A 57,671-nucleotide genomic window follows, 5' to 3' on the forward strand; every position below is an offset into this window, starting at 1 on the left:
ACGTGCTTCCCCTTAATGGTTATATCTTGATCTTCATCTTTGCCAAAATAAAAGAGGGATGCAATCATTTCATTCGCAAGATAGGTTGTTTTCACTTCTAGCTTAATATTTACAACATCAAACTTTTCCCTGGATGCTAGTGTGAAGCCCCAGTTTCCAAACGAAGGAATATCTAAATGATAATTATCAACATATAACCCTGTGGATTTCACAGTGTTACTAATCGTCCAATAAGCGGCTGTAGCAAATACAGGGGAAGTAGATTGAATAGAAACAAGGCCTGTTGGTGTTAAGTGGTTTCTAACTAAACTGTAGAATTCCCAAGTATAGAGTTTATTTAATGATTCGTTATTTGGGTCAGGTAAATCGACAAGAATTACATCATATAGGTCATCGGCACTCTTTAAATAATTAAAGGCATCTTTATTAACGATATGTACTTTTTTAGAGTGAAATGAGTTTTTATTTAACTTAGTCAAAAGAGGGTTCTCTTTGGAAAGATTGGTGATTTCAGGATCCAGGTCAACCAGTGTTATTTTTTGAACTTCTTTATACTTTAATAACTCCCTTGTAGCCAATCCATCACCACCACCAAGAACCAATATATTTGTTTTCTTGTCGGAAAGAGACATCGGAATATGAACCAATGCTTCGTGATATCTATGTTCATCAGACTCAGCGAATTGGAGTTGTCCATTTTGATATAAACGTAAATCACCGGTATCTTTAGTCATAATAATCTTCTGGTATTTAGTATCTTTAGAAAAAACGATAGGGTCTCTATAAAGCTTCTGTTCCAATGTATGTGCATACTTCTCACCATACAAAAATCCTAAACCAATAACGACCGTTAAAAAAATCCCTATCAGTCTTATATAGTTTTGTTTGATCTCTTTTTTAAAGGCAAAGCTTATCCAGAGGGCTACTATAATATTAATAAAAGCGATAAAGAATCCGGTCTTGATTAGTCCTAGAGTAGGTTTTAACCAAAAAGCAAAAGCAACTGTCCCTAATAAACTACCTACATAGTCCCACCCCAACACATTCGCAGTCGATCCCTTTAAGTCAGAATCAATTTCTTCTGATTTACGAATAAGTAAGGGTACTTCTAATCCAGTAAGATAACCGGTGATAATAATTATTGCATATAAAAATACTTTGGCTGTTCCATCACCGAAATTTGCTTGTATGTAAAAAACCGAAAAGATGGAAAAGCCACCTATTATAGCAATCAAGTATTCGGTTATAACGAATTTAGACAATAAGTGTCGATGGAATTTACCACTATGCATAGCACCAATTCCCATACCGCTTAAAAACAATCCAATCGTTAAACAGTAAAATAATGTGGAATCACCGAAAAGATAGCCACCAGCTGCTCCATAAAGTACTTGGTACACAATTCCACATATCGATACAATCCCAGAAGACGTAAAGATTCTTCTTTTTTGTAGGTGGTTTTCTCTCTCTGTCATAATGTTCTCTCCTTAATGCTTTATCTATATTTATTATATAGATAAAAATCTATAGCAAAAAAATAAATAAGAATAATTCCATACCAAACAAAGCAAAAAGAATCTGAAAGAATTCAGATTCTTTTTGCTTTTAATACTTATGAAATGGCTCCAGATATGATAAAGGATATAGCCAGGGAAATAGAGGCAGCAATGATTCCAACCGATACTTTCCCTTTTTCGATTTCTTTTCGAACATCTAATTTAGGCGTAGCCATTTCAAATATAAAATAACCGACTACCATCAAGATAAATCCAATAATGCCCCAGACAGCTGCACCCAATAACGAATCGTTTGTGTTGACCGCAGCGCTCATAATATGTGTAATCCCTAAGATCTTTCCAGCAAATTGAATAGCAACAGCGATATTCCCATTTCGTATAAGTTCAAAGTCTTTGTAAGGGGTAAGTTTTGCAAATATCCACATACAAGCAATGGACACCAAACCCAATACGACAAAATAATATAAGGTTAATAGTACTTCCTGTACATCTATAATGTTTTCAAACATATCTAATATCCTCCTTGTTATTTACCAGTTCCCGGACCACCACCACGAACAGCAGCACCATTACGAATGCCATCCGAATTCGATGATTTTTTTACGTTGCTTGCCCCACTATTTGACGAAGTACCCGTAGTAGGTGGATTCCCACTGTTACTTGAGCTCGTACCAGTAGATGTCGTAGATGAAGAACCGGATGAAGTATATTCGTCGTCCTCATCTTCTTCATCCGGCAAAACATTATTGGTGGGGATACTAGTGGTGGCCTTGTTACGAAAAGCCTTGTTATATCCCTTATAACCGATCCTTTTCTTTTTAGAGTCTGACTTATTCCAACCATATAAAGCAGTAGCAACTCCCAATACTCCGAGTGTTTCCATAAGAGGGAAGTCATAGCTATTTTCAGCAAAATCCTCTTCAACCACTTCTATAATCGTGTTTTCTGGGTTTTCATCATCTTTCATAATATGTACAACTTCTTCGGGCGAGTCTTCTGGGTATAGAAGAAACATCTCGTCCTCACTCTTTTTGGATGAATGATCGGGTTGAGCATTCTTTTGAATCTCCCTTGCTACCTGAGAAACACTTTTACCCTCGGCCTGATAAACAGTCCCATAATCCCCTAAATCATTTTCAATCGTGTCGATTTCTTGATAATTAGAAGAAATAAAGGGCTGATTTCCACAAGCAGCTAAAAATACGGATAACGAAGTAATTATGATGGCGATTTTCTTCATTATTTTCCTCCCTGATTATTGTCTTTTATATAATAGTATATTCTTATAATAAAATCTTAAAAAAATAAATAATGGTAAAAAAAATTATAGATTGATTGGATTAGTGGAGAGAGTAATGTATCTTTTATAGAACTAAAGGGGCAGGTTAGTTGAATAAGAAAAAAATAGAAGGATTTTACATTTTTTTGACGAAGAAATTACAATTGAAGACAAGAATGAAATTGCTGAGATTAAATGGGTGGACATAAATACTGCTAATAACTTAATGCCTTACCATAGAGATGGAGTAGAAAGATTACTAATATCCTCGTCACCTTACACTTTTCAGGGTGAATGTTTATAAACAAATTTATAACATAGAATCTTAATCAACTAACGGGTACATTAGTTCATTACTAGGAGCTGATCAGCAGCTCCTTTTCTTATGGAACTATAGGTGCAGGTTAGTTAACAAGCTTTAATTAAGAAATATTCCCATTTCAAACTTATTTAGAGAGTAAGGTTATTGTTGCTTTTTTCTTTGTGTTTTAAAGTTGCTTTTTATTCAAAAAGGGTATTTTTTCATTGAAAAATAATACTTTTAGTGTAAAATTACACTAAAAAGGAGAATTTAGTATATATGGAAAAAGAAGAATTCATCAATTTAATATCAGAAAAAATGAAACTTGTCCGAACAGAGCAAAGTTTTTCTCAAGATAAGATGTCTGAAATTCTAGGGATTTCAAAAAAAACACTAGTTCAAATTGAAAAAAGAAGAACAGAAGCCAATTGGACCACCGTTGTTGCATTTTGTGCTTTGTTTAATCATAGCCAATTGTTAATATCATCAATTGGTGACAATCCAGTTGATTTTGTTCAGTTAATTGTTAGCAAAAATGGTGGTACTCCTAAAGAAAAAACATTGGGTGGTAAGATATGGTGGAAAGAAATCGAATATAGAGGGGATTTTCGTTTACAACAAAATTTGATTAGTAACCATTACCGTATATTGGATCAATATGATTATCGTTGGCATAGTTCTTTTAATGAAGAAGAGAGTTTAAGTCGTTTAAATGAATTACAGGAGGAGGGACTATCGAGATAGACAAAGGTATAGGGATGGGGATATATGAAGAATAAGATTTTACTTGTTCTATTGATAATAAGTTTAGGAATAAATTTGTATATATTCGGAAAATGGTTTCTGACTGAATAATGTGTACTTAATAAGAAAAGTAGGTGAAATATGAAAAAAATAGGAATTAGCATTTTAATAGTTTGTTTATACTGTTTTCCATTTGTATATTTTTCGATGTATCAAGACTTTGCTAATAGTTCAATGTTTGGTTATTTAATAATGATTGTAGCGACCTCGCTCCTTGCGTTCTTTGGAAGAATCTTTGGCAACTCTATCCCTTTTATTATTGGCAATATAGTATCTGGGATAGTTTCATTTTATTTCATCAGTGAGATGGCTGGAAACGAACGATGGGGAGGCTATTTTAAGCCTCTCACACCAAATCAATTATTAATATTCGTTAGTTTTTTGAATTTGATACCTCAGCTTCTCGTTATGAAGTTAGCAAATAAATATAAAAATAAAGTTAAATATCAACAAATTAGGTAAAAGGGTTGCTATGGCAGAACTTTTCTTATGGAACTAACGGGGCAGGCTAGCATTCCTGTAGATCGTTAAATATCAGGTTTGAAAAAAATAGAGCCCCTCAGTAAGATACGAGTATAGAGTCCAATCTAACTCAGAATCTTAAGGAGGAAGCCCTACTATGAATTTTAAAATGCAAGACAAACAAAATCAACTAATAGAAAGAATTTCCGATACACACCTTATTGTTGGTGTGGATATCGCTCAATAACTACACGTTGCAAGAGCAGTTAACTTCCGTGGAATTGTAGTTGGAGACCCTCTTACATTTGAAAATAATGAAGAGGGGTTCCTTAAACTATTAAAATGGATTCATGATTTAAAAAGATTAAAAAACTTAGATGCTGCAATAGTAGGTATGGAGCCTACAGGCCATTACTGGATTAACCTTTCAAAATGGTTATATAACCAAAACATTGAGGTTGTAACAGTCAATCCCCACTTAGTAAAAAGGAATAAAGAGAATCGTGATAATACCCAATCTAAGAGTGATAAAAAAGATGCGCTCGTTATCGCGGATATGGTCAAAAACGGCTACTATTCCTTTATTCGCCAATCATCAGAATCTTTTGAGAAGCTTAGAGTTCTAATGTCTAATCGTGATGTGATTGTTAAACGTCTCGTGATGTCTATTAATCAAGTAAATCGATGGGTGGATGTGGTCTTTCCTGAACTCAGACAAGTGTTTAAAGATGTAACGTGCAAAGGGGCGATCGCAACCCTTCGTTTATTTCCTACACCGGATGAAATATCTTCACTAGAAACACTAGATGTCATGAGGGGTTGGAAGTCTTTAATGAAACGACAACCAGGACCCAAGAAGGCTCAATTACTAATCAATCTAGCAAAATCCTCTATTGGGACCGGACAAGCTCTTGATGCTTATAAATTCCATTTAGAACAATTATTAGAGGAATATGACCTCGCTGTCAAACAACTCGAAAGAGTTGAACAACAAGTTAAAGAAGTTCTCTACAAAATCCCATTTGCAAAAAAACTACTTATGATTAAAGGAATAAGTGAAATTTCATTAGCCGGGATACTGGGTGAATCAGGAGATCTAAGTGGTTTCTCTCACGGAAACTCTCTATTACGGCATGCGGGATTACATCTAGCTGAAGCAAGTTCAGGCAAATGGAAAGGTCAGATTGTCATTTCAAAGCGTGGAAGGTCAAGACTACGACGATTCCTCTACTTAGCAACTATGAGCCTTGTGATGAATAACCCTGAGTTTAAGGCCGTCCATTCCCATAATGTGAAGGTAAAGAAGATAAAGAAAATGAAATCAATCATGAAACTCATAGGTAAACTAGCAAGGATTTTTGTAGGAATAGCACGACGAAACGAGTCTTATTGTCCAAATAAAGTCCAAGTATTGATCCCATTAGCAGCATAGAAATAAAACATTAGTTATATAGAATGTATCATTCAAAATAGTTAACTTTAATTTTGAATGTTGTCTTATTCGTAGGATTTCAAATATGTACGAGTACCAGGTTTCTTAAACAAAAGGGCACTGTGACCCATCAGGTTAGCATAACTGGCCTCCACCCCTTGGATAGGCATGACGATGGAATGAGAGGGCAATTGACCCGTTGAGACATGGGAGGGAAAGCCTCCAGGGGCGGCGTGGAGATGTACATTATATGGTAAAATGTGGAGTGGTAGCTGACTCCTTTATTTAACTATGCCTTCACGAAGCCTAACTTATCTGAACTCAATTCATTTACCCGTAAGTCTAATTACAGGGGGTATGAAATCCTGCGAATAAGTGAGCATTCGAGAGATATTCGCATCAAACTGAGGGAGTTGAAGAAGACGACGGGGAAATGAAGCATAAATAAAAAATAGTCAATTTAAGAAATGAGTGATGATGAAGTTGGATTTTAATGAATTGTTGCAATGGAAAGGATATATTTATTTGGAAGAAATATTAGAATCCAAAGAAAATTCATTACGAATGCTTATTAATAGAAGCAGCCTCAATAATGATTTACCTATGGTGCAATTTGAATTTGAATCATATATTTCATATTCTGTTATCGATGAATGTTTTTCATATTCTATAGATAATTCTGAAATATCAAAAGGAAAGCTATTTCGAATCTATACCAAGTCAAGGTACTTGGATTTCATAAAACTAGCCACGAATGAACGAGAAGATATATGTCTCTCTGAAAATTACGTTCATTATCAGTTTCCCTGCTTAAATCACACGATTGATGTTATTTCTTGTGAAGTACCAAAAATAACTGAGGTAATAGGTTAAAACTAAGTTATTGGAATCCATTTCTTGCTGATCTAACGGGTGCGTTAGCTGAAGATCAAAGCTGTCATTAAGGCAGCTTTTTATTTATGGAACTCCCATGAAAATTAAAAAAGCACAAAATCTAGAAAAAACCACAACAAAATAGACCCAGTAAAAACGCATTTAAAAAAAGGCTGAGCCTTATGAGTGATCTGATTGAGTTTGGTAAATCGTTAAACAAAAACCTCCAATCATACTTAAATTAGGTAGAGGCTAGCGCGACGACCAAAAAAGGATTAATCTCCCATGAGTGCTACCCATAAAGGGCGCGACAGTCGGTGGTACACCGTGGTCGTCGGAGTCAGACTAACGGATGGGCTCAAAGGCACCATAGTTCAACGACCTTCTTCGCCAGCCATTAAAACATTATCGACATAGAGACCAATTTTCATTCTCTGTGGTGAAGCGCTGATTTTTGCGCTTCATGGATGGCTAACGGGGCAGGATAATTCAGTAACGTTGCATAAGACATATAGCGAACAAATAAAAAAAGACAGTGTACCACGCTGCCTCTTTTTGTATGGGTTAAAGAAAACGAAGAATTATTTCATCTTATCTAGTGAAATTATTCTATGTTTTAATTCTGAATTCATATCTAAAACACCTATCACAATTTGATTATCTTCCGTCACTGTTATGTATCTGAAATAATCATCATCAGAAATCAACAAATCGGTGTCATTCGTCGTTTTTTCCATTTTAGCAAATACATCTACTGTGTACTCAAGGTGAAAAAAATCATCCAATCCCTTGCTTGAGTTACCTACCCAGGTATACAGAAAATTTTTCAGTGTGATTTGTTCAACCACCGATAATTGTTTCTTGAATTTTAACTTATCTACTGTTACGCTTATCATCTTTCTTCACTCCTTAACGAGTATTAATTATATACATTGAAGTCTTCTACAACAATGCTATTAGCGTAACAATCCGTTTACAGTTTAGTTACTATACTAAAGGGGCAGGTTTGTTGAAGAAGAATGTCCATATTCTACCTAAAGGCTATATGATTGTTTTTTGATAAAATGATGTGAATTACAGCCTTTTAGGAGGAGAAGGATTGGATGCTTTGGTTGTTGGATTATTGTTTATAATTCCAGGAATAATCTTTTTCATATTTGTTTTGTTAAAATATACGGAAGAGGAACATCTGAAGGAAGTTAAGAAGTGGAAATGGATAAGAAATGTTTATCCTTAGAGCAACGATCTTTTAGAAAACAGCCTAAAAAAAGGTGTAAACGGTTCCTTCAAACTAAACGAAGGTGTATAGGAATGTAGTTAATTGTCGAAATAATCTAATATCATCAGAGGTTGCTATAGGTTATTATTAAATAAACTGGTAATTTATCGCATATAAAATGGTCGTCTGTTTAAACAACAAGGCTCAACTGAATGCAGCCGCTGGAGGGATTTGAGTGAGTATAGCTATCGAAGTAAAGCCGTCATTCCTATGTGCTAATTTAGAAGATGGAGTATTAATAGAAAAAGTCCGACAAGGAAATATGGAGGCATTAGAAGTTCTCTTGAAGAAATACCAATCATTTGTAAAGGTTAAGGCTAACAAGTACTTCCTAATTGGGGCAGATAAAGAAGATATTATCCAAGAGGGGATGATAGGATTGTTCAAAGCCATTAGGGATTATAATGGCGAGAAACAATCTTATTTTAAAGCGTTTGCAGAACTATGTATCACGAGGCAAATTATTACAGCCATCAAGGCAGCTACTCGTCAAAAACATACTCCGTTAAATTCTTCTATTTCGCTTGATATGCCTATATATGAAGAAAATCCGGGCCATACTCTTATGGAAGTAACGACAGACACCGTTATTTCTGATCCCGTTGCGATATTGATTGATAAAGAATCTGCTGATGATTTGGAATTAAAATTATCTGAGGTTCTAAGTCCGTTAGAAAAGAAGGTTTTGGCTTTTTACTTAGAGGACCTTACCTATATAGAAATGTCTAATAAATTAAATACTCACGCCAAGTCTATAGATAATGCGTTGCAGAGAGTGAAGAGAAAATTGGAGAGTTTATTGGAACTTAGAAATAGCCAAGCAATAGAAGGTCACCTTCGATAGATAAAAGAGTCGTCTTTTTTTAACGTCTTTTACAAATGGTACAGTTTATTTTACTGGTTGACCTTTTTTTAATAGAATCTATTATATCAGTTGCCAGGGTAGGACGTACGGGTGCGTGGGGCTTGATCCCGTGAACTAAACTGTCCGCCCCCTACTTGTAGAAACATGTTTGAGGCTGGTTGGGACGCAGATCTCGTATAACAAGCGAAGCTATGACACTACATGGAGGACTAGGGGTACTGGTTAATAAGTAGAGGAGGTAAAGATAATGAATCCAGTTGTTGGTCTGGATGTGGCAAAAGGAGAGAGTCAAGTTCAGGCATTCTTAGATCAATCTAAACCGTATGGGAAGAGCTTTTCAATGAAGCATATCAAAGAGGAGTTAGAGCATTTTTTAGAATTTCTAAAAGAAATTGAAGGTGTGCCTTTCGGGCGACCGAAAGCTCAAGTAACGGAAGAGTTTAAAGAAGTCTATGATTTATGGAAAGCAGGAGAGATGACAGCTGTTAAAGCCATGTCGGAATTAGGGGTTAAAAAGACGTCTTTTTATAAACTAGTTAAAGAGTATGAAAATGACTTTAAAAAGATTATTTTATAATAGAAGAAAATCGTCAAAAAATTAGCCGGCCATCCCTAGATATTTCGCTTCATGGTGGATGATACCCATCCTGGGTGAATGAAGCATATACACTTTCAGCCCTCCTTTTAGAATTCGCATGAACATCAAAATAATTAACAACAAAAATCAAAAAGTGTCAAACAACGAAATCTCCAATTTAATGGAGAAGCAAAATAAAGAAGAACCGAGAAATACAACATTGGCGGATGCTTTGGAAAACTGAATTCGATAAATAAATGGAACTATTTGCATTCCTCTTTCCATGGAAATTGTCACACAGATTATGTACGCCGAATAAGCGCGTGATGTTCGAGAAAATGGAATAGAAATAAACAAGAGTTGCAGCTTGTTTTACCGAAGCAGCAACTCTTTGTTTATAAGATGGGATATAGGAAATCCCATACATTTTAACTCATTATTTTAATGGTTGTCCTTCAAATGCGTTAACATTTAAAGGTGAAGAGAGGAATTCTTTAGCTTTACCAACAAACGAGGTGAAGTGCTCACTTGAATTATGGCTTTCAACCGCTAGATGATCTTGCCAAACTTCAACCATTGTAAATTCATTGTCTTTTTCTGTAGCTTTGTGAAGAGTGTAAGAAACATTTCCACTTTCCGCTCTTGAAGCTACGATTAGCGGTTGAATCTCCTCTAGAAATGCATCTTGTTTTGCTGGATTAATATTGAATACGGCATGAATGATAATCATTAAACGTCATCCTCTCTTTTGATAAGCATTAATAAACTTAATATATAATTATAGTAAAAATAACATACTCGGTTGAAATTTAATGAATGGATTCTTTATTACATTACTTCCATTGTGCGACTTTATCAATTGGAAGACGAACTGATTGATGGCCATTATCTGCTGCTTTACCGATTGAAATTAGCATAACTGGTACGTATCGATCTTTATCTAATCCAAAAGCTTCTGCGATTTGGTCTTTTTCATAGCCACCGATTGGATTTGTATCATAGCCATAAGCACGAGCCGCAAGCATTAGTTGCATGGATACAAGACCACCATCAACTAGAACGACCTCTTTCATTTCTTCACTAGTGATTTTTTCGAAATATCCAGCAAATGAGGCTAATATGTTTTCTTTTACTTCTAAAGGCATAAGCCCTAAATCTACAGCTTTACCGTAGATTTCTTCGCCGTTATCAAAATTGTTCATATCACCAAATACGGCAATTACTGCGGAAGATGTTTCGACTTGATTTTGATTAAAGCGAGCAAGAGGTGCAAGTGTTGCTTTTCCCTCAGGACTATCAATTACAAGGAAGCGCCATGGTTGCATATTAACTGAAGAAGGAGCAAGTGTCGCTAAGGTAAGTATTTCCTCCATTTCTTCCCTACTGATTTTTACGGATTTGTCGTAATTTTTTATGGAGCGGCGTCCAGTGACAATTTCTTTGAAATCATTTGTTAATTGTGCTGTAGTAGTCATAGTTGTTAGTCTCCTCTTTTTAACTTTAGTAGTTTAATTTATAGTTATTCTCATTTCAAATTGTAACGAATCAAGTGTTAGACTTGGCTTATATTTTTTTGAATGCGTGTCAGCATATCTGTTAACTCTTGACGTTCTTCTTCTTTAAAATCTTTAAGCATCAAAGTGACAAAACGAGCCTTTTCAGCTTGGTAGAGAATAATTTGTTTGCGACCATGATCTGAAAGACAGACAAGAGTAAATCGATTATCCTCCGGATCTTTGCGTCTTAAAATCATCCCAGTCGCTTCAAGTTGTTTTAAATGCCGGGTAATCGCTGCACCGTCAATGTTAACCTCTTTTTGAAGTGCTGTTTGACTAATTTCATCAACTTGATAAAGCTGATATAAGATATCATGTCTTGATTGACTAATGCCGGTACAACTTTCAAATTTTGAACTTATCTGTTTGTTAAGGCAGTTCATTATATATAAAATAAAAGATTCATTAGAACATGAATTCGTCAAGAAACACCCTCTTTTCATACGTTAGACAAAATAATTGATAGCTCAATAGTTGATGTGTCAATTAATATACTATACCCTAAATAATAAAGCAAGTATTTTAGTACTGCAACTTTTGCTTAAATATGATCTAGACCAAAATGTTGCTCTATCTCCTTTTTGATTAGGCAATCTTTTCAAGAAAGCTCAGTAAACCTTTGGAGCTTTTAGCCAAGGTATAAGTATAATAAAACTGCCCTTAAATAAAGTGGAAAAGTTCATCTGATAGTCGTAGACCAAGACTATTCTTCGATTTATGTGCCATAATACAGAAAGTGAAGGAGCGAATGCTCCATCCTTTTCTGTATGCTACTTCAATCAATTAAATTTCATTGAGTATGATGCCTGTAAATGATATTCAAGTTCTTTGTAAGTTATGGTGTGGAGATTTAAATCTAATGGTGTAAGTGCACTGAATGGGCTCCTATCATCAATAAATCCAGCTAGACATAAAACAGAAGGGTTAAGTTTAGAACCATACTTTTCACATCTCATCATACATAAGGGAACACATGGGGATAAAGTATTCGTACCAATAGAATTAAAGAGAATTTGGAATCGTTTATAGCAATGAAAAAAAGCAACCGTTTGGATATAAAACGGTTGCTTTTTTATAAACTGTGGTCTAGGAGTATTATAATAGTCCTTTCGGGATTCCTTCGCAGGATGCAATAATGAAGATGAATTGAATTTACAGGTCCAAGTACGGAAGTTCAACATTTGTGGTTTGCTATGTTTACTATGCTCAATATAAGGTTACAGAAAAGTGAGCTCATTTTAGTTTACATAATACTGATTATTAACAGTCAGTCCAGTTTCTTTCCTTCCTTGAAGTGGAAAACAAAGGGGATATATGTTATGTTTGGGTCTATAGTATATTTATAAAATTGAGGTGTCTAAATGAATAAAACTGAATTAGTGAAAGCTGTATCAACACAAGCTGAACTGACACAAAAAGATGCTGCAAAAGCAGTTGATGCGTTATTTAAAACGATTTCTAACACCCTTGCTAAGGAAGAAAAAATCCAATTAATTGGATTTGGTACGTTTGAAGTACGTGAACGTGCAGCAAGAACTGGCCGAAACCCACAAACTGGTGAAGAAATAAGCATTGCTGCTTCTAAAGTTCCAGCTTTTAAACCAGGTAAGGAATTAAAAGAAGCCGTTAAATAAATATATATATTTATAATAGTGTGAAAATACTCTGGAGATGAGTCTCCAGAGTATTTTCTATTTAAACGTTGGTTATTGAGATAGTAGAAAGCTAGGGCAGCATACCGACAATCTACACCAGTAACTTGATGGATAGACTTACACCCTGCAATGGGAAAAGAGTTTTTAGGCGTGTGGATTTGAAATAAAGTCGAAGATTTTACAGCAGAAAATTGAGGTGGGAAAATAGCGAGAGGACTAAAACATCAAATGCTATTGCAAGATTTTATAAAGCTAAAAGTAACGGAACAAATTAGGATATATATTTAGAGGTTTCTTTATCGATGTTAAAGCAATATCCTACCTCAGAGGCGATATTAACAGCCGGAGAAAGTAAACTAGCAGAGAGAGTTATGGAGTTCTGTCCTAGCCGATCTGGTCACTGGGCGTGGGGGAAAGCCAAAAACTAATGGAATCAGCATCTAGAAAATCCATTCCAAAAAAACGTGTATGAAAGTCACGTAATCATTCTTTGTATGTATATGGAGTTGCTTTTTCATTATCAGGGAAACCTTTCTGATTTAGAAGATCGAATAGTGGCCCTGGCAAATGAACTGGAAGAATATAAGATCATCCAATCGATTCCCGGTATCGGAGAAAAAATCGCAGACACGATTATCTCTGAAATTGGTGAAACCGATCGGTTTAATCATCCGAAAAAACTGGTTGCCTTCGCTGGAGTAGATCCAAGTGTTCACTCATTGGGTAAGTTTACCGCAACCATTAAAAAAGAGGTTCGAGCAGACTACGTCATTCTCTGTATCTTGCCGTACTATGCGGCATAAGAAGTTCAAGGAACAAAAAGCTTAAAGCATTCTATGATAAGAAAAAAACAGAAGGAAAACCTGCCAAAGTGTCAATCGTTGCCTGTATGAATAAGTTGCTTCATTGGATTTACGCTCTATTAAAGAGAAAAGAAAACATTCCTAGATTTAGCCTAATTAACGGTTTTGTGAAACGGAGGAAAATCCTTTCAAAAGGGTTTTGGAGGGTTATTTGGCATGGTCAAAAATAGTATATCATAAGGGAAATGGAAATTTTAGAGAAAGATATTGACATCATATTAGCTGGTTTAGTTGAGATTCGGAGCTGCCATTTGTTGGCTTTTTTACTTAATGAACTAAATGGGCAGGTTAATGGAGTAACAAAACAGGATATTGGGAAAATTATGGAAGGTTTAATTTATGAAAAAGGAGGAAGTATTTGGTACACCCAAAAACAGCAGAGCAAGCTTATATAGCTATTCAGGAGTATATAGACTTCTACAATACCGATCGCTTCCAAGAAAGATTTAACGGCCTTTCCCCGATTGAATACCAGGAAAAGGCCGCAGCTTGAACTACTCTTTTTTTTTTATTGTCTACTTGACAGGGTTGTGTGCAGACGTTTTCTTTTTTATTTAACAAACCATTCTACTGATAGGAAGATATTAAATTTATCCCTTTTTTAATAATGAATTGGAATTCTGTAATTCACTTAATCCTTGTCTGTAATTCCTCTTATGAGTAACTTGTTAAACACTCCAGCCGAAGGTAGAACAAATTGTGCAAGTTTATTTTTCTTTTGGATAGAAATATTTAGAAAATGACTATTTTCTTTTGTAAAATCCTTATTCTAAATTTATGCCGTTATGATAAATGATTCGATATAAAAATGAATTTTTTTCAATTTCAATCACTGTCTAAGGGTCAATCGTCAGTCACTTCTTAGATTAAGGAGTGTTTTTTTTCTGTTAAATAGCTTCAAGGTCGAGTATGAACAGAAATAACCTCAACCCCAAGGTCTTCCAATGATTTTTTAAAGGAAGGGTGGAGTCGATCATCCACAATAAATTTGTCAATTTCATGCAAGTCTGCAACCTTTGCAAAAGAGACCTTTCCCATTTTGCTAGAGTCGCTTAATAGGAAAACTTGCTGTGCATTCTGGATCATCAATTTTTTTATCCTAGCTTCAATTAAATTTGGTGTTGTCAAACCTTCAGTTAAATGAACACCATTTATTGCCACAAAAGCTTTGTCCACACGGATCATTTCCAAGTTGTTTTCAGCAAATGATCCTACCGATGCAAGCGTTTCATTTCGCAGGCTTCCGCCTAAAAACAATATTTCTATACCTGCAGTGGGTTTGAAATTTCTCATAATCAGTATGGAATTGGTGACTATTGTTAACTGGGAAAACTGTTGAAGATCTTCGAGGATTGGCAGAGTAGTTGTTCCAGCATCTAAAAGAATTGTATCTCCATCGTCTATAAATTCAACAGCTTTTTTTGCAATGGCTTTTTTTTCTTGTACATATTCAACTTCTTTATCCATAATCTTTGGTTCAAAATTAACAGCTTGTAAAGAAACAGCTCCCCCATGAGTTCTTTGAATCTGGTTAGTTGTTTGAAGTTCTTTCAAATCTCTTCGAATCGTTGATTGCGATACTTTTAGAAAATCACTTAAATCTTGGACTGAGGCTCTAGAATAGTTAGTAATAAAATCAATAATTTTTAATTTTCTCTCTTCACTGTACAAAAAAATCTACCTCCATCACAGTGTACATCGTAATTGTACACGATTAAGCAGAGCAATACATTATTTTTAAAAGAATTCTAAATTTTTAGAAAACATTGACAATTACTTAAGATTCTCATAAAATGGTCATATATAATCATAGTTGGTCAAAAAAAATCATAAATGATCAATTATGAAAGCGATTCCAAATGTATAGTGGGGAGGTGATACATTTTTTAACTAAGAATCTAACTCAATAACAGGCGAAATTCAAAAAACAGGAGGATTTTATGAAAACTTATCTAAAATCGTCATTTATTCTGATTATCATGTTGTTTCTGGTTGTTTTGACTGCTTGTAGCGTAATTGATACAGGATCAGATTCACAATCAAACAGTGCGAGAAGTGTTGAAAAAAATAAAAGTGACCAAAAATTAAAAATAGGGTTAACACTAGGAACGCTCTCTAATCCTTTCTTTGTTTCTATGTCAAAAGGAGCGAAGGAAGCGACAAAAGAAATGGGGGCTGAGTTAATTACGGTGAGTGCAGACTATGATTTGGCGAAGCAAACTTCTCAAATTGAAGATTTCATTACAAAAGAAGTTGATTTAATTCTTTTAAATGCAGTCGATTCAAAAGGAATTGCTGCGGCAGTACAACAAGCCAAATCAGCGGGTATCCCGGTTATTGCAGTTGATGTAGCAGCAGAAGGCGGAGTGGACAGTGTCGTTACATCTGACAATTACCAAGCAGGCAAAATTGCAGGTGAGTATATGATCAAACAATTAAAAGGGAAAGGAAATATAGCAATAATTGAAGGACCACCGGTATCTGCAGTTACTGATCGTATAAATGGTTTTGAAGAAGCGATTAAGAAATCAGAGATTAAGGTGATTGCTAAACAAAATGGAGAAGGAAATAGAGAAAAAGCGTTATCTGCAACAGAAAATATCTTGCAAGCACATTCGAAAGGCTCTATTGATGCAATTTTTGCTATTAATGATCCTGAAGCACTTGGAGTAAAGATTGCTCAAGAACAAGCAGAACGTGAGAAGGAATTTTTTATAGTGGGTGTAGATGGTGCTCCAGAAGCAGTCGAAGCTTTAAAAGAGAAAAAAAGTTTTACAGCTACTTCTGCACAGCATCCAGATGAGATGATGAGAAAAGCATTGGAAATTGGGAAAAATGTGTTGGATGGAAAGAAAGTAGACAAGTTAGTCAAAGTTCCTGTTGAATTAGTTACTCAAGAGAATGTGAACAACTATAAAGGTTGGTAATGAGATGCTGAATAAGATCTTCCTTAGAAGATCTTATCTTTTTTAAGAAATTAAATCATTAAGGGGGACAATAATGTGAACAGTGTACAATTAATTGAGAATGATGTTGTTTCGGTATCTGACTCTCCCACTCCCATTCTCAAAATGAAAGGGACCAGTAAGACATTTTCAGGAGTTACTGTTTTAAAAAATATTAATCTTGAACTCTATAAGGGGGAAGTTCATGCATTAATGGGGGAGAATGGAGCAGGGAAATCTACACTTATTAAAATATTATCAGGTATCTATCAGCCTGATGCAAATGGTGGCAGCATCATATATAAGAATAATTCTGTCACTTGGAGTGGTCCAGTGGAAGCGAAGAAACAAGGAATTAGTGTGATTCACCAAGAACTGAAGCTATCTCCAAATTTGACAATAAGTGAAAATATTTTAATGGGTACTAAATTTCCTGAAAATAAATTTGGCATGGTTAAATGGGATGATGTTTATCATAAAGCAAAAGAAATTTTACATTCAATGGGATCTGAATTAAATCCCAAAACGATAGTATCCACATTAAGTGTGGCACAGCAACAAGTTGTAGAAATTGCTCGTGCTCTTTCATATAAGGCAGACGTGTTAATTATGGATGAGCCGACCGCGTCGTTAACTGATAAAGAAATTGAAAAGTTATTTGAGATAATTGAGGATTTAAAAAAGAAAGGTGTTGCTATTGTTTATATCTCTCATCGAATGGATGAAATTTTTCGAATTTCAAACAGGTATACCGTTCTAAGAGATGGCGAGTGGATAAATAGTGGACCAATCAAGGAAACAAATCCTGAGCATCTTGTAAAGTTAATGGTCGGAAGGGAATTAAACTCCCTTTTTAAGAGGCACACAAAAGTAGCTACTTCTCGTGTCGATGACACGAAGCCCGCCCTCGAAATAAATGGAATATCTGATAAAAGGGTTGTGAAAAATGTTTCGTTTAAAATATATCCTGGAGAAATTGTAGGACTTGCTGGTCTCGTAGGGGCAGGTAGAACCGAATTAATTCGAACTATCTTTGGAGCTTCTCAAAAAACAGGTGGTGAAATTCTGGTTAATGGAGAAAAAGTGAATATTACCTCTCCGAATGATGCAATCCGACATGGAATTGCCCATGTGCCGGAAAGTCGAAAGGAGCAAGGATTGTTTCTGAACATGAGTGTCAAAGAAAATATTATTATGAATGAATTAAAAAAATTTCGCAAAGCTGGTAAATTGAACTGGAAAGAAATTGGTCAAAAAGCAGATTACCTTATAAAAGAATTAGGAGTAAAGGTTTCTTCGTCTGAACAGCTTGTTGCCAATTTAAGCGGTGGAAACCAGCAAAAGGTTGTCATCGCACGGTGGCTCTCGATTGGTCCAAAGGTGCTACTTCTCGATGAACCAACTAGAGGTGTGGACATTGGGGCAAAAACAGAGATTCATAAAATTGTATCAAAGTTAGCTGAAGCTGGATTGGCAGTGTTAGTAGTTTCCTCCGAGCTGCCTGAAATTTTGGGAATTAGTGATCGAATTCTGGTAATGCATGAAGGTAAATTACAAAGGCATTTAACAAGGCAAGAAGCAACACAAGAAAAAATTATGTTTTTTGCTACAGGGGGGCAATGAAAATGAAAGCGAATACAACGGTTGTGACCACTGATAAAGCCCGATATGGAAAGGAAGCTCTACAAATTTGGAATCGCTTAGGAATGCTCATTATTTTAGTATTATTATGTGTTGTGCTGGCTTTTACTGCACCAAATTTCCTGGAGATGTCGAACTTGTTAAATGTACTTAAACAAGTGTCCATAAATGGTGTACTGGCAGCTGGAATGACGCTTGTCATTTTAACAGGCGGAATTGATTTATCTGTAGGTGCCATTGTTGCTTTATCAGGTGTTGTTTCCGTAATGATTTCCCAAGCGGGAGTACATCCGTTGGTGTCAATCTCTGCAGGACTTTTAGTGGGGGCTTTCTTTGGACTTGTAAATGGATTTTTTACAGCAAAAACTAAATTGCCAGCCTTTATTGTCACCCTTGGAAGTTTCACATATGTAAGAGGGCTTGCATACGTGATTAGCGGTGGCTACCCTATTGTTGTGGAGTCTGATTTGTTTAAATTTTTAGGAGCTGGTCGGCTGTTTTTAATCCCCACTCCTATCTATATCATGGTTATTGTGTATATTGGTATGTTCTTTGTCTTGAAATATACTATGTTTGGTCGTCATGTATACGCAATTGGTGGAAGTGAGGAAGCGGCACGTCTTACAGGTATTAAAGTAGAGCGTACTTTAATGAAAGTTTATTCGTTAAGCGGGCTATTAGCGGGTCTTGCGGGTGTTGTTCTGGCAGGTCGATTATTTTCTGGACAGCCAACAGCAGGTTTAGGGTATGAACTTGATGCTATTGCCGCAGTAATATTAGGCGGCACGAGTTTAACGGGTGGTGTTGGGAGAATACAAGGGACCATTATAGGAGTTTTAATAATGGGTGTAATAAGCAATGGACTAACGTTAATGGATGTTGGATATTACTGGCAACTCGTTGTTAAAGGCGGTGTGATCATTGCTGCTGTACTTATTGACCGATTAAGAAGCCAGTCTCAATCATTATAAAGTAAAACAAATTGCAAAGGTGTGAGGCCGTTGAAAAAAGCAATAGAAAAACTTTTAGCATGTGGTGTAATTTGTACTCTAGCATTAATCCTAGTTGTTCCGACATTTGCAGCCGATTCAAATTATTATAATGAAAGTAACCGAAATCAATTTCATTTTTCACCTGAAGCAAGTTGGATGAATGACCCGAATGGGATGGTCTATTATGATGGGGAATACCACCTTTTTTATCAAAACGATCCTTATAGTTCTAAATGGGGTCCTATGCATTGGGGACATGCGGTCAGTAAAGACTTAGTTCACTGGGAGCATTTGCCTGTTGCTCTGTATCCAGATGAAAATGGAATGATATTCTCAGGAAGCGCAGTGATTGATTATAACAATACTGCAGGATTTGGAAAAGAAGCAATGGTGGCGATTTTTACTCATGCTGATGGGTCAAAGCAAGTGCAAAGTCTTGCTTATAGCAATGATAAAGGAAGAACATGGAAAAAATATGAAGGGAACCCGGTTATGCCGAATCCTCCTATTTCAGATTGGCGGGATCCAAAGGTTTTTTGGCATGATCAATCAAAAAAGTGGGTGATGACGCTTGCAGCGAAAAACGATGTTATGATTTACACTTCACCCAATTTAAAGGACTGGAGCTACGGGAGTTCATTTGGTGTTGATCCTACATCGGTGCAAGCCACAAGCCTAGATAAGGATGGATCAGTGTTATCCAAACAAACAGGCAGTGACTTTGTTTATGAAGCGGATATAAGTGTACGAGAAAAAAATGGTCGAAAGGGTTCCGGGGAACTGGTCTTTCGTTCTGATTCTACCTTAAAAAATGCTTATCTTGCTGGATTGGATGCCAAATCCGGGAAAGTGACTTTAAGCAAATTGGTTGATGGAAAGAAAATCGTCCTTCAGGAAAAGAAAATTAAAGTGAGGGATGAAGACTCAACTAAGTTGAGAGTGGAAACTAAAAAGGATTTCATAAAACTTTCTATAGGAAACAACCCGGTTATAAAAATAACGGATAATTCGTATGAAAGTGGGAATTTTGGCTTATATAATAGAAATGCTGTTTCTGTTTTTAGGAATGTTTTCTTTAAAAATGCGACAAACTTTAAAACAAATATCCTTAGCTGGAAAGCTATAGATGGAAAATGGGAAAGTACGTTGGAAGGGAAGGTAGGGAATTCTAAAACAAACGGTAATTACGTATCTTCACAGGTTGGTGATCAATTTGGATATAGAGCGAACGTTATACTAAATGGGAAAAGTGCGAGAGGTGGACTTCTTTTCAGAGCTGACAAAAACGGTGAAAATGGATACATTGCCCAATTGGATGCTGGGAAGGGTAAGGTTAGTCTTTTAAAAATTGAAAACGATAGACCTACTATCTTAGCTGAAAAATCCATAAGTATTGATTCAAATCAAGTGTATGATGTTTCTGTTTATACTAATGGCAGCAAGATAAAGGTATTGATAGATAATAAAGAAATCATAGAACAGGTTGATACAACGTATGAGAGCGGGCATTTTGGTTTAACTGTCAGTAATTCAAATGTAACCTTTCAAGACGTGAATAAAGAAAATTACATTGTGGCAAAGGAACAAAATATTGCTAATCCTGATTTCGAGTCAGGAAGTCTAGAGGGATGGAACGTACTTGACGGTGATGCTTTTGGGGCAGCAAATGTTACAAAAGCTACTTCTTATTGGGGTGGTTCATTCGGACAACAGAATAAATATCATTTATGGGGATATACAGCAGAAAAAGGTGATGATGCAACCGGTTCGATTCGATCTTCCTATTTTACACTGGGGGGAAGCGGCGAAATTAATTTCTTGATTGGTGGGGGATATGATAAAAACCTTTATGTAGCGCTCGTCCGCGCCTCTGATAATAAGGAATTAATTCGTGCAGAAAACACCAAGTGGGCGGAGGATGAAAAGTATCGCCGTGTGACATGGGATGCTTCAAAATATATTGGAGAGACCGTCTATATGAAAGTGGTGGACAATAAAACTGGAGGTTGGGGACACATTAATGTGGACGATTTTCATGTATACAATCAGGGGTCACTGCCTATTGTTGTTGACAATGATCCAACTAAGACTGATACACCATTCGTAGGTAAGCAAAAGGGCTTGATTAAAGAATGGGACTTTATAAATGGTGAATGGACAGAAGGGACACAAGGATCTTATAGCGGAGTGTGGGAATGTCCAGAATTAATTCAGGTGCCGGTTGAAGGGAATCCGAATAAGAAAAAGTGGGTGTTGTCTGTAAGTATAAATGATGGAGCAGCAGCCGGGGGTTCAGGAATGCAATACTTTGTGGGTGACTTTGATGGAAAAAAATTCACGAATAATAATTCGTCAGACAAGGTTCTATGGACGGATTATGGGGCAGACTTTTATGCAGGTGTGACATGGAGTAATACTGGGAATGAAGGCAACCCATTATGGTTGGGATGGATGAGTAACTGGCAATATGCGAACGACACCCCAACTTCCCCATGGAGAAGCTCAACCACTGTTCCACGTGAATTATCGTTAGTGCAGACAAAGAAGGGGTTACAATTGAAACAAACACCTGTACAACAATTATTAACCTTACGAGATAAAGGTCTTAAGTTAAGCAACCAATCTATTATCCCTGGTGAAAATCTATTGAAAAATATTAAGGGAGATACGTTAGAAATCGAAGCGGAATTTTCAGCAAATAAAGCAAGTGAAGTTGGATTTAAAGTAAGAAATGGTAATGGACAATATACGACCATTGGATACAACCCTAGCAATGAAACAGTGTTTATTGACCGAACCCATTCAGGATATGATTTTGGTCCAAATGTTAAAAAAATACATGAAGCCCCCGTACAAAATACAAATGGAAAAGTGAAATTGAAAGTTCTTCTAGATCGTTCGTCCATCGAAGTGTTTGTTAATGAAGGGAAACAAGTGATAACTGATCAAATTTTCTCATCACCAGAGAATCAGGGTGTCGAACTTTATAGTCTTGGCGGTACTGCTCATTTACACTCTCTTGATATGTATACATTAAAAAGTATATGGGGAAGCAGTCCGATTGTTTCCAATCTATCTGGATGGACTACAATCAATGGTGAATGGGGAGACACTAGGGAAGGGAAACAAGGCCGCAGCGATGCTGACAGCTTTATAGTTGCCTCTCAAACCGCAAGTGATTTCACATACAAAACCGAGGTGAAGGTATTAAACGAGGGAGCTGGAGCTCTTTTATTCCGAGCAGATGAAAAAGCCGAAAATGGTTATATAGCTACAGTGGATGTACGTAATGATATATTGAAATTGTTTAAAATTGTAGATGGGAAGATTGAAGTTCTACAGGAAGAACATATGGTACTTAATCCTAATCAAACATACAAATTAAAAGTTACAGCAAAAGGCAGTATCATCCAAACTTATTTGGATGATAATCTGATCCTAGAAAAGTCTGATACGACTTTTAACAATGGGCGTGTAGGGTTAAATGTATGGAATTCAACTACTGTCTTTAATCATCTTTCTTTAGAGACACAAAATAAAAAATGATAAGTAAGGGCTGTTGGCATAGCCAGCAGCTCTTTTATCATGGAATATAAGCATTAGTACCGTTGATATAAGTACACGTTCACTAAGGGCGGCGTTTTACCCTGTAACATCCATTTTTAAGTACAAACTAGTTTCAATAACTTACATTGACTTTTACGAACGTTTTGAATGCTTCATTGTTATTCTTTAAAAAATAAGATTTCGGCAACCAACTGAAGTCATTAATAATAATGTAAAGAAGGCCCCCTCAGCCATCCCGAAAATCTTAAACAGAAGTCGTCGCATCTTCTCCAAAACCGGCACGCATCGGGTAAGTTTACGGCAACCATTAATCGTATGACAAAAAGAGGTTCGAGCAGACTACGTCATTCTCTGTATCTTGCCGTACTATGCGGCATAAGAAGTTCAAGGAACATAAAGCTTAAAGAATTCTATGATAAGAAAAAATCAGAAGGAAGACCGGCCAAAGTGTCAATCGTTGCCTGTATGAATAAGTTCTTCATTGGATTTACGCTCTATTAAAGAGAAAAGAAACGTTCCTAGATTTAGCCTAATTAACGGTTTTGTGAAACAGAGAAAAATCCTTCCAAAAGGGTTTTGGAGGGGTATTTGGCGTGGCCAAAAATAGTATATCATAAGGGAAATGAAAATTTTAGAGAAAGATATTGACATCCTATTAGCTGGTTTAGTTCAAGAAGGAGTATAAAAAAAGCCTGTATCAATGATTACTCGGTAATCTAAGATACAGGCTTTATATTTAGGCAACTAATTGTTCTTATATATATTTAAAGAATATAGGCTTTTCAACTGGATAATTGGAAAGTAACAACCAGAAGTATCACCAGCCTACCGGGATGTAGGCTTTATTTGTACTTTGTAATTCTAACACAACTACACAATTGTACAATTACACAAATTCATATTTTCTTCTTAATATTATAGATAGTCATTCTTGTTACCTGTTTTTTCAATTATATTTTTCACTTACTCATTTTCATTGAGCAAACGGATTATTTCATTGGAACTACTTGTTTAATTATTTGAATAATCTGAAAACTTTTGGTATAATAGAAAAAAGGTTAAGGAGTTGGTTTCCTATGGAAAAGAATTTGGCTAATACACCACCACAACCTGAAATAAACGTCAAGGATTCTGAATTTGCTGAAATGGTGATAAACAAAGCCCTTCTTGATTTCCGAAAAGAGCAAATCCGAAAAGAGATTGACCAGTCATTACAGGATCAAAACAAAGAAGAATTCCTACGATTAACAGAGGAATTGAAAAACATTTCTTGAAATGTTGTTTATAAAATGAACTTAACATATTTGTAACTTTAAGAAGTACGCCAAACGCCAATCCCATATCTATAAGGGATTGGCGTTTGAGTGTTAATTGGATATGCACGTGTGTCGACGGGATTACAAAATTTACATTTACAGATGGACTTACGCAATATGGCTGTTCCAAAATTTTTCATGATAAAATGAGTGGGGCAAAAAGACAGCGTTCTGGTTTAGAGGAAGCACTTCAGTATGCACGTGAAGGCGATACGATTGTAGTTTGGCGATAGGATCGATTAGGATGCAATATGCAAGATTTAATTCAAATTGTGAATAACTTAAATGAACGTGGTGTGGGCTTCCACAGTCTACAAGAAAATTTAACAATGGAAAAAAGCAATGCCACTGGCCAATTGATGTTTCATTTGTTTGCGGAATTTGAACGTAATTTAATTGAGGAACGTTCGGCTGCCGGACGAGCTGCAGCTAGAGCACGTGGTCGTCTTGGTGGACGTCCTGAAAAATTTGGACCGAAAGATATTGAAATGATGAAGTCCCTAATTGAAAATGGTACACCGATTAAAGAAGTCGCAGAAAAATGGGGCGTATCTCGAACAACGATTTATCGATATTTAGAAAAGCAGTAATAATGAAGAAACCCTGCTAATCTTCTCTTATGAAGGTAGCTGGGTTTTAAAGTTGCATGTGCAAAATGGCACTTAAAATAAGTGCAAATTATCGCCTAAAGTGACATCCTTTCAATCTACTTATCTCACTAATAGTTCCTTTTCCTCCATCACTTTTTTCTCTTATTATCTTGTACCGGATAAGTCAATCCGGACTTCTGTTCATAGAAAAAGCCGACTGTTGAAAGTCAGCTTTTTCCTAAATGTGGCCGTTGATAAATAATTAAAAAATTACCGCTAAAATAAAAAAAACGATCATCAACAATTGAATTAATACTTTGGCTAAACTGCCGCCTAAAAAACCGATTATAGTAGCAAACCCAACTTTAGTAGCCTTCCTTATATCTTTTTGAATGATTAATTCCGAAACGAGGACTGCTAAAAATGGTACGAGAATTATTCCAAAAGGAGGGAAGACAAATGACCCAACAATCGTGGCAATAGCTGCTATTGTCTCGGATTTTTTTGACCCCCCATACTTTTTAACGAAATAACTATTTGCGATAATGTCGGCGGCGATTAATACACCGCTCAACACAACCATACTGATCCAGAACCATAAGGATAACTCATCAGAATCAATGAGGAATTGATAAACTGCAAATCCTCCCCAAATGGCAACAACCGAGGGAATAATAGGATAGACAATTCCTACAAAACTTAAAGCAAATAAGACGATCGTTAATCCCCACCATAAAATATCCAATAAAACTCCACCTTTTCATACTTACGTATCATATATCTACTAAATTATATTTCTATTTAGGGACAAAAACCATTTATTCTTTTTTTGTATATAAAAAGAAGCAGACTTAATACTTCAACTTCAACCTTTTTTAAACAAAAGCACTTACCAGTTTTAATGAAACAAAATTGACAGGGAAGGGGTTGTGGGTTCGAATCCCTCACAGGTCATCAACTAACAAAGGCTCAAATCCTTGATATAACAAGGATTTGGGTCTTTTTTTGTTTTTAAAGATATAGTTCATTATGTATTATTTACTCAATTGGTGGCGGATAGAGAAGGATTAAAACGTATTACAGGACAATTATTTGTAATAATTAATATTTCAAGGAACTGTAGGTAAAGCCTTTTGCTTATTCAGCTCACGATGGATGTTAAAAATAAGACCGTATTTTTGGCTTTTCTAAGGTACATAATGATATTCTTCGGTAAAATCCACTTTACTATAATGTGTTGGATTACCTTTACTACCAAATACCATGCACGGGAATACTTCTTGGAAGCTCTGAACATGACGCATGAAGACTATGCAAAATATTGGCAAACGATGAAAGACTTCAGAGATAAATTTTCAGCTCACAGAGAGAGTGGTTACAACGAACCTGTCCCCTACTTTGATATTACGCATAATGTAGCACTTCATTACGTTTCTTGGTTTGAAAAGTATAATACAATGCCTTCACTTGAAATGATGGTAGAACAATATCAAGAAGAATTAAAACCAATGATAGTAAGCTTTAAAGCGAAATAAATAGAAGGAGGAAAGTATGGAAGAGTAATTAAAAGCAAATTCCTTTCCTATTAGGGGTTCTATTAGGGGATTAATCACACCTCTCGTAGGACTTACCCTCCACTTCAGTATATATAGTAAATATTTCCTTTGTTTTTAACTGTGTGATTTTAATATCTCAACAGTTTATTATATTGATAATGGAAGAATAACTTAATCTACAACTATAATGAAGTAAGTCTTTAAAAGGGAAGTGATAGTTAAATGCTTTATATAAGCGATATCGAAAAGATAATTAATAACACATTAAATGAGCACAATTTGGATATTATTTATGAATTTGACAATAATCTAAGTGCACCTATGAGTTATAACGTATCGACCAATACTATAAAATTCAATTACCTTCAAGTTAACGGTTATAAAGGGAAAATTAGAATTAAAGAGACAGAGGAAGACTTTGTTAAAATTATTCTTTATCGTATGATTGGTTATTATTTAGATTTTAAGAAAAACAAACATGATTTAAGGATTTTAATGTATGGTCACGAAGAAGAAAAAGAAAAGCTAAAATCTGAAATAGAAACTAATGCTTGGGATTATGGGAGAACATTAATACCTGAACAACTATTGGAGTCATATGATAAAGTTCGTGATTTAGATAAAATGCTAATAAATTAATGTACTCTAAGAAAATGGAGACCCGACTTTAAACTAAAACAAGAAAAAGAAGCCTCCTTGGAGAATCTCTCTGGAGCTGACTTTTGAGTTTGACTTGCCAAATGTAAAGAAATATCAATTTACTACTATACCAACAAAAATAAAGCAACAAATTTATATATTAAATCCGTGCTAATACTTATGCGAATTCTCTTGTTGTACTCGAAAACTGAACCCGTTAAACACAAGCGGTCTCTTTTATGTGTACACAATCAATATTAATGATTTACAATGCTTAAACAACAATAAATCGTATAAGTTAAAAGGGGACCATCATAATAGGTCCCCTTAGTAATAAATTAAGGCAAAAACGTTTTGTATTGTTCCATTAAATCACCAGCATATAAGCTTGTTAACATTAAGAAAATTGCGAGTCCAATATATAATGAGAACCAGATGATTTTTGTTTTTAGACTCGATGAGTAATAGGATTGTTCTTTATCCCTGATTTCTGTTTGTTCTTGCACTTCTTTAAAGAAAGTTGCAACCGTTCGTTCATACGTGCCTATATTTTCAAAATCGGTCGGTCCGTACTGATATTCATTCGAATTAGCAGCATCAACTAATGACTTATATATATTTTCTTTTAACTCGTTCACTTGTCTTACTTTTAGCTTATTATCTTCTAGGAGTGGGATATGCCAAGTCTTCGTTTTGTTTAGCTTCTGACTTAGTTGATTTAATTCCACATTCCAAATATTAAACAGGCGAATTTTTTCTTCTTCTGTCGCACCAGCATATTCCTCTAGCTGCTCTAAACCAAATTGATTGAATTCGATTACGCTATCTCTTTGATTTCTAGTTATTTCGCTGCGGAATTCTTTCCACCACTTTGTAATACCTAATAACAAGAAAAGAATTAAAAATGGATTTGGATGGAAGAACATATATACGACCATTCCGATAATCCCTAATACCCAAATCTTAGTAGAGATGACTCCTACTATACGTCCTCCATCTAGAGGATGTACAGGCATTAGATTAAATAGATTAATCATTGCCCCCAGTGTAATAACCAATAGCCAAAACGGATTTTCGGTCATAATAAATAGGGGAATGGCTGGTAGAAAAGCTAATGTACCTAATAAAGGACCTCCAAAGGCAAGATAAGCTTCTTGATTTGCGTTCTTTGGTTCTTCTTTGAGGGAAATTAAAGCTCCAACAAACGGTATGAAAATGGCATTGGATGTTTTAATGCCTTTTCTCTTAGCAGCAAGTAAATGACCCATTTCATGGATGTAAATTAAATAGATAAGAGCTACAGCGAATTTCCAACCGTAAACCAGTGCATACGCTCCTAATGAGATAAAAATAGAAATCAACGAACCTACTTTTGCTATTTTTAATAATGCAAACAACCATTTCATTTTCCCAAGAAAAAATAAACCGATTGCCCCAAGACTTAACCAACCTTTATTCGATTTAGTTTGTTTCAAATATGTACCTCCTAGAGATAATGGGAATTCAGATAATCCTAGTTATTCAACTAAGTATTTCTATCTGATGTCCTGATTGATTTTACTTCAACTTGCTAATATCCCTTATTATATCGTAATCGTTGAAATTCTTGCGTAACCTATCATCATTGAAAACAACCGCTTTTTTTCGTAATGTAGCACTTGCAGCGGTGTGCGAATATTTATCAGGATGATATATTAATCAAAAATTATCTCCCGAGCACCCCATGTGTTGCCACATACACTCTGGACATGTAGAAGTCGTGACGGATTTGGAATTGAAGATGTCTAATTAAGATGTCTAATTAAAAAACGCTCTTGTTAGTTAAAATAAACATTTGCCAGTCCGACCCTGATTTCGTTAAAAAATACTTTTGCGATTTCGGGGTCTTTATCCTTTTAACCCCTTGTCAATCCAGTTTTCTTCCAATTTGCTTTTCAGTCTTTTTAGCAAACCTTTATTTTAACTCGAACAGTGGAATGCTGGTTGATGGGGTGGATTTCAGCAGGAGATATTTTGGTTGTGGTACAGAGTTTGTGAAGTTATAATAAATATTTCCGATACAAACCCCGATTTCGTGAAAATAAACATTTTTGATCAGTTTGATAAAAAGTGTTTAAGCATGGTATAAGTGTAAAAGAAGCAGGTACATTTTGCTTTTTTAATTTTGGGATAAGGGGTTGGCCTGGTATCCCATTTTGAGAGGATTTGAATTTGAATATGATAGATAATTTTTGGCGTGATTTACCACGACCTTTTTTTATACTGGCACCAATGGAAGAAGTGACGGATGTTGTTTTTCGCCATGTGGTGAGTGAAGCAGCCAGACCTGACGTGTTTTTTACAGAGTTTACAAACACGGAGAGCTATTGTCACCCAGAGGGCATCCATAGTGTGCGTGGGCGTTTGACTTTTACAGAGGATGAACAACCAATTGTAGCCCATATATGGGGGGATAAGCCTGAATACTTTCGGCAAATGAGTATTGGTATGGCGAAACTAGGCTATCGGGGTGTGGATATCAATATGGGCTGTCCTGTACCTAATGTGGCACAGAATGGGAAGGGAAGTGGCCTTATCCGTCGTCCAGAAGTTGCGGCAGAAATAATACAAGCAGCAAAAGCAGGAGGATTGCCCGTAAGTGTAAAGACAAGGATTGGTTACACGGATGTAGACGAATGGCACGACTGGCTAACACACATATTGAAACAAGACATTGTTAATCTTTCCATTCATCTGCGTACAAGAAAGGAAATGAGCAAAGTAGATGCTCATTGGGAACTAATCCCGGAGATTAAGAAACTTCGTGACCAGGTGGCACCAGATACACTCTTGACGATCAATGGGGATATTCCTGACCGTCAAACTGGCTTAAAACTCGCTCATCAATACGGTATTGATGGGATTATGATTGGGCGTGGTGTTTTCAATAATCCATTTGCCTTTGAAAAGCAGCCGAAAGATCATAGTAGTAAGGAATTGCTTGATCTCTTAAGGTTGCATCTGGATCTCCATGATAAATATTCAAAATTAGGGCTACGTCCGTTCAAGGCTCTTCATCGCTTTTTTAAGATATATGTCCGTGGGTTTCGAGGGGCAAGTGAATTAAGAAATCAATTAATGAGCACAGAGTCAACAGATGAAGTGCGTGCATTGCTCGATAACTTTGGGTCAAAGAATCTTGATGGAATGGGTGAACAGTAGAAGTGTCCCAATTCAAGGTAAAAGTGAAGTAGGACGTTAAACTGGTGTGACCCCAAAAAGTTAGAGTTTATACAAAGCAGTTAATTGGCTGGTGTGAAGGCGGTATTCAACCGGACTCATTCCCGCCAATTTTTGCTTTATATGTTTGTTATTATAGTAATCTATATTAGGTTGGACTGTAATTGACAACACAAGGGGTGTTGGTGATTCTTGATCGAGTAGCTGTAAAAGATTTTTTATTTCTTCATGCTCAATATCCCCTATTGATACTTCAATTTTTTCTTCACTAAAAATTTCTTTAGGAATTAAAAATAGTAACAAGAGCAATTGGTCATAAGCATCAAAGAACCAATTTTACCTTTTGCGTATTCATTCGTACGATCCCAAAGCTTCTCCATTAATTTATTTAAAACCTCCATAGGTAGTAACCCCAAACATTATCAGATGCAACATCTATTTAGGCTATTTTACTTAAGAGCGGTTTAATTTCATCTTCTTCTTCATTGTCTTTCAAATGGGATATTAGAGAGTGACATGTGAAGAATATGTATTTTTCTGTTAATGATATCAGCCATCGAGTTTTTCTTTCAAGAGTTGTTAGTTCAATTGGTCAAAAGTCCTTAGTAGTCTCTTTTGGAAAGGATCCTGCGGTTATTTCCTTGCAAAAAAGTATACAAGGACTTTTATAATTTACATAAAAGAAATAGCACCACTAATTATAGCTAATACGGTTAAGATTAACGATGTCAAGATGGCCCATTTGTATGCGAATTTCTGATATTCGCCAAGGTCTTTATCAACCATACCAACTAATAGAATGGTTGATGCAACAAGTGGACTCATTAAATGAGCGGGTTGTCCCAATATAGAAGCCCGAGCAATTTCTAACGGACTAATACCATAGGCTGAAGCTGCTTCTGCAAGAATAGGGAGAACTCCAAAATAATAGGCATCATTCGATAAAACGAAAGTGAATGGCATACTCGTAATGCCAACAATGACAGGGAAAAACTGTCCTAATGAAGCAGGTATTATCGCAACCAGTCCATTAGCAATAGCATCGACCATTTTTGTACCGGAAAAGATTCCTGCAAATACTCCAGCCGCAAAGACTAATAGAACAACAATTAGAGCATTTCCAGAATGTGCTAAGATACGTCTTTTTTGCATTTCCAGATTAGGGTAGTTAATCATTAAAGCAATAGCGAAACCGACCAAAAATAAAATAGGGGAAGGTACCAATCCCATAATAAGAATGACCATAATGCCTACCACAATTAATAAGTTAACCCACAAAAAACCTGGACGTTTTTAATGTTAATATGAGGAAATGCTTCAGTGGCTTCATTTTCTACAGTAGCAGCTATTTCATTTTTCAACTCTTCTATGTGTATTACACCCAGTCGTTTACGTTCTTTTTTCCCTAAAATAAATGCGACGAAAATAACCCAAATAGCACCACCGATCATGGTAGGAATAAGTGGAACAAAAAATTCAGATGCATCAAGTCCCAATACTGCTATTGCTCGGGTAGCAGGTCCACCCCAGGGGGTCATACCACTCATAACACTTAAAGCTAGCATGGCTACTGTGGCTAAAACCAATGGATTCATACCGATTCGTTTATAAAGTGGATACATAGCTGAAACAGTAATGATATACGTTGTTGTACCGTCTCCATCTAGGGCCACGAGTAGTGCAAGAATTGTGGTACCTATCGAAATTTTGACAGGATCTCCCTTGACAACTTCTAATAACTTTTTGATAAGTGGGTCAAATAAGCCCGTGTCTATCATAATACCAAAAAACAATATGGCGAATAATAATAGAGCTGCAGAAGGAGCGACTAGCTTAATGCCATCCATCATCATCGTGCCAATTTTACTTCCAAAACCACCAAATACTGCAAAAACGATCGGAACTAAAGTTAAAGCAACAATGGGTGATAAACGTTTGGACATAATTAAATAGGTAAAAACGGTAACCATGGAGATGCCTAAAATTGTAAGAAACATTATTAAATCCCCTCCTAAATTTTGAATGCGCTTTCAATTGATTTCTGGATGACTAAGAAATAATTTAGTGACTCTTCAGAAAAATTAACTGGTAGATTAATAAGTTTTACACTAGTCTTATGCGCTTTTCTTTATTAAAGGTAATACAGAGAGAACAATAAGTTAAATACATATTTTTTTTGTATTGGTATCAAAATAATTTATTCTTTAAAAAAGAATGGGGAGGAGAGCAAATAAAGCCATAGGATAAGTGATTCAATAACGAAATTTTTTTAATATTTAATGCTACTTTTAGTATCAAAAAAGAAGGTCATCATCTAAATATTGTGGATGATAACCTTCTTTTCTTTATAAATCAGACTTTTCAGTGTCCTTGAGCAAAGCTTCCTCCTTTTTTATTTAACATTTAGTTTTACATTACTGTTCTTGTCTTTTTTTCTTAAACTTAATTTTAATACCAATTTTAGTAATGGAGGCACTGCGGCATAAATAAAAGCCATCCGAAATAGTTGATAGCTGGTAACAGTGGATACATCAGCATTTACTTCTTGTGCGATGATTCCCATTTGATCCATTCCACCAGGGGCTAAACTTAAAAAACCCGTAATAGTCGATAAATCATAATACTGGGTCAGTAGAAAACTAAAAAACATTGTTGCGCAGATCAAAATTAGTCCGTTCATCAAAGCGAATAATAAGGTTTTTCTTTTGTTGTCAAGTTGTTCCGGTTTTAATAGTAAACCGATATGACCGCCAACCATAAATTGAGATATATCAAGAAGTGAAAGAGGAAGTGGTGGTCCCTGCAAACCAAAAAGGCCTATTGCAGCAGCAACGATTACTGGTCCTAAAAAGTAAGGAGCTGGTAATTTAAATATTTTACCTATTCTTGCTGCAAGAAAACAAATAAGCGCGAACAGAAAGATAAGAGGAAATAAATCACTCCACTCTGGAATAACGTTATCCATTATTTTAGATGAGTCATTAGTACTTTTCGCTGCAAAAATGGGACTGAAAATTAAAAGGGGAACTAAGAAAACAACCATTATCACTCTTGTAACATGGAAAAAGGTTACTGTAGTAATATCAATACCTTTCATTTCTTCTGCAAACACAACGATTTGTGACAAACCTCCAGGAATACTACTCGTTAAGGAGGTAGGATAGTCAATGCCGGAACATTTTGACATAACAAAAGCCGAACATGCACACACAAGGACAATTAAGGTTGTAAGGATCAACATTGAGGGAAGGTGACTAATCATATCAGACAGTGAGCTCTTGGTAAAGGAGATGCCTATTGAATAACCTACAATAATTAATCCAGTATTTCTCATCGAAACGGGCCAAATTAATTTAACGTTTTTGAAACGTGATGCAATTAATAGGGCTGTCATAGGACCTAGAAGCCAGGGGATTGGCAACCTGATAAGAGAGAAAAGGCCGCCTCCAATAAGAGCAGTTAGAAGTGCAGCTGAAAATTGGGTTGTCTTGCTTGCATTATTTAAATCCCACTTTTTCATATCAATTCTCTTCCTTTGTATTAGTTTTACTTCGTTTCGTCTTGTTTCTATTGCTTAGAATCATTAAGAAAATCAATAAATGCTTTTACTTGTGCCAAATCCATAGTCACATCCCGATAAAAAACCCAAGTTTCTCTAAGCAAATAGCTATTATCGCTTAATACAATGGGGAAAGTATACAGTGGTTCATCATTTTTAATACAGATTTCTGGTAAAATGGCATATCCTAAACCATTAAGAACCAGTTCTTTACATGTTTCAATCCGATCTACCTCCATTGAAATCTTAGGTGGTACCGTAAATGTTTCCTGCCACCAGTTTTCAATAGTATTCCTTAACGATTGGTCTGTCTGATAATTAACTCTAGGAAGAAAAGGAAGTTCTTTTAATTCAATTTTTTTACTGGAGGCAATACAAATCTTTTCTTCTTGAAATAACACTTTATTTTCCTGCCATTTGTAAGGACCTCTAACTATCCCGAGGTGTGCTTCTTCTTTTTGAAGCATTTGATGAATTTGAGAACTCCATCCAGTTTTCAAACTGATTTCAACCTCTGGATATAGGGTTAGAAATTCTTTTAATAATACTGGTAGTTTATATCGGGCAAACAAGCCAGATACACCCAATCGCAAAGTTCCTTTTACTTTTTTATCCAAATTTGAAATGTGTTCTTTTGCAGCTCCTAATTGCTTACGCATATTTTTCGAATATTGAACGAGGTATTCCCCTTCAACTGTAAACTCGACACCTCTTTTGCCTCTAGAGATTAAATTTGTTTTGAACTCTTTTTCCAGCTGTTTTATACGATAGGATAAAGCTGGCTGAGAAATAAATAGTCGTTGTGCTGCCTTTGTTATATTTCTTTCTTCGTAAAGAGTAATTAATATAAGCCAGTCTTTCTCATCCATAAAATTTTTCTCCTTTAACCATAAAAAATATTTATGGGTAATTATAAATAATGATAATTTATTTGATTTCTAAAAGTATAATACAACTAATGAAAAAAGAAATCTATCTTTTTATGTAAATCAATAGACTCACTATAGTTTTGCGTTTCCAGTATTCTTTCATAAAATTTTTCTATGGCAATGAATAAAAAAACAATATTATTTTTATTCATTATTTTCACTTATTATTTACATGAAGAGTTATCACTACTTAACAGGAGGGGTAAAAATGTCAAATACACAAAATTATGATGTAGTTGTAGTAGGGGCAGGAAATGCAGCTTTATGTGCCGCAATCTCAGCAAAAGAGGGAGGTGCTAGAGTTCTTGTATTAGAACGGGGACCAGTGGAAAAGCGTGGAGGGAACTCTTTCTTCACGGATGGAGCCATTCGTGTTGCATACAATAATTTAGACGCAATCAGAAATATAATACCTGAATTAACAGATGAAGAATCCGAGTTAATTGTAATGCCTGAATACACGGAATCCGATTTTTACAATGATTTAATGCGAGTAACAGGTGGACAAAGTAATCCTGAGTTAGCAAAACAGCTGGTTTCTAGATCGTATGAAACAATAGCGTGGATGCGTGATCAGGGAATAAAATTTGAATTGAATTATGAAAATCAATCTTTCGTACAAGATGGCAATCGCAATTTCTGGGGAGGACTGCCTATCAAAACGGAGGATAAAGGCGTTGGCTTAATGAGACAGCTCTTTGCGCGTACAGAAGAAATTGGCATCGACATTTGGTACGATTCACGTGCTGTGGAGCTTGTATCAGAGCATAACACAATAACCGGTGTCGTAGTTGAGAAGGATCATACAATGGTAACTGTTCAGACATCCGGTGTGATTTTGGCTTGTGGCGGCTTTGAAGCCAATAAGAAAATGAGAAGTGAAAATATTGGTGAAGAATGGGAAGCGGCTATTGTTCGTGGAACCGAGTTCAACACTGGAGACGGCATTTCCATGGCTATGGCAGTCGGGGCTCAAAAATTTGGGCAGTGGTCTGGATGTCATTCTATTGGGACAGATTATAATGCGCCAAAAGTAGGGGACTTCACGAAGCCGGGAGATATTTTTAAAAAGCATTCTTATCCGTACGGCGTCATGTTTAATAATGAAGGGAAACGGTTTGTTGATGAAGGAGCAGATTTGCGAAATTACACCTATGCCAAATACGGCCGTGAGGTATTAAAACAGCCTGGACATGTGGCATATCAAATTTATGATGCACAGGTACGCCCGATGCTGCGTAAAGAATATGACCTTGAAGAAGCGACTATTTATAAGGCAGATACGCTTGAAGAGCTGGCTAGTTTACTGCCGGTCAATCAAACACAATTTCTGAAAACGATCGAAGAGTATAACAGTGCCGTACAAGATGGCGAGTATAGACCCGCAGAGAAAGATGGCAAAGGAACGAAAGGAATTACCCCTCCTAAATCCAATTGGGCCCTTCGAATTGAGCAAGGGCCATTCTATGCTTTCCCTGTAACGTGCGGAATCACCTTCTCGTTCGGTGGCTTGCGTGTAGATACAACGGGTCATGTGTTAGACAAAGAAGAACAACCGATAAAAGGTCTCTTTGCGGCTGGTGAAATGATTGGGGGGATTTTTTATGAAAACTATCCTGGTGGATCCGGGTTAATGTCTGGAGCTGTCTTTGGAAAATTAGCTGGTTCATCCGCAGCCCGCTATACTCAAGAAAAGGTTGAAACGATCAATAATCACTGAGTCTTTTCCTTGAATGGTTTATTAGATAAGAATGTGTCCAAAAAATAATTGAGATACGTGAAGTAGAAGAATGAAAAATAGCCAAGGCTTAAAAAAGTCCTTGGCTGTTTGGTATTTTAACATATTAAAAGTCTTTATGCTTTGACTAAAACTCATATCATATAGGTATATAAAAGGTCAAATTTAGTAACAGTTTATCTATTGGAGTTTTTTCAGGTGGAGTGATTGTATAGCTTTAAGCGTCCTGATGGCCAGACAATAAGATTCTTCATTACTAGCTTTTCGAGTTCAGCACCAGCTTGAATGGATCAGATGGGCATAAACGTGTATGAAGTCAGTTCTAACTTATCAAGATTTACCAGTTATATTGCTATTTATCACTCCGATGCTAAAATTCAGCATGAAAAAGGGTTTTGGATTTGTATATTGGTATTTTTCTCTAAACAAGATGATAGATAGCAATTAGCTTTTTTTAAATACTATAGTAACCATAAAAATCTGGTTTCAGTATCTGTACCCTAATTTGTATAGGGATTTTAGCTTATCTGGGGAAATTCACTTATATTATATTCTCAATCCTAGTTTATTATTAAATTTGAAGACATGGTTTAGGTGAAATACATTAGAGTTTGGGCTCTTTTGAAGTCTCACTTATACAAAACAAGGATCATTGAAGTAAACAATTTCGGAAAGAATTTTAGTGCCTTTCATATTTTTGAATAGTTCTTTCGCTTCTTTTTCTGTGTCAAATTCAAATATTTTAATATTTTCTTTTAAAAAGACAGTGATGACCCACATTTGACAAGCCCCCAAGTGATAGAAAATTTTTTTGCTGTAATTTGCAGATCAATTCGAATCAAGCTAATTGAGAGGAAAGCTCGTAATTTTTTTTCGTGTACACGTATCCCTCCAAAATGATTCTTGCTGTGCGTACCACTTTAATAGCACGTATGTGTCCTGCCAAGAAATCAACCTTTGTTTCCATTATCCCCGCAGGATGGGCTAATCGGAAAATTTCGTGTTTAATGTTCACCATCTCAGATAAAACCGTTTCCTGTAAGTAAGCCCCTGCTGTAGCACAGATGGCTCCTGTAATAGCAAGCGCTTGATGAGGCTTTTGCATCGACATCATTCGGATCATCAAATCCATCTCTGACGCTTTTCTTTCCGATCCGTTTAGATCGACGTAATCCATAGGAGGAGCAATTAGGGTCATTTTAGGTACAGCAGGAGATTTGACAGTAGCTGATCTCTTATCGGAAAATTGACACATTTCAGCTGCAATTGACCGAATTTCTTCCAGTTCATTTAATTTTTCCTGTGAATAATCAGTGGGTAATTCGGTTCCGCTTAGACCAATATCCTGTGCCTTTACAAAAACGAGTGGATTGGCAACATCAATAATTGAAACTTGAATTAGTCGATCCTTGGTCTTAATCATGTCAATCGGATTTCCTGTAGGGAAAAGTTTTCCTGTAACTGCTCCTTCTGCACGAGTAAAAGAAAGATAAATAGGTGATCCTTTACCAGGCACCCCAGGTATTGAGCAGCATCCTTCTGATTTCACTTGTCCATTTTCAACCTCTACTTCTGCAATAATCAATTTTTGTGTATTCACGTTAAAAATTTTCACCGTTGTAACAGGTTCTTTTACAGGGACTAATCCTTGCTCAATTGCGTAAGGTCCTACAGCAGATGAAATATTTCCACAATTTCCTTTAAAATCAACCATTTGATTATCGATGCTGATCTGAGCAAATGTATATTCCACATCGAATTCGGGTGAATCTGATTTTTTAATAATCGCTGCTTTACTTGTCAATGAATTCGCTCCTCCAAGACCATCAATCTGTCTCCGATCCGGACTGCCCATCACGTCAAGTAAGAAACCTTCCCAGTGTGAGTGATTCGAAGGCATATGTTCAAAGTTAAGGAACACACCTTTACTTGTCCCGCCGCGCATTACAACTACTGGTACTTTCATTGTATAACCACCTTTTCTTAACCAATATTTATAGCACTACCGGTTCCTTTGAAAATATAGTATGATAAGTTCATTCATAAGTAAAATACATATTTTTTTAGTAAAAATGATAAAAAAACTTATAATCCAAAAAGTGGGAGATGGTTAAGTGGACGAAAAAGATTGGATTGCGATAAGGGTACTATATGAAGAAAAAAACATTAGCCGTGCCGCAGAGCGTTTATATATATCGCAGCCGGCGTTAACGTACCGGCTTAAAAATTTAGAAAAAGAATTTAGCACGAACCTATTTTTCAAAATAAAAGGAGGCATTGAGTTCACTTCAGAAGGGATACATTTAGCGGGCTATGCGGAAGAAATGGTGAAAAAGTTGCAAAAAACGAAAGATTATATGCTGAATATGAAAAATGAGGTAAGGGGAACGTTAAGGCTTGGCGTTTCCAGCAACTTTGCCCAATATAAACTACCAGAAATATTGAAAAAGTTTTCAACACAATATCCTCATGTACAATTTAATGTGAATACAGGCTGGAGTACTGAAATTATGCATCTTCTGGATTCCTCTAGTGTTCAATTAGGCATTCTGCGTGGAAACTATGAATGGTATGGAATCAAATCGTTACTGCATAAAGAAAGACTTTGTTTAATTTCTAAGAAAGAGGTAGACTTGGATAATTTGCCAGAACTTCCATTCATAAATTATAAAACCGACAGTTCTTTAAAAAACTTAATAAATGGCTGGTGGCATGATAGATTCCCGGAGCCACCATTTGTAACTATGGAAACAGATCGGCAGGAGACGTGCAAAGAGATGGTCAAAAATGATCTTGGTGTTTCTATTCTGCCAGAAATATGCCTGCAGCCTTCAGATAACTTGCATACATACGGGTTATCCTACAAAAATGGGAAGCCGGTGTTAAGAAATACCTGGTTAATGTATAACCAGGATTCATTAAAACTCTCTACCGTGAAAAACTTTATTGATTTCTTGAATAAAAATTCCAATCTTTAACGAAAAAGCACAATGAAATTATTGACAATTTCATTGTGCTTTTTTGATTTCTTAATTTAATATAAAATGGATTATAAGTTTTTTTTTCGAAAAAGTACAAAAAATATGTATTTCACTTATTTAATGATATGAACTATTCTAAAAATAGAAAACGAAGCAACAGAGAAACAGAAAATAATATGTAACTATTCAAACTTTTTATCTGATTTGTAAGCGGTTTCTTTAATAGGAGGGGATTCATATTCTAACGTTACTTGGAATTTCAATGGTCGTTGTCTTTACTTATTTAATCATGTCTAAACGGTTATCACCTGTTACTTCTCTTGTAGTCATTCCAATTATCTTTGCATTAATTGGCGGATTTGGTCCAGAGCTTGGAGATATGATGCTCGATGGAATAAAGGTTGTCGCACCTTCAGCCGCTTTGCTATTGTTCGCTATTTTGTTTTTTGGAGTTCTGATTGACGCTGGATTATTTGATCCACTTATTAAAACTATGTTGAAAATCGTAAAAGGGGATCCGGTTAAAATAGCGATAGGAACAGCAGTAATCGCAATGACCGTTGCCTTAGATGGTGATGGTACCACGACTCATATGATTACGATTTCCGCTATGCTGCCTCTTTACTTACGACTTGGTATGAATCCACTTATTCTTGCCACTATTTCTATGCTGGCTGTCAGTATTATGAGTGGTATGACTCCTTGGGGAGGACCTGCAACTAGAGCAATAGCATCTTTAGGTCTGGATGCAAATGAATTCTTTGTCCCGATTATCCCAACACTATTCTCAGGAATAGCAGCTATTCTTTTTACCGCTTATGTACTTGGTAAAAAAGAGCGCAAAAGGCTTGGCGTTGTTTATATCAAATCTGCACCTGAAATGAAAGGGGCTCTTGCTGAAGCAGCGGTAGCTTCCGCCATACAAGACGATTTAAAGCGCCCTAAATTAATATGGGTCAATCTTTTGTTGACGCTCACAGTCATGGTTGTTCTTGTAATGGGCTTAGTACCGGTACCGGTGTTGTTTCTAATCGGGTTTGTGCTTGCTTCGATCATTAATTACCCTAATTTAGAACAGCAAAAAGAGCGAATCGTGTCACATGCTGGAAACGCTATAACCGTTGTCACATTAGTATTTGCGGCTGGTATTTTCACAGGGATCTTTTCCGGAACCAAAATGGTAGACGCCATTGCAAATTCATTAGTGGCCATCATTCCGGATTCTTTAGGCTCTTTTTTACCAATGGTCGTTGCGTTCACAAGTATGCCATTTACGTTCGTTTTATCCAATGATGCTTACTACTTTGGTGTTTTGCCAATTCTTGCCGAAGCAGGAGAAGCTTATGGGGTGAGTCCTTTAGAAATTGCTAGAGCTTCCGTACTGGGCCAGCCTGTACATTTCTTAAGTCCACTCGTGGCCTCGACTCTATTACTGGTAGGGATGGTAAAGACAGATATCGGGGAACTACAGCGGTATGCATTTAAATGGGCACTAATTTGTTCATTAGTCCTTATCATTGTTGCTATCTTGACAGGGGCTATTATTTAAGTATAACGTTATCTAATAAATTTTTCGAACTTAAACAAATTAGGGCTGTGCCAAAACCAATTATTATTAGTGGTTTTTGGGACAGCCCATTCTTTTAATAAGGTCTAGATGTCTCGCCGGTCGCTTGAGTAATGATTTTTACGATTTTATTCGCCAGGTTCATAACCGTGTATAGACGAGTATCATTTAAAAATTGTATTGTTGGCAGCGGATCTATATAATTGACCATTCCTATAAGATGATAGTCTCCCACTTCAGGTAATACTTTTTTTAAAGCTTTCCCCGGGACAAGAGGTCCATCCTTCAAGAAAACATAACCGACCTGGTTTTGATCCCCTAAACAAGCATCCACACTAAAAATAAGAGGCTTTTTGAATTGTTTTTTAATTTCTTTCAACGTGTCTTTTAAATTAAATGCATGAACGGGATTTTCCAAGGTACCGTAAACACGATAAGGCACTGTATGTTCTTTAAGCATCGTCCCGACTAAAGGGCCCAATGAATCCCCAACTGATCGGTCTGAACCAATGCACAGAAAGATTACATCTTCATTTTGGCATCCTGAAGATTGAATAATCTCTTTGACTTTTAATGCTAAACTGTTTATTTCTTCGCCTTTTGGTTCCACAGAACAAATCTGCTCCCTCTTTTTGTAAATTAGACTCATTTTGATTCCACTTTATTCTATTATACGAATTAAAAAGATATCATGCATGTAAATATGAGCATATGCTTGAGACTGATGGCTATTTTTAAATTATTAGTATTTAACACTTTGAAAAATGGCAGTAATTCAAAATATGCCCTTTAATTTATTTGGCGATGAAGTGGGAGTAGGTTTACAACTAGAATTTTTCTAGATCCATTATATAGCATGTCTTTAACCGATTCCTTTTTCAAAAATTCATTAGATTTGGGTAGAACTAGTTTGTCAAAGTGTATCTCTTATATTTACATACTATTAATAAGCTTTAATAATCTGCATCGGTCTTTTTATGACAAAATCCTTAGTTTTTCTCCAATTTGGACTCATACCACCTATTTTATGTGAAAATTTGGTTATAACCATCTTCTTTATTCATATAAACCGTGACTTTTGGTTTATTTTTCATGCGAAGGAATAAAATCACATGGGATTAACAGAGCATTTAAAAAGGTCTGTTAATTTTGAGGGTAGAGTTTGCTATTAGGAATATAGCATTCCTCAAAAAAAATTTGGAGGTAATGTTTATGATATCTAGCAATAGCGGTTTAAACAGACGTAATTTCTTAAAAGTCGGCGGAATGAGTACTTTAGCATTAACACTTGGTTCAACGGGGCTATTTTCTCTTGCAGGAACTACAAAAGGATTTGCAGCGAAATCTAACAATCCAACAAGCGGATTTGGTGGATATGGCCCACTAGTAAAGGATCCAAATGGAGTTCTTGATCTACCAAGGGGATTTCATTACAAAATGCTTTCACGAACTGGTGATATCATGCCTAATGGTGACCTTGTCCCTTCTGCTCACGATGGAATGGCTGCCTATAAAGGAGAGAAGGGTACAACCATTCTTGTAAGAAACCATGAAAATGGAACAAATTCAGATTACCCTGTAAACGGAAAAAAACCTTGGAGCGCTGGTGCTGCCGGCGGCACAACCACGTTAATCGTTGGACAAAATAACAAAGTCATTGATCAGTATGTATCAAGTTCAGGTACAATCCGTAACTGTGCGGGTGGAGCTACGACTTGGGGTACTTGGTTAACAATGGAAGAAACTCGTGATATGGGACATGGCTTTGTATTTGAAGTAAATCCGCTTGATCCTGAAAACGAAATGTCAAGAACACCGATCCGTGATATGGGTTATTTCTCCCATGAAGCTGGGCATGTCGACCCTTCAACAGGAATTTGGTATTTAACGGAAGACGCAAGTCCAAGCTTCTTGTACCGTTTTACACCACATGACCGAAGCCAAAAGCTAGGTTCCCTTCAAAAGGGCGGTACCCTTGAAGCAGCAGCGATTGATGAATTACCAGCTGCAGCTGCAAGTCAATTTAGTACTAGACAAAAATTCGGGATCGTTTGGAAAAAATTAAATCCTGAAATCGCACAGCAAGATGCTAAGGATAAAGGCTGTATTCAGTTTAGCCGCTTAGAAGGGGCTTATTTTTCAGAAGGTACTTTATGGTTTGATGATACAAGTGCAGGTTCAGCACGCCTTGGCCGGGTTTATCGCTACACGCCAGCGACAAACACCTTAGAACTATTCTATGAGTCTACTGATAAAAATGATTTAGAAGCACCAGATAACATTACAATCACACCTTGGGGAGATCTTTGGATCGCCGAAGATGGTGGCGGTAATGACCGTATTGTTGGATTAACTCCTGACGGAAAAATTTATACTTTCGCTGAAAATATGATGAATGGTTCTGAATTTGCTGGCCCTACATTTTCTCCAGATGGAAATACTTTCTTTGTAAATATGCAAACACCAGGTATCACCTTTGCGATTTGGGGACCATTTGCACGCAGAAATTCTACCCGTAGACGAGCTATGAACTAGGCTCTACCGCCAGCTAGTCTTGCTCCTGTTGTTTCGGATAAACTTACTGCATTCGCAGAAGAACAAGGCATGTCTTTATTAGAAGCAGCAGCTTTAGAACGTCATGGTATGCCAATTTTATAAGTAATGATCACATTTTTTTAGTACTAACAAACCATCATTGGATAGGAGGTGAGACGTTTGTTATCTAGCATTGGCATTCCTGGCCTAATTCTCATTCTAGTCATTGCGTTAATCATTTTTGGTCCTTCTAAATTACCGGAAATTGGAAAGGCTTTTGGAAACACTTTAAAAGAATTTAAAAAAGCAACAAATGATGTGATTAGCAATGACAAAGAAGAAAAAACTAACTCTGAAGAAAAAAATAAACTAGTAGCTCTTGAAAAATCCGAAAAGACTGGAAACTAAATAACTTGTTTTACAATTTAATAGAGTCATTGCTTGGAGGAAATAGTATGAATAAAATGAAAAATAATTTATTGACGGGCTGCTTTTCGCTGGCGATGGCTGCCGCTTTCGTCGCAATGCCCGTTATGGCAGATGCGGAGGAAAAGCTCAAGGAGGGGGAGAAGTTTGAACTCACCATTCTCCAGACGAATGACTTTCATGGTCATTTGGATGACATCGTCACGCTGGATGATGGAACCGTTCATCACAATTCTATTGCGAAGTATGCCACCATCATTGAAAATGTGCGCAATGAAGAGGAGAATGTGCTTCTTGTTGATGGCGGGGATGTGTCTTCCTACGCGGCGAGTTTCAAGCGGGGCAAGGTGAGTTGGAGACGTCTCTTTTGAAAGCTTTGAACTATGATGCGATGGCTCTCGGAAACAACGACTTCCGCGTTTACCCTGCCGGAGAGGGCACACCGGACAGCCGTTATGAACAGTTAAAGGATTACCACCGCAACGTGAATTTCCCCATCCTTACTGGTAATGTCATTGTCAGGGAAACAGGAAAGTACATACAGAATGTAAAGCCTTGGAAGAGTTATACCTTCACTGGCGTAAAAGTCGGCATGATCGGCCTTACTTCGATGAAGCCGGAAATTCGCGGTTGGGATGATGTAGCAGATCTCGATTTCATCGAACCGGTTGAAGCGTTGAATGCGTTGCTTCCTGAAGTGAGTGAAAAGTCGGACATTAACATTGTCCTTTCGCATGCCGGAAACCCTGAAGACCATAAGCTGGCTCAGGTTCCCGGAGTTTCGGCGGTAATCGGCGCAGATACACACATGGTCATCAAAACTCCCGAATACGAATTCAACGGAGAGGTGATGGTGCCAATTACTCAAGCCGGCGGAGAACAAGAACATTATTTGGGCCGCCTGGATTTGGCTTTTGAAGTCGTTGACGGCAAAATGACGTTGGTCGAATCCGATGGATTCCTCTACGACGTCACAAATGTTCCGGCAGATCCGGAGATACAAGCGATTATAGACGATTATCGTGCAGAGTTGAATGCGCAATTGGACTAGAGAGGGAGTCGCTGTTTAAAATTTTTACATATTCAAAGTGTGTTAACTATTACTAAAAAAATAGCCATAATTAAAGAACACAATTTTTGTGTTCTTTAATTGTTTTCGGGATTTGTATACTTAAACAATAATTTGTATTCATTCGGGAGAGGTATTTATGGAAAATAAAGATCAGGTTTTGCTAAAAGAAGACTTAGAAAATCAAGCTCACATGATGGGTTTTTCCCTAATTAACGTAGAAATAGAAATGGAGATATTAAATAATAAAATAGAAATACCAAATCAGAAGGATTTTTTAAACTTTCATAAGAATGTAGAAAATAGATTACTATTTTACTCTTATGAGTATGTATACGAATCGATCTTCAGAATTCCTGACGAATATCATCATAAATATGAAGAAAAAATAATACAAGAACAGATAAGTGTAAAAATCCATGAACATAATAAAGGCGTAAAAGACATTGATTTTGATAAGCCAGCAGGTCTATTGATGTACTATATAAAAGACGGGTTTCTGTTCTATAACTGTACTAGTAATGAAAAAATTTATGACCTTTCGAGTTGTGATTATATGATGAACTACATAGTTAAAGAAGTATTACAGGAAATTCCCATAGAAAAAAGAGAAGAAATGGAGAAAGAACGTCAGGCTAAAATAGAAAAAGAAAAAGAAGAGTTAAAAGAACTCATTTTTAAAGATCCAGATTTTAAGGCTGCCACAAATTTACCACGTAGGAAATCTTATGCTTCTCGATTTTTTCAGAGTCACCCTAAATACAAAGAGTTTTTACTTGATGCTGGGTATTATCCAATTCATTTTATTGAAGACATATGGAGAGAGTTTAAAGAAAAGGGATTAAATAAATAACTTATACATGCGGAGCTTTGTATTTTAATCAAAGCTCCTTCTTAGCCCATAGAAACTCGTTTTAGAATAACTACAACTTTAATACTATTAAAGCAGGTTCATGAGGCGAGAAGAGCGAATACTCAGCATAAGGTGGATAAATTTATTAATCGACTTATTAGATACAAAGAGAGCGTTAATTTAAATAGCGTAGCAAGTGAGGCTTGTGTAGCAATGCGACTCTCTATAACAATATTGAAATAAGCGAACGGATTGAATCCCATCAGCAACAAGCCCAAGTTTCTCCCCCGAACTTAGTAAGCAGCTAAAATATTATATATTGGCATGTAATACTAAGAAACAATATGAATTTTTTCTAAGGAAGGAAGGGTGTTTATGTCTGCTATTTACACAGCATACTATGATTTAATGGGGATGATAGGATTAATAATGTTGAGAAATAATAAGAAGCATCCGGCTGTTCCAGTTTTTCCTTTAGTTAGAGATATATGCTTAATGATTTATCAAATAAATAAAGAAATATTAGATGAATCTATTTATTTAGATCCTGATATTAAAAAAATACGTCACCGTGTGAAGTTGTTTCAAAAGAAAAATAACCTTAAAACATATCAACGTATTATAGATAACCATATTAATCAATTTGGAAATGACATTGATAATTTAGGTTTTTATTTAGATGGTAAGCAATTAGTTGGGAGTACAATATATACTACTTATATATTTCAAGATACTCAATTTTTTTCCAATAATCCAAAAGAAACCAGTAACAATATATACAATTTTTTGAAATTAGTTGGAGAGACCGTTGCAATAACTATTGAAAAACTTATAGAAAAGTCAAATCACTCTTTACCTATTTTCGATCCTCCCACATTTGTCTATAACGATGAAAAAGCTTACACAGAGAAGGATATTCTTAACACCCAATTTTTTGTTAAAGAACCAGATCAAAATGTTTTTTTAACAAGATTAGTAATTAGTCTTCAAGAAGCCTCGACTTGTAATTGGCTTTATAAAGGAATACCTGATGCTAATAGCCTAAAATTAGATAATTATATTTTACTAAGGTTGCTTTCAATAAAAGCTGATGAAGTAATGGATAACTTGAAAAATATGCAAACCTTTTTACCTGAGATTTTTCACCAAGTTGATGATGAATGCAATCTTAGCTTTTCAAAGATAATAAGTGATTTTGATAAAGAGTTAAGAAATGAATGTGTTCAATTAAGAAATATGATTCATTACGATGAGAATGAAAGAAACTTTCTGGATTACGTCAATAATAAATTTAGAGAAGATTGTAATTATATAAATAATCTTACATATAAGCTGGTTATAGACTACATGGAACCTTTGAGTAAATTAATTTCAAATTATTTAAAGATTAATGATATGAGAAGCATGAATGATTTGGAGAAGATAGCAAGAAGGTTATTTTCATTAGTTAAGAGAAATGATTTCAGAGAATCTTAATACTTTAAAGTGGAGTTAGTATAGTTTCATGGACACATTTTAGTTAAGTCCTTACAATGATTTTTGAGAGGATGTGTCCGTCTTGGAACGTAAGAATACAGGTAAAAAATACAATAATGAATTCAAGAAGACTATTGTAGATCTTTATCACTCGGGTAATTCGGTCAAAGAATTAAGCGGCGAATATGGCGTATCAGAAGTTACCATTTATAAATGGGTTAAAGAATTTACTCCAATCGGTTTAGGGGAAGAGTCCATGACTCCAAAGGAATTAGCCGCCATTCAAAAGGAAAACCTTCGGTTAAAGCAAGAAGTTGAAATCTTAAAAAAGGCTATGGCCATATTCGCGAAAAAGTAACCGAAACAGATCTTACCGAATTTATTGAGGAACACAAGAAACAATATCCCGTACAGAAGATGTGTGAAATACTAGAAATCCCAAGAAGCAGCCATTATCAGTCCCTTCAAATAGTCGTATCAAATCGCGAACAGGAAAACCAAGAACTCACGAAGGAAATTCATCTCATTTACCTGGAAAGCAAGGGACGATATGGGGCTCCAAAGATTCATGAAAGCTTATTAACCAAAGGGTTTTCCCTAAGTCTAAAGCGTGTTCAACGCTTAATGAGCAAGGCGAGAATTCGTTCTATTACTAAGAAAAAATACCGTCCCTATCCATCTAAAGAAAAGGTTATTCAATTGGATAATTTGTTAAAACGAGACTTCACTACTCAGACCATTAATGAGAAATGGGTAGCAGATATTACGTATATCCATACGTTAAAAGACGGATGGTGTTATTTAGCTTCGGTATTAGACCTTCATTCTAAGAAAATAGTAGGGTATTCATTTTCTCGTTCAATGACGACAGAACTGGTCATAAAAGCTTTCAATAACGCACACCTATCACAAAAGCCCTCGGAGGGCTTAGTTCTTCATACCGATCTTGGCTCACAATATACAAGCAGTGAGTTTACTCAACATATCCAAAACCATCATATTAAGCAATCCTTTAGTCAGAAAGGTTGCCCGTACGATAATGCCTGTATTGAATCCTTTCATGCCCTATTAAAGAAGGAAGAAGTCAACCACGTACAATATCTAGACTATCAAACAGCTAAATTAGCGATGTTCCAATTTATTGAAGGTTGGTATAACCGAAAAAGAATTCACAGCAGCTTGGGTTATCAAACCCCACAAGCCATTGAAGATCGAATTAGGAATACAGCTTAAGATTTAACTTTTTAGTGTCCAAAATATTGACTCAAATCCAAAAGTTAATATTCTATACAAAATCGACTAAGAACAAATGCAGTTTACAATAATTAGAGGTGTAACATATGAATAATTTTCAGAGAGAATATTCAATCAGTAATGCACATGTAGGCAGGGACTTTGAACAGATAGCGTTTAATTATTTTAATTCACACAATATTATTTTAAATAAAAGTGTCAGTATTCCTGTTGGGATAAACAAAGTGAAGAAATATCATATATTTGACTTGGGAAATGCAACAGACTTTCCTAAACTTATTATAGAATGTAAATCACACAAGTGGACTTCGAGTGGAAATGTTCCGAGTGCTAAATTAACCGTGTGGAATGAGGCAATGTATTACTTTTTTTTAGCGCCTATGGAATATAGAAAGATATTTTTCATATTAAAAGATTATTGTAAGAAAAGGAGCGAAACATTGGGAGAATATTATATTAGGACATATCGTCACATGATCCCAGAAGATGTAGAGATAATGGAATACGACAGTGAAACTGAGTTAGTTAGGCAATTAAATATTTAATTATAGTTATTAGAATTTTAAAAATGTTGTTCGACATGAGGTACTCTTCTCAAATAATAAAATAAGCTACTTTTTTTATTATTAAGAGCAAATTATCTTAACTAATTCTATATTTATATTAGATTAACTTGTTATTTAAAAATGTTTATAAAAAGTAATTGATTATTGATTGTAATAGATATTATTACTCAAACCAATTATTAAGGGGGTACTTATGTCTTTAAAGTATTTTTATGAAATAGAGGAGCAAAGATTATTAGATGAGGCAAAAAAGGTTTCATTGTTTACAAATCATCGCCATAAATTTGTTAATTATTTGTTTTGAACAAACCTATTTATGGACAGTTAGCAAAATTTAAAAGTGATCTTGAAAAGTATTATAGCTATGAACCTTTTGTTTATAGGATTCAAAAAGTCAATGATATCATCGCAAAAGATATAAAAAAGCGGACTTTAACTACTATGATTAATGAACTACACAGAAATAACCCTGATATAAAATCCTTTACTTTTAATAAACTTAATGAAGTGCTGGTAAGGGTGAATATTGATTCGAATTTCTGAGTAGTTGGAAAGGGAGCGGAACGCACGCTTTAACATTTAAATTTTGCGTAAACTAGAGAACTGATATACCAACATCAGTTCTCTTTATTGATTTATCATTCGAAAAAGAAGGTCTATTCAAGAAAATGGAACTATCTAGCCTTTACCTGAGAGATGTGACCATCCTCCATTTAAGCTAAAAATATTTCTCACCACAATCGTGCCCGATCGTATTGCAGCATAAAAAATTCCTGCATATCAATACAGGAATTTTAATCAAACTTTATTTTAAATCAACGCTAAATACTCATCTATAGCTTTTAAAGCTTTCTTTTCTCCTCCGGATTCTTTAAAGCTTTTACTTATCATTTTAGCATTCTCACGATATGAAGCAGTGGACAATATGAGTTGCACAGCTTCTTGCAGCTTTTTTACACTTACTTCATGCAATCAATCCTATATCCGGCTTGAAGTTCCTCTAATCGATTAGCGACCATAGGCTGATCAGAAGAGATTATACATGGCTTTTTTCTTCTACTTTTTTGCTCCGTATAAGAGAACTTTTGCTAATTCATTTTAATTCCTTCACTCGTTTAAATGCATGGCTCTCAAGTAGCTTTTGAGCGTGTGAGACCTGTTTCTTTGATGTACTTGTTAGGGCGGACCTCTCTGATTAAAATATAAGTAAATGATATAATGAAAGAATCCTACTCTTATAAGGAATCAAAAGTTTTTTTATGATAATGGTTTTGAATTTATCTCCAACTTAAAAAAGCAGAAAATTCATAATAGTAATTCTACAAAGTTGTCAAAAAAAATTGAAGCAATAAAACAAGGGAAAGACTTAATTGATTGAAGTATCCCAAGATCAGTTCCATGTGGTTCCCAGTTCAAGAGACGTAGGGATTGTATTCAACTTTCAAACTGGCGGGTTGCCGTATTGGTATGTAGTGGGGAATGGAGATACTTATATGCTTGGGTGCTTTCTTTAGCTGCTGAGCGGATTCATCCTAAAAAAATTTTATTAAATCTATGTTCTCAAAACAGATGTTAAAAGGGGTGTATTAATTTGCATAATTTACAAGAAATAGTAAAATATTTTCCCTTTGGTCTGCTATTAGTAAACAATAAGGGTGAAATACGATATGGGAATGAACTTTGTGAAAGTATACTAGGAGTCAAAAAACTAGATAAGAATCTTATACAAGTTATATTACCAGGTTGTAACATAATAAAAGTAATCAAAGAAGGCGGATTTGAAATTACCGCTCATAACTCTTTAGAGGAAATGCACCTCATGTGTATCTCATTGATGACTGGGAATCTTGGGATAATTCTATTCATTCCTAAAGAAGTTTATAATGATGACATCATAAGTAAGTCTCCTAATGTTATTGAGTTAAAACAAGAACTGGAAGCGATTATGAATTTGAGTGGTGAGCTTGTAACAATCACAGATGCTGAGGGAATCGTACTGCGAGTTAATAAAGCATGCGAGCAGATTCTAGGAGTAAAGGAATCTGATGTTATTGGCAGATTCGCCTCTATCATGGAAAAAAATGGTGTTATAGACTCATCCTCAACAAAGCATGTAATAAAGCACAAGTGTAAAATAACCATGAATCAAACAACGATGTCTGGACGGCGGTTAATGGTTGATGCGCACCCAATTTTTAATGATGATGGGTCATTGAGTAAAGTTATTAATATTTCAAAAGATGTAACAGAGATATCAAACCTTCAAAAAAAATTAGAAGAAACCAAAAGCATTCTAGATTACTATCAGCAGGAACTTAGTATTCTTCAGAAAAAAGATCAAGAAATAGTTGTTAAATCCATGGCTATGGAAAAGGTTTATGAACTGGCATGTAGAGTAGCCGATTCGGATGCCACCATTTTTCTGCAAGGGGAAACAGGTGTAGGTAAGGAAGTTCTGGCTAGAACGATTCATAATTCCAGCATTAGAAAAGAAGCTCCGTTTATAAAAGTTAATTGTGGAGCAATTCCGGAAAGTATTATGGAATCTGAGCTTTTTGGTTATTCAAAAGGCACTTTCACCGGTGGGAATAAAGATGGAAAAAAGGGGTTAGCCCTGGCAGCGCATAAAGGAACTTTATTTTTAGATGAGATTGGTGAATTACCACTTAATTTACAGGCGAAATTACTTCAACTTTTAAATGAAAAGCAGTTCACTCCACTTGGAGAAATAAAGCCAGTACAAGTAGATGTTCGATTTATAGCTGCAACCAATCGTAATTTAGAGGATATGGTGAGAGAGGGAACTTTTCGTGAAGACCTATATTATCGTTTATTTGTTATACCTATTACTATTCCCTCTTTATCAGAACGAAGAGAGGACATACCCTTTCTAATCAACCATTTTTTAGAAACATTTAACCATAAATACAAATTATATAAAACAATTGATAAGGAAGTAGTACAGTTTTTCATAGATTATGAATGGAAGGGAAATGTAAGAGAATTACAAAATACTATTGAAAGACTCGTTCTTATATCATCAGCTCAGCAAATAGAGTTAAGTGATCTATCAGATAAATTTAAAAAGGCCACTTCTCACACTAAAGGAATCAGTGGCGAAGGTTTGAATCTAAAGCAAAAAATGGAGCAATTTGAAAAACAAATCCTTGTTCAAACTTTAGAAACGTCTAATACAATGAAAGAAGCAAGTAAAAAATTGGGAGTGGATGCATCGACGATTACCAGAAAAGTTAAAAAATACAACATTAACGTTGCAAAATTGCAATTTCTATTGTGATTTTGCAATTTTTATTTTAAACCTAGTTTTATGAATTTTCTGATATAAATTATGGATGTTAGTCCATTTAGGATTGCACCTTTGCAATTTCGATTTATTCTCAATATTAAAAAGCTATTTTTATCAGCTTTTTATACTTTGGCATGAAACTTGCTTTAAATAATAATAGAACACAATTTAAAGGGGGAAAGTGTTATGAAATTATTTGGCGTAGACGTCGGAGGAACTTTTACCGATATAATTTTTAGCGATACTGAAACACGGGTGACAGCTATTCATAAAGTCCCGACAACATTAGACGATCCATCAACCGGTGTGGTTCAGGGTATTCTTGAACTTTGTGACCGTCAATATATTGACAGAACTGCAATTGATCATGTGTTTCACGGAACAACGATTGCCACTAATGCGATTCTTGAGTATGACGGGGCTAAAACAGGGATGATCACAACAGAAGGATACAGGGATATCATACATATCGGGAGGCATCAACGACCACAAAACTATTCCATCATGCAAGAAATTCCATGGCAGGATAGACCATTAGTCCAGCGAAGACATCGATTAGCGATTGCAGAGCGTATGGGCCCAGTTAAAGGCCAGGTCATCACTCCAGTACAGGAAGATCAAGTTCGGGGTGCGGTTGCAACGTTAAAGGAAAGGGGCGTTGATTCTATTATTGTTAACTTCTTATTTTCCTATACCAACCCTGAGCATGAACAACGTGTAAAAGAAATTATCGAAGAAGAATATCCTGAAGCATTCGTCACGATTTCTTCTGAAGTTTCACCGCAATTTCGTGAGTTTGAACGTTTTACCACAGCTTCCATTAACGGCTTTGTGGGGCCGAAGGTGAAAAATTACATTCAAAACTTGGAACAGAGTTTGAAAGATTCAGGAATCTCTGCTGAACTTCATATTATGTGCTCAAACGGTGGAGTAGCAACGCCTAAAACTGTATCTGAAAAGCCTGTCAATACGCTGTTGTCAGGGCCTGCAGCAGGTATCCTGGGAGGAGCTTGGGCCGGGGAATTAACAAATCGTCAAAAACTGATTACCTTTGACGTAGGCGGCACTAGTGCTGACATAGGTATTATCACTGATAGCGGTTATGGCGAATCGTCAGCTCGTGATACATGGATAGCTGGTTATCCAGTCATGGTACCGATGATTGATATTCATACAATCGGCGCAGGTGGCGGCAGTATAGCCCATATTGATGAAGGCGGTGCATTTAAGGTTGGGCCAAGAAGTGCAGGTTCTCGTCCAGGACCAGCCTGTTACGGCCATGGCGGGTTAAAGCCAACAGTAAGTGATGCTAACGTTGTGCTCGGAAGGATTGATGAACATAATTTCCTTGGTGGAGAGATGAAAATCTATACAAATGCAGCATACAAGGTAATAGACGAATTAGCGGGACAATTGGATTTAAGTAGAGAAAGAACAGCTGAAGGTGTCTTGCAAATAATGAATAACAACATGGCAAATGCGATTCGTGAAAAAACGATTCAAAAAGGCGAGGACCCGAGGGAGTTCTCATTGGTTGCTTTTGGCGGAGCCGGTCCGCTACATGCCGTAGAAGTCGCTCAGATTTTAAATATACCAGAGGTAATTATACCGTTATACCCAGGAATCAACTCCGCCACTGGATTATTAACGACAGATTTAAAATATGACGTTATCAAAACGGAATTTATGATGAGTACTAATATGGATTTCTCCGGCTTGAACGAAGATTTAGCTGGATTAGAAACCCAGCTTATTAATCAACTAAAAGAAGACGGAGTCTCCAAACAAGATATTCGCATTCTTCGAAGTGCTGATTGCCGATATGCCGGTCAGGGGTATGAGTTGCGTGTTGATCTGCCAGACGTATTTCTTGATGAAGATACTATTGTCGATGCATTGAACAATTTTCATGAGAGCCATAAAGCAGAGTATGGACATAACTTTACAGACAGCCCAATTGAGTTTGTCAATATTCGCGTAACTGGAACTGGCTACATGCCGAAAATCGAAAAGCAGGCAATCCATCACGAGTATCAATTGGAAGATGCATTGTTAAAAACAGGTGATGCTATTTTTAATATCGATGGAAGCCTAGTAAAAGTCGAAATCAATTTCTATCAAAGAGAGAAGATTCCTGTTGGTGCTGAATTTAATGGTCCTTGTATTGTGCTACAAAAAGATACAACCACTGTCATTCCTCCTAACTGTACTGCTTATATCGAGGAATACGGAAATATGATTATTAAGGTAGGTGTTTAATTTATGTCAAAAATCCATACTGACTTAAAGCAGATCGACCCAATTACGGTTCAGGTTGTTCTAGGTTCTTTAGAAAATGTTGCGGTTGAAATGGGACACAAGCTTGCCCGGATGTCTTATTCCAGTATTATTCGGGAATCTGAAGACTTTGGTTGTGCGCTAGTTGATGTCAGAGGACAACAGCTATGTGAGTCCTCTCACAGTACACCTCTTCAATCTGGTCCGATTCCGGGATATATAAAGGGGATCCGTGAAATCATGGAGGATCGCAACGATACCTTCAATCAAGGTGATGTCATTATGCATAATTCACCATATCATGGAGCTTCCCACGGTCCAGATGTAGGATTTTGTATTCCGGTGTTTTATAAGGACGAATTAATTGGATTCTCTGTTACGACGGCACACCATTTAGATATAGGATCATCAACTCCAGGAAGCTGTGGGATCGTAGATGCGGTAGATGCCTATGCCGAAGGCCTTCAATTTAAAGCTATAAAAGTCTATGACCAAGGTGTTAAAAACCGTTATGTATGGGATATTTTGAAAGATAACATACGCGCTCCGAAATTAGTCGTTGGTGATATGGAAGCCCAAATAGCAGCCGCTAGAATCGGTGCACAAAGGTATATAGAGATTATTGAAAAATATGGATTAGACACCGTTCAAGCAGCAAGTGAAGAACTGATGAACTACTCAGAAAAAATGATGCGGGATGCCATTAAAAAGCTGCCAGATGGAGAATACACTGCTGAAGGTTTTTTGGATGGATATTTAGACAGTGACGATCCTGCTAAAAAAGATTTAAGAATCAATGTAACAGTGAAGGTTGATGGGAGTAATTTGACAGTCGATTTGACTGGGACATCTCCTCAAGTGACTGACAAACCAATCAATATGCCATTATTAGGAACAGTCGATATTGCTATCTATCTTACATTACGGTCAATCTTACTAGATTCCACAGTATATGGGAATTTCCCGCAAAATTCAGGGTTAATCCGGCCAATTAAGATTGTGGCACCGAAAGGTACATTATGTAATCCAATCTTTCCTGCGCCGACGATTGCTCGATTCAATTCTGGGAATGCAGTTGCTGATACTTTAATGAAAGCTTTAGCACAGGTTGTTCCGCATCAGGTCAGTGCTGGTGTCGGTAACCTTCAGGTTGTGGCATTCAGCGGTCAAAGTAATGAGAATTACTGGGTTTATATGGATATCATGGAAGGGAGCTATGGAGGTCGCTACGGCAAGGATGGAATGGATGCAGTAGATACTTTATACGCTAACACGAGAAATAATCCGATAGAAGATATTGAATCTCACTATCCTCTAAGAGTAAATCGATATGAGCTAAGAGATAATGAAAGTGCTCCAGGGAAGTGGCGCGGAGGAATAGGATCCATTCGTGAGGTCAGTTTCTTGGCTGATGGAAGTTTCTCTGTTGAAGCGGATGGACATAAATATGCACCGTGGGGATTTGAAGACGGGCAAGACGGCTATGTCGGAAGCTTGTCTATTCGGGACAATGAAACTAATGAACTCGTCCAATTGCCTTCCAAGCTCCCTAATAGACACGCTCAATCCGGAAGCACCATTCAATTAGTAGGCCCATGTGGAGGAGGTTATGGCAATCCACTTGAAAGGGAGCCTGAGAAAGTTCTATCAGACTATTTAGATGGATTTATTACAAGGGAAAAAGCTCTAGTGGAATATGGAGTCACGATTACTGATTCAGAGGAAATAGATTATGAGAAAACGAACGAGTTAAGAAAGGTTTAAAGTTAAAAATGGAGGACGCTATGAAAACAGTAACTATTAGTAAAGAAAGGTTACGCATCCATATAGAACAACTAGGTGAAATAGGAAAGACGAAAGATAAGGGCGTACAACGTCTTGCATTATCCAAAGAAGATAGAGAAGCTACCCTGCTAGTTTCTGAATGGATGAGAGAGGCCGGCCTTACTGTTACTCATGATCATTTTGGGAATTTAATTGGACGGAAAGAGGGAGAAAAACCAAGCCTTCCTTCCGTAATGATCGGTTCTCATATTGATTCTGTTCGAAATGGCGGTAAGTTTGATGGGGTTATTGGAGTACTGGCAGGGATTGAAATTGTCCACGCCATATCCGAGGCAAATGTCGTTCATGAACATTCAATTGAAGTGGTAGCTTTTTGTGAAGAGGAAGGTTCAAGGTTTAATGATGGATTATTCGGAAGTAGAGGCATGGTTGGAAAGGTAAAACCAGAGGATTTACAAAAAGTTGACGATAACAATGTAACTAGATATGAAGCGCTAAAAACCTTTGGCTTTGGGATAGATCCTGATTTTACCCAGCAATCTATACGGGAGATTGGTGACATTAAACATTATTTTGAGATGCATATTGAGCAAGGGCCATATCTAGAAAAGAATAATTACCCAATAGGGATTGTAAGTGGGATTGCGGGTCCTTCTTGGTTCAAGGTAAGGCTAGTTGGAGAAGCTGGCCATGCGGGGACTGTTCCTATGAGTCTACGCAAAGACCCCCTGGTCGGGGCTGCGGAAGTCATTAAAGAAGTAGAAACTCTTTGTATGAACGATCCAAATGCTCCCACAGTCGGCACTGTTGGTAGAATAGCGGCTTTTCCTGGAGGAAGTAATATTATTCCTGAATCAGTGGAGTTTACCCTTGATATCAGGGATATTGAACTGGAGAGACGAAACAAAATTATTGAGAAAATAGAAGAAAAGATCAAACTTGTAAGTAAAACCAGAGGATTGGAATATCAGGTTGAAAAAAACATGGCTACAGTTCCTGTGAAATGCTCTGAAAATCTAATCAACTCCTTAAAACAATCATGCAAGGAGCTGGAGATAGATGCACCAATTATCGTTAGCGGTGCAGGACACGATGCGATGTTTTTAGCGGAAATAACAGAAATAGGAATGGTGTTTGTCCGTTGCCGTAATGGTATAAGCCACTCACCAAAAGAGTGGGCGGAAATAGATGATATTCTCATTGGAACTAAGATACTGTATGAATCAATTATAAAACATATATAAACTGTTGTATGGCGGTCTGTATGGACTGCCATACAATTGAATAATTATAACATTTATTTTCGGAAAATTCTTAATTTTAAAAAAATAACGTTTTTAGATTTCACGAACAAAGGAATTAGTAACACCTATTGAAGGTAAATGAAGTGGACTAAATCTCAAAACTTCGAATCTTAGAAT

48 protein-coding genes and 8 pseudogenes (1 of these 56 cut by a window edge) are annotated in these 57,671 nt (G+C 36.2%); 38 read left to right on the forward strand and 18 right to left on the reverse strand.

Annotated features, from left to right (window positions below; all coding sequences use genetic code 11):
* The 3 genes from ABIE66_RS10500 to ABIE66_RS10510 all read right to left on the reverse strand — a co-directional run.
* Positions 1-1,475 carry the 5' portion of a polyamine aminopropyltransferase gene (locus tag ABIE66_RS10500; RefSeq protein WP_370014645.1) on the reverse strand. Its footprint begins 73 nt before the window's first position, so the window shows 1,475 of its 1,548 coding nt (coding positions 1-1,475); the start codon lies at positions 1,473-1,475; its stop codon lies beyond the left edge, outside the window.
* A 137-nt stretch (positions 1,476-1,612) separates the two neighbouring features.
* Entirely contained in the window at positions 1,613-2,026 is a 414-nt protein-coding gene (locus tag ABIE66_RS10505) for a DUF350 domain-containing protein (protein WP_289324648.1), read from the reverse strand.
* 17 nt (positions 2,027-2,043) lie between these two features.
* On the reverse strand, positions 2,044-2,757 hold the full coding sequence (locus tag ABIE66_RS10510; protein ID WP_370014646.1) for a DUF4247 domain-containing protein: 714 nt from the start codon (positions 2,755-2,757) through the stop codon (positions 2,044-2,046).
* A gap of 619 nt (positions 2,758-3,376) precedes the next feature.
* Here ABIE66_RS10510 and ABIE66_RS10515 point away from each other — a divergent pair.
* From ABIE66_RS10515 to ABIE66_RS10530, 4 genes and pseudogenes are all read left to right on the forward strand, one after another.
* Positions 3,377-3,841 (forward strand): helix-turn-helix transcriptional regulator, encoded by a 465-nt coding sequence (locus ABIE66_RS10515; RefSeq protein WP_289324651.1) that lies wholly within the window; start codon positions 3,377-3,379, stop codon positions 3,839-3,841.
* Between the two features lie 141 nt (positions 3,842-3,982).
* The gene (locus tag ABIE66_RS10520; RefSeq protein ID WP_289324652.1) at positions 3,983-4,363 is read left to right on the forward strand and encodes a hypothetical protein; all 381 of its coding nucleotides are present in this window, start codon (positions 3,983-3,985) and stop codon (positions 4,361-4,363) included.
* A 157-nt stretch (positions 4,364-4,520) separates the two neighbouring features.
* Positions 4,521-5,795 (forward strand): annotated as a pseudogene (locus tag ABIE66_RS10525) (IS110 family RNA-guided transposase).
* A gap of 525 nt (positions 5,796-6,320) precedes the next feature.
* Positions 6,321-6,668 carry a hypothetical protein gene (locus ABIE66_RS10530; RefSeq protein ID WP_370014647.1) on the forward strand — a complete coding sequence of 116 codons (348 nt, stop codon included), beginning with the start codon at positions 6,321-6,323 and terminating at the stop codon, positions 6,666-6,668.
* 581 nt (positions 6,669-7,249) lie between these two features.
* Here the strand turns inward: ABIE66_RS10530 and ABIE66_RS10535 are convergent.
* On the reverse strand, positions 7,250-7,564 hold the full coding sequence (locus ABIE66_RS10535; RefSeq protein ID WP_370014648.1) for a hypothetical protein: 315 nt from the start codon (positions 7,562-7,564) through the stop codon (positions 7,250-7,252).
* A 203-nt stretch (positions 7,565-7,767) separates the two neighbouring features.
* On the opposite strand from ABIE66_RS10535, the gene ABIE66_RS10540 reads away from it, so the two are divergent.
* The 4 genes and pseudogenes from ABIE66_RS10540 (at position 7,768) to ABIE66_RS10555 (ending at position 9,633) form a co-directional block, all read left to right on the forward strand.
* Positions 7,768-7,905 (forward strand): hypothetical protein, encoded by a 138-nt coding sequence (locus tag ABIE66_RS10540; RefSeq protein WP_289324655.1) that lies wholly within the window; start codon positions 7,768-7,770, stop codon positions 7,903-7,905.
* A gap of 217 nt (positions 7,906-8,122) precedes the next feature.
* Positions 8,123-8,791 carry an RNA polymerase sporulation sigma factor SigH gene (sigH, locus tag ABIE66_RS10545; RefSeq protein WP_289324656.1) on the forward strand — a complete coding sequence of 223 codons (669 nt, stop codon included), beginning with the start codon at positions 8,123-8,125 and terminating at the stop codon, positions 8,789-8,791.
* Positions 8,792-9,059: 268 nt separating this feature from the next.
* Positions 9,060-9,209 (forward strand): annotated as a pseudogene (locus ABIE66_RS10550) (IS110 family transposase); the annotation flags it as partial.
* A gap of 298 nt (positions 9,210-9,507) precedes the next feature.
* Positions 9,508-9,633 (forward strand): hypothetical protein, encoded by a 126-nt coding sequence (locus ABIE66_RS10555; RefSeq protein ID WP_370014649.1) that lies wholly within the window; start codon positions 9,508-9,510, stop codon positions 9,631-9,633.
* Between the two features lie 192 nt (positions 9,634-9,825).
* Here the strand turns inward: ABIE66_RS10555 and ABIE66_RS10560 are convergent, their stop codons facing one another.
* The 3 genes from ABIE66_RS10560 to ABIE66_RS10570 form a co-directional block, all read right to left on the reverse strand.
* On the reverse strand, positions 9,826-10,119 hold the full coding sequence (locus ABIE66_RS10560) for a putative quinol monooxygenase (RefSeq protein WP_289324658.1): 294 nt from the start codon (positions 10,117-10,119) through the stop codon (positions 9,826-9,828).
* 103 nt (positions 10,120-10,222) lie between these two features.
* Positions 10,223-10,864, reverse strand: a complete 642-nt coding sequence (locus ABIE66_RS10565) for a nitroreductase family protein (protein ID WP_056529677.1) — start codon at positions 10,862-10,864, stop codon at positions 10,223-10,225.
* Positions 10,865-10,941: 77 nt separating this feature from the next.
* Positions 10,942-11,370, reverse strand: a complete 429-nt coding sequence (locus ABIE66_RS10570) for a MarR family winged helix-turn-helix transcriptional regulator (protein WP_056529680.1) — start codon at positions 11,368-11,370, stop codon at positions 10,942-10,944.
* A gap of 936 nt (positions 11,371-12,306) precedes the next feature.
* Between ABIE66_RS10570 and ABIE66_RS10575 the strand changes: the two genes are divergently transcribed.
* The 4 genes and pseudogenes from ABIE66_RS10575 to ABIE66_RS10590 all read left to right on the forward strand — a co-directional run.
* Positions 12,307-12,579 carry an HU family DNA-binding protein gene (locus tag ABIE66_RS10575; protein WP_370014650.1) on the forward strand — a complete coding sequence of 91 codons (273 nt, stop codon included), beginning with the start codon at positions 12,307-12,309 and terminating at the stop codon, positions 12,577-12,579.
* Positions 12,580-12,875: 296 nt separating this feature from the next.
* Positions 12,876-13,534: pseudogene (locus ABIE66_RS10580) on the forward strand (transposase); the annotation flags it as partial.
* Between the two features lie 114 nt (positions 13,535-13,648).
* Positions 13,649-13,858: a hypothetical protein gene (locus tag ABIE66_RS10585; protein ID WP_370014651.1), complete on the forward strand. Its 210-nt coding sequence runs from the start codon at positions 13,649-13,651 to the stop codon at positions 13,856-13,858.
* Positions 13,819-13,956: pseudogene (locus tag ABIE66_RS10590) on the forward strand (IS3 family transposase); the annotation flags it as partial. The gene ABIE66_RS10585 and the pseudogene ABIE66_RS10590, both read left to right, overlap by 40 nt.
* Positions 13,957-14,360: 404 nt before the next feature.
* Here the strand turns inward: ABIE66_RS10590 and ABIE66_RS10595 are convergent.
* The gene (locus ABIE66_RS10595) at positions 14,361-15,134 is read right to left on the reverse strand and encodes a DeoR/GlpR family DNA-binding transcription regulator (RefSeq protein ID WP_370014652.1); all 774 of its coding nucleotides are present in this window, start codon (positions 15,132-15,134) and stop codon (positions 14,361-14,363) included.
* 269 nt (positions 15,135-15,403) lie between these two features.
* Here ABIE66_RS10595 and ABIE66_RS10600 point away from each other — a divergent pair, with 269 nt between their 5' ends.
* The 8 genes and pseudogenes from ABIE66_RS10600 (at position 15,404) to ABIE66_RS10630 (ending at position 24,514) form a co-directional block, all read left to right on the forward strand.
* Entirely contained in the window at positions 15,404-16,390 is a 987-nt protein-coding gene (locus ABIE66_RS10600; protein WP_370014653.1) for an ABC transporter substrate-binding protein, read from the forward strand.
* 144 nt (positions 16,391-16,534) lie between these two features.
* Complete coding sequence (locus ABIE66_RS10605; protein WP_370017017.1) at positions 16,535-18,031, forward strand: sugar ABC transporter ATP-binding protein; 1,497 nt, start codon at positions 16,535-16,537, stop codon at positions 18,029-18,031.
* A gap of 2 nt (positions 18,032-18,033) precedes the next feature.
* Positions 18,034-19,020, forward strand: coding sequence for an ABC transporter permease (locus tag ABIE66_RS10610; protein ID WP_285847389.1), 987 nt, complete (start codon positions 18,034-18,036; stop codon positions 19,018-19,020).
* A gap of 69 nt (positions 19,021-19,089) precedes the next feature.
* A pseudogene (locus ABIE66_RS29055) lies at positions 19,090-19,686 on the forward strand (glycoside hydrolase family 32 protein); the annotation flags it as partial.
* Between the two features lie 1,332 nt (positions 19,687-21,018).
* Positions 21,019-22,587 carry a glycoside hydrolase family 32 protein gene (locus ABIE66_RS29060; RefSeq protein WP_483313984.1) on the forward strand — a complete coding sequence of 523 codons (1,569 nt, stop codon included), beginning with the start codon at positions 21,019-21,021 and terminating at the stop codon, positions 22,585-22,587.
* Between the two features lie 300 nt (positions 22,588-22,887).
* Positions 22,888-23,141: pseudogene (locus ABIE66_RS10620) on the forward strand (transposase); the annotation flags it as partial.
* Positions 23,142-23,684: 543 nt separating this feature from the next.
* The gene (locus tag ABIE66_RS10625; protein ID WP_289316812.1) at positions 23,685-23,882 is read left to right on the forward strand and encodes an IDEAL domain-containing protein; all 198 of its coding nucleotides are present in this window, start codon (positions 23,685-23,687) and stop codon (positions 23,880-23,882) included.
* A 90-nt stretch (positions 23,883-23,972) separates the two neighbouring features.
* Positions 23,973-24,514: pseudogene (locus tag ABIE66_RS10630) on the forward strand (recombinase family protein).
* A gap of 262 nt (positions 24,515-24,776) precedes the next feature.
* On the opposite strand, the gene ABIE66_RS10635 reads toward ABIE66_RS10630, so the two are convergent.
* Positions 24,777-25,259 carry a DUF456 domain-containing protein gene (locus ABIE66_RS10635; RefSeq protein ID WP_370014655.1) on the reverse strand — a complete coding sequence of 161 codons (483 nt, stop codon included), beginning with the start codon at positions 25,257-25,259 and terminating at the stop codon, positions 24,777-24,779.
* 550 nt (positions 25,260-25,809) lie between these two features.
* Between ABIE66_RS10635 and ABIE66_RS10640 the strand changes: the two genes are divergently transcribed.
* Together ABIE66_RS10640 and ABIE66_RS10645 are read left to right on the forward strand one after the other, a co-directional pair.
* Positions 25,810-26,049: a hypothetical protein gene (locus ABIE66_RS10640; protein ID WP_370014656.1), complete on the forward strand. Its 240-nt coding sequence runs from the start codon at positions 25,810-25,812 to the stop codon at positions 26,047-26,049.
* 243 nt (positions 26,050-26,292) lie between these two features.
* Positions 26,293-26,709: a hypothetical protein gene (locus ABIE66_RS10645; RefSeq protein WP_370014657.1), complete on the forward strand. Its 417-nt coding sequence runs from the start codon at positions 26,293-26,295 to the stop codon at positions 26,707-26,709.
* A gap of 338 nt (positions 26,710-27,047) precedes the next feature.
* Here the strand turns inward: ABIE66_RS10645 and ABIE66_RS10650 are convergent, their stop codons facing one another.
* On the reverse strand, positions 27,048-28,115 hold the full coding sequence (locus ABIE66_RS10650) for a site-2 protease family protein (protein WP_370017018.1): 1,068 nt from the start codon (positions 28,113-28,115) through the stop codon (positions 27,048-27,050).
* Between the two features lie 811 nt (positions 28,116-28,926).
* Between ABIE66_RS10650 and ABIE66_RS10655 the strand changes: the two genes are divergently transcribed.
* Positions 28,927-29,910 (forward strand): tRNA dihydrouridine synthase, encoded by a 984-nt coding sequence (locus ABIE66_RS10655; RefSeq protein WP_289316796.1) that lies wholly within the window; start codon positions 28,927-28,929, stop codon positions 29,908-29,910.
* Positions 29,911-29,970: 60 nt separating this feature from the next.
* Here the strand turns inward: ABIE66_RS10655 and ABIE66_RS10660 are convergent, their stop codons facing one another.
* The 4 genes and pseudogenes from ABIE66_RS10660 to ABIE66_RS10675 form a co-directional block, all read right to left on the reverse strand.
* The gene (locus ABIE66_RS10660) at positions 29,971-30,231 is read right to left on the reverse strand and encodes an IS3 family transposase (RefSeq protein WP_370014658.1); all 261 of its coding nucleotides are present in this window, start codon (positions 30,229-30,231) and stop codon (positions 29,971-29,973) included.
* Positions 30,232-30,600: 369 nt separating this feature from the next.
* A pseudogene (locus ABIE66_RS10665) lies at positions 30,601-31,925 on the reverse strand (CitMHS family transporter).
* Between the two features lie 395 nt (positions 31,926-32,320).
* Positions 32,321-33,448 carry an AbrB family transcriptional regulator gene (locus tag ABIE66_RS10670; protein WP_370014659.1) on the reverse strand — a complete coding sequence of 376 codons (1,128 nt, stop codon included), beginning with the start codon at positions 33,446-33,448 and terminating at the stop codon, positions 32,321-32,323.
* 47 nt (positions 33,449-33,495) lie between these two features.
* Positions 33,496-34,356, reverse strand: a complete 861-nt coding sequence (locus ABIE66_RS10675) for a LysR family transcriptional regulator (protein ID WP_370014660.1) — start codon at positions 34,354-34,356, stop codon at positions 33,496-33,498.
* 232 nt (positions 34,357-34,588) lie between these two features.
* Here ABIE66_RS10675 and tcuA point away from each other — a divergent pair, with 232 nt between their 5' ends.
* On the forward strand, positions 34,589-36,136 hold the full coding sequence (gene tcuA, locus ABIE66_RS10680) for an FAD-dependent tricarballylate dehydrogenase TcuA (protein WP_370014661.1): 1,548 nt from the start codon (positions 34,589-34,591) through the stop codon (positions 36,134-36,136).
* 651 nt (positions 36,137-36,787) lie between these two features.
* Here tcuA and ABIE66_RS10685 read toward each other — a convergent pair.
* Together ABIE66_RS10685 and ABIE66_RS10690 are read right to left on the reverse strand one after the other, a co-directional pair.
* The gene (locus ABIE66_RS10685; protein WP_169803979.1) at positions 36,788-36,934 is read right to left on the reverse strand and encodes a hypothetical protein; all 147 of its coding nucleotides are present in this window, start codon (positions 36,932-36,934) and stop codon (positions 36,788-36,790) included.
* 58 nt (positions 36,935-36,992) lie between these two features.
* On the reverse strand, positions 36,993-38,120 hold the full coding sequence (locus ABIE66_RS10690; RefSeq protein WP_370014662.1) for a 2-methylaconitate cis-trans isomerase PrpF family protein: 1,128 nt from the start codon (positions 38,118-38,120) through the stop codon (positions 36,993-36,995).
* Positions 38,121-38,268: 148 nt separating this feature from the next.
* Here ABIE66_RS10690 and ABIE66_RS10695 point away from each other — a divergent pair, with 148 nt between their 5' ends.
* Together ABIE66_RS10695 and ABIE66_RS10700 are read left to right on the forward strand one after the other, a co-directional pair.
* Positions 38,269-39,132: a LysR family transcriptional regulator gene (locus ABIE66_RS10695; protein WP_034313052.1), complete on the forward strand. Its 864-nt coding sequence runs from the start codon at positions 38,269-38,271 to the stop codon at positions 39,130-39,132.
* 241 nt (positions 39,133-39,373) lie between these two features.
* Positions 39,374-40,684: a CitMHS family transporter gene (locus tag ABIE66_RS10700; protein WP_370017019.1), complete on the forward strand. Its 1,311-nt coding sequence runs from the start codon at positions 39,374-39,376 to the stop codon at positions 40,682-40,684.
* A 94-nt stretch (positions 40,685-40,778) separates the two neighbouring features.
* On the opposite strand, the gene yyaC is transcribed toward ABIE66_RS10700, so the two are convergent.
* Entirely contained in the window at positions 40,779-41,351 is a 573-nt protein-coding gene (gene yyaC, locus ABIE66_RS10705; RefSeq protein ID WP_370014663.1) for a spore protease YyaC, read from the reverse strand.
* Positions 41,352-41,914: 563 nt separating this feature from the next.
* Here yyaC and ABIE66_RS10710 point away from each other — a divergent pair.
* The 8 genes from ABIE66_RS10710 to ABIE66_RS10745 all read left to right on the forward strand — a co-directional run bounded on the left by ABIE66_RS10710 (position 41,915) and on the right by ABIE66_RS10745 (position 48,860).
* Positions 41,915-43,237, forward strand: coding sequence for an alkaline phosphatase PhoX (locus ABIE66_RS10710; protein WP_370014664.1), 1,323 nt, complete (start codon positions 41,915-41,917; stop codon positions 43,235-43,237).
* Between the two features lie 180 nt (positions 43,238-43,417).
* Positions 43,418-43,645, forward strand: coding sequence for a twin-arginine translocase TatA/TatE family subunit (gene tatA / locus ABIE66_RS10715; RefSeq protein ID WP_289324668.1), 228 nt, complete (start codon positions 43,418-43,420; stop codon positions 43,643-43,645).
* A gap of 47 nt (positions 43,646-43,692) precedes the next feature.
* Positions 43,693-44,034 carry a hypothetical protein gene (locus ABIE66_RS10720; RefSeq protein WP_370014665.1) on the forward strand — a complete coding sequence of 114 codons (342 nt, stop codon included), beginning with the start codon at positions 43,693-43,695 and terminating at the stop codon, positions 44,032-44,034.
* Positions 44,031-44,714, forward strand: coding sequence for a metallophosphoesterase (locus ABIE66_RS10725; RefSeq protein ID WP_370014666.1), 684 nt, complete (start codon positions 44,031-44,033; stop codon positions 44,712-44,714). Before ABIE66_RS10720 ends, ABIE66_RS10725 begins: the two co-directional genes overlap by 4 nt.
* A 157-nt stretch (positions 44,715-44,871) precedes the next feature.
* Entirely contained in the window at positions 44,872-45,585 is a 714-nt protein-coding gene (locus tag ABIE66_RS10730) for a hypothetical protein (RefSeq protein ID WP_370014667.1), read from the forward strand.
* Positions 45,586-45,960: 375 nt separating this feature from the next.
* Positions 45,961-47,061 (forward strand): DNA polymerase III subunit gamma/tau, encoded by a 1,101-nt coding sequence (locus ABIE66_RS10735; protein ID WP_370014668.1) that lies wholly within the window; start codon positions 45,961-45,963, stop codon positions 47,059-47,061.
* A gap of 82 nt (positions 47,062-47,143) precedes the next feature.
* A protein-coding gene (locus ABIE66_RS10740) for an IS3 family transposase (protein ID WP_370014669.1) occupies positions 47,144-48,294 on the forward strand; the annotation gives its coding sequence in 2 pieces (ribosomal slippage) (positions 47,144-47,393 and positions 47,393-48,294; 1,152 coding nt in all).
* 107 nt (positions 48,295-48,401) lie between these two features.
* Entirely contained in the window at positions 48,402-48,860 is a 459-nt protein-coding gene (locus tag ABIE66_RS10745) for a hypothetical protein (RefSeq protein ID WP_370014670.1), read from the forward strand.
* Between the two features lie 831 nt (positions 48,861-49,691).
* On the opposite strand, the gene ABIE66_RS10750 is transcribed toward ABIE66_RS10745, so the two are convergent.
* A complete protein-coding gene (locus tag ABIE66_RS10750) occupies positions 49,692-49,853 on the reverse strand; it encodes a hypothetical protein (protein WP_289324672.1) in 162 nt (53 codons plus the stop codon).
* A gap of 619 nt (positions 49,854-50,472) precedes the next feature.
* Here ABIE66_RS10750 and ABIE66_RS10755 point away from each other — a divergent pair.
* The 4 genes from ABIE66_RS10755 to ABIE66_RS10770 all read left to right on the forward strand — a co-directional run bounded on the left by ABIE66_RS10755 (position 50,473) and on the right by ABIE66_RS10770 (position 57,494).
* Positions 50,473-52,179, forward strand: a complete 1,707-nt coding sequence (locus ABIE66_RS10755) for a sigma-54 interaction domain-containing protein (RefSeq protein WP_370014671.1) — start codon at positions 50,473-50,475, stop codon at positions 52,177-52,179.
* Positions 52,180-52,374: 195 nt separating this feature from the next.
* Positions 52,375-54,447 carry a hydantoinase/oxoprolinase family protein gene (locus tag ABIE66_RS10760; RefSeq protein ID WP_370014672.1) on the forward strand — a complete coding sequence of 691 codons (2,073 nt, stop codon included), beginning with the start codon at positions 52,375-52,377 and terminating at the stop codon, positions 54,445-54,447.
* 3 nt (positions 54,448-54,450) lie between these two features.
* Entirely contained in the window at positions 54,451-56,229 is a 1,779-nt protein-coding gene (locus ABIE66_RS10765) for a hydantoinase B/oxoprolinase family protein (protein ID WP_289324675.1), read from the forward strand.
* A gap of 20 nt (positions 56,230-56,249) precedes the next feature.
* On the forward strand, positions 56,250-57,494 hold the full coding sequence (locus tag ABIE66_RS10770) for a Zn-dependent hydrolase (protein WP_370014673.1): 1,245 nt from the start codon (positions 56,250-56,252) through the stop codon (positions 57,492-57,494).
* Positions 57,495-57,671 lie beyond the last annotated feature (177 nt).

The sequence above is a fragment of the Peribacillus sp. B2I2 genome, assembly GCF_041261685.1.
Classification (GTDB): Bacteria; Bacillota; Bacilli; order Bacillales; family DSM-1321; genus Peribacillus.

Coding starts and splice junctions, on each gene's coding strand:
- ABIE66_RS10650 (WP_370017018.1), bottom strand. CDS start 28,115: ATGAAATGGTTGTTTGCATTATTAAAAATAGCAAAAGTAGGTTCGTTG.
- ABIE66_RS10645 (WP_370014657.1), top strand. CDS start 26,293: ATGCTTTATATAAGCGATATCGAAAAGATAATTAATAACACATTAAAT.
- ABIE66_RS10710 (WP_370014664.1), top strand. CDS start 41,915: ATGATATCTAGCAATAGCGGTTTAAACAGACGTAATTTCTTAAAAGTC.
- ABIE66_RS10505 (WP_289324648.1), bottom strand. CDS start 2,026: ATGTTTGAAAACATTATAGATGTACAGGAAGTACTATTAACCTTATAT.
- ABIE66_RS10655 (WP_289316796.1), top strand. CDS start 28,927: ATGATAGATAATTTTTGGCGTGATTTACCACGACCTTTTTTTATACTG.
- ABIE66_RS10610 (WP_285847389.1), top strand. CDS start 18,034: ATGAAAGCGAATACAACGGTTGTGACCACTGATAAAGCCCGATATGGA.
- ABIE66_RS10555 (WP_370014649.1), top strand. CDS start 9,508: ATGAACATCAAAATAATTAACAACAAAAATCAAAAAGTGTCAAACAAC.
- ABIE66_RS10640 (WP_370014656.1), top strand. CDS start 25,810: ATGACGCATGAAGACTATGCAAAATATTGGCAAACGATGAAAGACTTC.
- ABIE66_RS10520 (WP_289324652.1), top strand. CDS start 3,983: ATGAAAAAAATAGGAATTAGCATTTTAATAGTTTGTTTATACTGTTTT.
- ABIE66_RS10735 (WP_370014668.1), top strand. CDS start 45,961: ATGTCTGCTATTTACACAGCATACTATGATTTAATGGGGATGATAGGA.
- ABIE66_RS10770 (WP_370014673.1), top strand. CDS start 56,250: ATGAAAACAGTAACTATTAGTAAAGAAAGGTTACGCATCCATATAGAA.
- ABIE66_RS10745 (WP_370014670.1), top strand. CDS start 48,402: ATGAATAATTTTCAGAGAGAATATTCAATCAGTAATGCACATGTAGGC.
- ABIE66_RS10685 (WP_169803979.1), bottom strand. CDS start 36,934: ATGTGGGTCATCACTGTCTTTTTAAAAGAAAATATTAAAATATTTGAA.
- ABIE66_RS10720 (WP_370014665.1), top strand. CDS start 43,693: ATGAATAAAATGAAAAATAATTTATTGACGGGCTGCTTTTCGCTGGCG.
- ABIE66_RS10670 (WP_370014659.1), bottom strand. CDS start 33,448: ATGAAAAAGTGGGATTTAAATAATGCAAGCAAGACAACCCAATTTTCA.
- ABIE66_RS10675 (WP_370014660.1), bottom strand. CDS start 34,356: ATGGATGAGAAAGACTGGCTTATATTAATTACTCTTTACGAAGAAAGA.
- ABIE66_RS10690 (WP_370014662.1), bottom strand. CDS start 38,120: ATGAAAGTACCAGTAGTTGTAATGCGCGGCGGGACAAGTAAAGGTGTG.
- tcuA (WP_370014661.1), top strand. CDS start 34,589: ATGAAGAGTTATCACTACTTAACAGGAGGGGTAAAAATGTCAAATACA.
- yyaC (WP_370014663.1), bottom strand. CDS start 41,351: ATGAGTCTAATTTACAAAAAGAGGGAGCAGATTTGTTCTGTGGAACCA.
- ABIE66_RS10560 (WP_289324658.1), bottom strand. CDS start 10,119: ATGATTATCATTCATGCCGTATTCAATATTAATCCAGCAAAACAAGAT.
- ABIE66_RS10600 (WP_370014653.1), top strand. CDS start 15,404: ATGAAAACTTATCTAAAATCGTCATTTATTCTGATTATCATGTTGTTT.
- ABIE66_RS10575 (WP_370014650.1), top strand. CDS start 12,307: ATGAATAAAACTGAATTAGTGAAAGCTGTATCAACACAAGCTGAACTG.
- ABIE66_RS10625 (WP_289316812.1), top strand. CDS start 23,685: ATGGAAAAGAATTTGGCTAATACACCACCACAACCTGAAATAAACGTC.
- ABIE66_RS10765 (WP_289324675.1), top strand. CDS start 54,451: ATGTCAAAAATCCATACTGACTTAAAGCAGATCGACCCAATTACGGTT.
- ABIE66_RS10585 (WP_370014651.1), top strand. CDS start 13,649: ATGGAAATTTTAGAGAAAGATATTGACATCATATTAGCTGGTTTAGTT.
- ABIE66_RS10510 (WP_370014646.1), bottom strand. CDS start 2,757: ATGAAGAAAATCGCCATCATAATTACTTCGTTATCCGTATTTTTAGCT.
- ABIE66_RS29060 (WP_483313984.1), top strand. CDS start 21,019: ATGAAAGTGGTGGACAATAAAACTGGAGGTTGGGGACACATTAATGTG.
- ABIE66_RS10605 (WP_370017017.1), top strand. CDS start 16,535: ATGAAAGGGACCAGTAAGACATTTTCAGGAGTTACTGTTTTAAAAAAT.
- ABIE66_RS10535 (WP_370014648.1), bottom strand. CDS start 7,564: ATGATAAGCGTAACAGTAGATAAGTTAAAATTCAAGAAACAATTATCG.
- ABIE66_RS10565 (WP_056529677.1), bottom strand. CDS start 10,864: ATGACTACTACAGCACAATTAACAAATGATTTCAAAGAAATTGTCACT.
- ABIE66_RS10760 (WP_370014672.1), top strand. CDS start 52,375: ATGAAATTATTTGGCGTAGACGTCGGAGGAACTTTTACCGATATAATT.
- ABIE66_RS10730 (WP_370014667.1), top strand. CDS start 44,872: ATGGAAAATAAAGATCAGGTTTTGCTAAAAGAAGACTTAGAAAATCAA.
- ABIE66_RS10515 (WP_289324651.1), top strand. CDS start 3,377: ATGGAAAAAGAAGAATTCATCAATTTAATATCAGAAAAAATGAAACTT.